The 57,671-nt window shown below is 64.7% G+C and carries 47 protein-coding genes, 3 tRNA genes and 1 pseudogene (1 of these 51 running past the window's edge); 32 read left to right on the plus strand and 19 right to left on the minus strand.

Annotation, left to right across the window (positions count from 1 at the left end; translation table 11 throughout):
• The 6 genes and pseudogenes from B0G62_RS08060 to B0G62_RS08085 form a co-directional block, all read left to right on the plus strand.
• Positions 1-147: pseudogene (locus tag B0G62_RS08060) on the plus strand (acetyl-CoA C-acetyltransferase); the annotation flags it as partial.
• Positions 148-320: 173 nt separating this feature from the next.
• Positions 321-1,061: a 3-ketoacyl-ACP reductase gene (locus B0G62_RS08065; RefSeq protein ID WP_103703680.1), complete on the plus strand. Its 741-nt coding sequence runs from the start codon at positions 321-323 to the stop codon at positions 1,059-1,061.
• 151 nt (positions 1,062-1,212) lie between these two features.
• Positions 1,213-1,842 carry a polyhydroxyalkanoate synthesis repressor PhaR gene (gene phaR, locus B0G62_RS08070; RefSeq protein WP_103703681.1) on the plus strand — a complete coding sequence of 210 codons (630 nt, stop codon included), beginning with the start codon at positions 1,213-1,215 and terminating at the stop codon, positions 1,840-1,842.
• Positions 1,843-2,265: 423 nt separating this feature from the next.
• Entirely contained in the window at positions 2,266-3,603 is a 1,338-nt protein-coding gene (rimO, locus tag B0G62_RS08075) for a 30S ribosomal protein S12 methylthiotransferase RimO (RefSeq protein WP_208624216.1), read from the plus strand.
• Between the two features lie 26 nt (positions 3,604-3,629).
• Entirely contained in the window at positions 3,630-4,556 is a 927-nt protein-coding gene (locus tag B0G62_RS08080) for a sugar kinase (RefSeq protein WP_103704093.1), read from the plus strand.
• A gap of 69 nt (positions 4,557-4,625) precedes the next feature.
• Complete coding sequence (locus tag B0G62_RS08085) at positions 4,626-5,177, plus strand: hypothetical protein (protein WP_103703683.1); 552 nt, start codon at positions 4,626-4,628, stop codon at positions 5,175-5,177.
• Between the two features lie 7 nt (positions 5,178-5,184).
• On the opposite strand, the gene B0G62_RS08090 is transcribed toward B0G62_RS08085, so the two are convergent.
• A complete protein-coding gene (locus B0G62_RS08090; protein ID WP_103703684.1) occupies positions 5,185-6,132 on the minus strand; it encodes a DNA-binding protein in 948 nt (315 codons plus the stop codon).
• 163 nt (positions 6,133-6,295) lie between these two features.
• Here B0G62_RS08090 and B0G62_RS08095 point away from each other — a divergent pair, with 163 nt between their 5' ends.
• On the plus strand, positions 6,296-7,429 hold the full coding sequence (locus B0G62_RS08095) for a tyrosine-type recombinase/integrase (RefSeq protein WP_103703685.1): 1,134 nt from the start codon (positions 6,296-6,298) through the stop codon (positions 7,427-7,429).
• A gap of 123 nt (positions 7,430-7,552) precedes the next feature.
• Positions 7,553-8,773 carry a cystathionine beta-lyase gene (locus tag B0G62_RS08100; RefSeq protein WP_407671109.1) on the plus strand — a complete coding sequence of 407 codons (1,221 nt, stop codon included), beginning with the start codon at positions 7,553-7,555 and terminating at the stop codon, positions 8,771-8,773.
• 95 nt (positions 8,774-8,868) lie between these two features.
• On the opposite strand, the gene serB is transcribed toward B0G62_RS08100, so the two are convergent.
• Entirely contained in the window at positions 8,869-9,708 is an 840-nt protein-coding gene (serB, locus tag B0G62_RS08105) for a phosphoserine phosphatase SerB (protein WP_103703687.1), read from the minus strand.
• 421 nt (positions 9,709-10,129) lie between these two features.
• On the opposite strand from serB, the gene ligD reads away from it, so the two are divergent.
• Positions 10,130-11,185, plus strand: a complete 1,056-nt coding sequence (ligD, locus tag B0G62_RS08110) for a non-homologous end-joining DNA ligase (RefSeq protein WP_167401211.1) — start codon at positions 10,130-10,132, stop codon at positions 11,183-11,185.
• A 257-nt stretch (positions 11,186-11,442) separates the two neighbouring features.
• The gene (locus B0G62_RS08115; protein ID WP_103703689.1) at positions 11,443-11,997 is read left to right on the plus strand and encodes a DUF6013 family protein; all 555 of its coding nucleotides are present in this window, start codon (positions 11,443-11,445) and stop codon (positions 11,995-11,997) included.
• A gap of 51 nt (positions 11,998-12,048) precedes the next feature.
• On the opposite strand, the gene B0G62_RS08120 is transcribed toward B0G62_RS08115, so the two are convergent.
• A complete protein-coding gene (locus B0G62_RS08120) occupies positions 12,049-12,864 on the minus strand; it encodes an ABC transporter permease (RefSeq protein WP_103703690.1) in 816 nt (271 codons plus the stop codon).
• Positions 12,861-13,592, minus strand: coding sequence for an ABC transporter ATP-binding protein (locus B0G62_RS08125; protein WP_103703691.1), 732 nt, complete (start codon positions 13,590-13,592; stop codon positions 12,861-12,863). The genes B0G62_RS08120 and B0G62_RS08125 overlap by 4 nt, the downstream gene beginning before the upstream one ends.
• 167 nt (positions 13,593-13,759) lie before the next feature.
• On the opposite strand from B0G62_RS08125, the gene B0G62_RS08130 reads away from it, so the two are divergent.
• Entirely contained in the window at positions 13,760-16,264 is a 2,505-nt protein-coding gene (locus B0G62_RS08130) for an AsmA family protein (protein WP_103703692.1), read from the plus strand.
• A gap of 69 nt (positions 16,265-16,333) precedes the next feature.
• Here B0G62_RS08130 and B0G62_RS08135 read toward each other — a convergent pair whose 3' ends face one another.
• Positions 16,334-16,837: a hypothetical protein gene (locus B0G62_RS08135; protein WP_103703693.1), complete on the minus strand. Its 504-nt coding sequence runs from the start codon at positions 16,835-16,837 to the stop codon at positions 16,334-16,336.
• A gap of 452 nt (positions 16,838-17,289) precedes the next feature.
• Here B0G62_RS08135 and B0G62_RS08140 point away from each other — a divergent pair, with 452 nt between their 5' ends.
• The 3 genes from B0G62_RS08140 to B0G62_RS08150 all read left to right on the plus strand — a co-directional run bounded on the left by B0G62_RS08140 (position 17,290) and on the right by B0G62_RS08150 (position 21,777).
• Positions 17,290-18,987, plus strand: coding sequence for a sensor histidine kinase (locus B0G62_RS08140; RefSeq protein WP_103703694.1), 1,698 nt, complete (start codon positions 17,290-17,292; stop codon positions 18,985-18,987).
• Positions 18,988-19,033: 46 nt separating this feature from the next.
• On the plus strand, positions 19,034-19,627 hold the full coding sequence (locus B0G62_RS08145) for a response regulator (protein WP_103703695.1): 594 nt from the start codon (positions 19,034-19,036) through the stop codon (positions 19,625-19,627).
• 137 nt (positions 19,628-19,764) lie between these two features.
• Positions 19,765-21,777 (plus strand): hybrid sensor histidine kinase/response regulator, encoded by a 2,013-nt coding sequence (locus tag B0G62_RS08150; RefSeq protein WP_103703696.1) that lies wholly within the window; start codon positions 19,765-19,767, stop codon positions 21,775-21,777.
• 109 nt (positions 21,778-21,886) lie between these two features.
• On the opposite strand, the gene mscL is transcribed toward B0G62_RS08150, so the two are convergent.
• From mscL to mfd, 4 genes are all read right to left on the minus strand, one after another.
• Positions 21,887-22,333: a large conductance mechanosensitive channel protein MscL gene (gene mscL, locus B0G62_RS08155; RefSeq protein ID WP_103703697.1), complete on the minus strand. Its 447-nt coding sequence runs from the start codon at positions 22,331-22,333 to the stop codon at positions 21,887-21,889.
• A 175-nt stretch (positions 22,334-22,508) separates the two neighbouring features.
• Positions 22,509-23,525, minus strand: coding sequence for a threonine/serine dehydratase family protein (locus B0G62_RS08160; protein ID WP_103703698.1), 1,017 nt, complete (start codon positions 23,523-23,525; stop codon positions 22,509-22,511).
• 33 nt (positions 23,526-23,558) lie between these two features.
• Positions 23,559-24,815, minus strand: a complete 1,257-nt coding sequence (gene argE, locus B0G62_RS08165; RefSeq protein ID WP_103703699.1) for an acetylornithine deacetylase — start codon at positions 24,813-24,815, stop codon at positions 23,559-23,561.
• Positions 24,816-24,994: 179 nt separating this feature from the next.
• A complete protein-coding gene (mfd, locus tag B0G62_RS08170) occupies positions 24,995-28,483 on the minus strand; it encodes a transcription-repair coupling factor (RefSeq protein WP_103703700.1) in 3,489 nt (1,162 codons plus the stop codon).
• Positions 28,484-28,813: 330 nt separating this feature from the next.
• Here mfd and ispD point away from each other — a divergent pair, with 330 nt between their 5' ends.
• The 3 genes from ispD to B0G62_RS08185 all read left to right on the plus strand — a co-directional run bounded on the left by ispD (position 28,814) and on the right by B0G62_RS08185 (position 31,444).
• Positions 28,814-29,539 (plus strand): 2-C-methyl-D-erythritol 4-phosphate cytidylyltransferase, encoded by a 726-nt coding sequence (gene ispD, locus B0G62_RS08175; protein WP_103703701.1) that lies wholly within the window; start codon positions 28,814-28,816, stop codon positions 29,537-29,539.
• Positions 29,540-29,589: 50 nt separating this feature from the next.
• Complete coding sequence (ispF, locus tag B0G62_RS08180) at positions 29,590-30,069, plus strand: 2-C-methyl-D-erythritol 2,4-cyclodiphosphate synthase (protein WP_103703702.1); 480 nt, start codon at positions 29,590-29,592, stop codon at positions 30,067-30,069.
• 220 nt (positions 30,070-30,289) lie between these two features.
• Complete coding sequence (locus B0G62_RS08185) at positions 30,290-31,444, plus strand: acyltransferase family protein (RefSeq protein WP_103703703.1); 1,155 nt, start codon at positions 30,290-30,292, stop codon at positions 31,442-31,444.
• A gap of 2 nt (positions 31,445-31,446) precedes the next feature.
• Here B0G62_RS08185 and B0G62_RS08190 read toward each other — a convergent pair whose 3' ends face one another.
• From B0G62_RS08190 to ompR, 3 genes are all read right to left on the minus strand, one after another.
• Positions 31,447-31,995, minus strand: coding sequence for a peroxiredoxin (locus B0G62_RS08190; RefSeq protein WP_103703704.1), 549 nt, complete (start codon positions 31,993-31,995; stop codon positions 31,447-31,449).
• A 137-nt stretch (positions 31,996-32,132) separates the two neighbouring features.
• Positions 32,133-33,482, minus strand: a complete 1,350-nt coding sequence (locus B0G62_RS08195; RefSeq protein WP_103703705.1) for an ATP-binding protein — start codon at positions 33,480-33,482, stop codon at positions 32,133-32,135.
• A 58-nt stretch (positions 33,483-33,540) separates the two neighbouring features.
• On the minus strand, positions 33,541-34,275 hold the full coding sequence (gene ompR, locus B0G62_RS08200) for an osmolarity response regulator transcription factor OmpR (protein WP_027814652.1): 735 nt from the start codon (positions 34,273-34,275) through the stop codon (positions 33,541-33,543).
• A 250-nt stretch (positions 34,276-34,525) separates the two neighbouring features.
• Here ompR and B0G62_RS08205 point away from each other — a divergent pair, with 250 nt between their 5' ends.
• The 3 genes from B0G62_RS08205 to B0G62_RS08215 all read left to right on the plus strand — a co-directional run bounded on the left by B0G62_RS08205 (position 34,526) and on the right by B0G62_RS08215 (position 38,035).
• Positions 34,526-34,828, plus strand: a complete 303-nt coding sequence (locus tag B0G62_RS08205; protein WP_103703706.1) for a hypothetical protein — start codon at positions 34,526-34,528, stop codon at positions 34,826-34,828.
• A gap of 299 nt (positions 34,829-35,127) precedes the next feature.
• Positions 35,128-36,714, plus strand: coding sequence for a DUF1800 domain-containing protein (locus tag B0G62_RS08210; protein WP_103703707.1), 1,587 nt, complete (start codon positions 35,128-35,130; stop codon positions 36,712-36,714).
• A 79-nt stretch (positions 36,715-36,793) separates the two neighbouring features.
• Positions 36,794-38,035, plus strand: coding sequence for a DUF1501 domain-containing protein (locus B0G62_RS08215; RefSeq protein WP_103703708.1), 1,242 nt, complete (start codon positions 36,794-36,796; stop codon positions 38,033-38,035).
• Positions 38,036-38,047: 12 nt separating this feature from the next.
• Here the strand turns inward: B0G62_RS08215 and B0G62_RS08220 are convergent, their stop codons facing one another.
• A complete protein-coding gene (locus B0G62_RS08220; protein ID WP_103703709.1) occupies positions 38,048-38,890 on the minus strand; it encodes a squalene/phytoene synthase family protein in 843 nt (280 codons plus the stop codon).
• Between the two features lie 244 nt (positions 38,891-39,134).
• On the opposite strand from B0G62_RS08220, the gene B0G62_RS08225 reads away from it, so the two are divergent.
• From B0G62_RS08225 to B0G62_RS08235, 3 genes are all read left to right on the plus strand, one after another.
• Positions 39,135-39,221: transfer RNA gene (locus tag B0G62_RS08225), tRNA-Leu, on the plus strand.
• A gap of 363 nt (positions 39,222-39,584) precedes the next feature.
• Entirely contained in the window at positions 39,585-40,532 is a 948-nt protein-coding gene (locus B0G62_RS31885; RefSeq protein WP_181315540.1) for a hypothetical protein, read from the plus strand.
• Complete coding sequence (locus tag B0G62_RS08235; protein WP_103704094.1) at positions 40,525-41,007, plus strand: hypothetical protein; 483 nt, start codon at positions 40,525-40,527, stop codon at positions 41,005-41,007. Before B0G62_RS31885 ends, B0G62_RS08235 begins: the two co-directional genes overlap by 8 nt.
• A gap of 219 nt (positions 41,008-41,226) precedes the next feature.
• Here the strand turns inward: B0G62_RS08235 and B0G62_RS08240 are convergent, their stop codons facing one another.
• Positions 41,227-41,673 carry a MarR family winged helix-turn-helix transcriptional regulator gene (locus B0G62_RS08240; protein WP_103704095.1) on the minus strand — a complete coding sequence of 149 codons (447 nt, stop codon included), beginning with the start codon at positions 41,671-41,673 and terminating at the stop codon, positions 41,227-41,229.
• Between the two features lie 220 nt (positions 41,674-41,893).
• Positions 41,894-43,051 (minus strand): glycerate kinase, encoded by a 1,158-nt coding sequence (locus B0G62_RS08245; RefSeq protein WP_103703710.1) that lies wholly within the window; start codon positions 43,049-43,051, stop codon positions 41,894-41,896.
• A gap of 628 nt (positions 43,052-43,679) precedes the next feature.
• Here B0G62_RS08245 and tig point away from each other — a divergent pair.
• The 8 genes from tig (at position 43,680) to B0G62_RS08285 (ending at position 52,932) form a co-directional block, all read left to right on the plus strand.
• Positions 43,680-45,026: a trigger factor gene (tig, locus tag B0G62_RS08250; RefSeq protein ID WP_103703711.1), complete on the plus strand. Its 1,347-nt coding sequence runs from the start codon at positions 43,680-43,682 to the stop codon at positions 45,024-45,026.
• Between the two features lie 188 nt (positions 45,027-45,214).
• Positions 45,215-45,868 carry an ATP-dependent Clp endopeptidase proteolytic subunit ClpP gene (gene clpP, locus B0G62_RS08255; protein ID WP_027814661.1) on the plus strand — a complete coding sequence of 218 codons (654 nt, stop codon included), beginning with the start codon at positions 45,215-45,217 and terminating at the stop codon, positions 45,866-45,868.
• A gap of 231 nt (positions 45,869-46,099) precedes the next feature.
• Positions 46,100-47,371, plus strand: coding sequence for an ATP-dependent Clp protease ATP-binding subunit ClpX (clpX, locus tag B0G62_RS08260; protein WP_103703712.1), 1,272 nt, complete (start codon positions 46,100-46,102; stop codon positions 47,369-47,371).
• Positions 47,372-47,562: 191 nt separating this feature from the next.
• Entirely contained in the window at positions 47,563-49,989 is a 2,427-nt protein-coding gene (gene lon, locus B0G62_RS08265; RefSeq protein WP_103703713.1) for an endopeptidase La, read from the plus strand.
• A 329-nt stretch (positions 49,990-50,318) separates the two neighbouring features.
• A complete protein-coding gene (locus B0G62_RS08270) occupies positions 50,319-50,591 on the plus strand; it encodes an HU family DNA-binding protein (protein ID WP_027814664.1) in 273 nt (90 codons plus the stop codon).
• A gap of 42 nt (positions 50,592-50,633) precedes the next feature.
• A tRNA-Val gene (locus B0G62_RS08275) sits at positions 50,634-50,709 on the plus strand.
• 90 nt (positions 50,710-50,799) lie between these two features.
• Positions 50,800-50,876: transfer RNA gene (locus B0G62_RS08280), tRNA-Asp, on the plus strand.
• 112 nt (positions 50,877-50,988) lie between these two features.
• Positions 50,989-52,932 (plus strand): SurA N-terminal domain-containing protein, encoded by a 1,944-nt coding sequence (locus tag B0G62_RS08285; protein WP_103703714.1) that lies wholly within the window; start codon positions 50,989-50,991, stop codon positions 52,930-52,932.
• 106 nt (positions 52,933-53,038) lie between these two features.
• On the opposite strand, the gene B0G62_RS08290 is transcribed toward B0G62_RS08285, so the two are convergent.
• Together B0G62_RS08290 and B0G62_RS08295 are read right to left on the minus strand one after the other, a co-directional pair.
• Positions 53,039-53,386: a hypothetical protein gene (locus B0G62_RS08290; protein ID WP_103703715.1), complete on the minus strand. Its 348-nt coding sequence runs from the start codon at positions 53,384-53,386 to the stop codon at positions 53,039-53,041.
• Positions 53,387-53,558: 172 nt separating this feature from the next.
• Complete coding sequence (locus B0G62_RS08295; protein ID WP_103703716.1) at positions 53,559-54,215, minus strand: arylesterase; 657 nt, start codon at positions 54,213-54,215, stop codon at positions 53,559-53,561.
• Positions 54,216-54,284: 69 nt separating this feature from the next.
• Between B0G62_RS08295 and B0G62_RS08300 the strand changes: the two genes are divergently transcribed.
• Complete coding sequence (locus B0G62_RS08300) at positions 54,285-55,025, plus strand: ABC transporter ATP-binding protein (RefSeq protein WP_103703717.1); 741 nt, start codon at positions 54,285-54,287, stop codon at positions 55,023-55,025.
• Positions 55,026-55,090: 65 nt separating this feature from the next.
• Here B0G62_RS08300 and pgi read toward each other — a convergent pair whose 3' ends face one another.
• Both pgi and B0G62_RS08310 read right to left on the minus strand, forming a co-directional pair.
• Positions 55,091-56,710, minus strand: a complete 1,620-nt coding sequence (pgi, locus tag B0G62_RS08305) for a glucose-6-phosphate isomerase (RefSeq protein WP_103703718.1) — start codon at positions 56,708-56,710, stop codon at positions 55,091-55,093.
• A 225-nt stretch (positions 56,711-56,935) separates the two neighbouring features.
• Positions 56,936-57,671 carry the end of an NAD(P)H-hydrate dehydratase gene (locus B0G62_RS08310; RefSeq protein WP_103703719.1) on the minus strand. 878 nt of this gene lie beyond the right edge of the window, so only the last 736 of its 1,614 coding nucleotides appear in the window; the start codon falls outside the window, past its right edge; its stop codon occupies positions 56,936-56,938.

Consider the following 57,671-nt stretch of genomic DNA (forward strand, 5'->3'; position numbering starts at 1 on the left):
GCGATCGGTCACCCGATCGGCGCATCGGGCTGCCGGATTCTGGTGACGCTGCTGCATGAGATGCAGCGCCGCGACGCGAAGCGCGGCCTGGCGTCGCTGTGTATCGGCGGCGGCATGGGCGTGGCGCTCGCGCTGGAACGTCCGTAAGGCGTTGCCAATCCGTGTCGATGCGCGGCTTCGGCACGGTTGTGATCTGGCGTTAATTTGGTAGCATTCGCGCTCAGGCTGCGCATGCGCCAGGTGTCATCAGGAGCAGCAGGCGGAAGGCGAGGCCGGGGCCGTCGATCGGCGCTCCGGAAAACGATAATGGAGTGTGGTTTATGGCACAGCGTATTGCGTATGTAACGGGCGGTATGGGCGGCATCGGAACGGGTATCTGCCAGCGCCTCGAAAAACAGGGCTTCAAGGTCGTCGCGGGCTGCGGCCCGAACTCGCCGCGCCGCGTGAAGTGGCTCGAAGATCAGAAAGCGCTGGGCTTTAACTTTATCGCTTCCGAAGGCAATGTCGGCGACTGGGATTCGACGGCTCAGGCGTTCGACAAGGTCAAGGCCGAAGTGGGCGAGATCGACGTGCTGGTCAACAACGCCGGCATCACGCGCGACGTGGTGTTCCGCAAGATGACGCGCGAAGACTGGACGGCGGTGATCGACACCAATCTGACCAGCCTCTTCAACGTCACGAAGCAGGTGATCGACGGCATGGTCGAGCGTGGCTGGGGCCGCGTCATCAATATTTCGTCGGTGAACGGCCAGAAGGGCCAGTTTGGTCAGACCAACTACTCGACCGCCAAGGCCGGTATTCACGGCTTCACGATGTCGCTCGCGCAGGAAGTGGCCACCAAGGGCGTGACGGTCAACACCGTGTCGCCGGGCTACATCGGCACGGACATGGTGAAGTCGATCCGCCCCGACGTACTCGAAAAGATCGTCGCGACGATTCCCGTGCGCCGCCTGGGCGCCCCTGAGGAAATCGCCTCGATCGTCGCGTGGCTCGCCTCGGAAGAGTCGGGCTTCGCAACCGGTGCAGACTTCTCGCTGAACGGCGGGTTGCACATGGGCTGATCCCGCCCGCCGTGCGTGTTGAAAAGCGCGCGGCGAAAAGCGGGATCGACGGCGGTAGCGGGCCTGTTTGCACGCCGGGGCAGGCCGCTTCCGGGCTAGACGACGCGCGATGGCATTGGCCTTCGCGCGTTGGCGCATACAAGGGCGACATATGACGACTACAAAGAAAACCGCCGAACGACTGATCAAAAAATATCCGAACCGTCGGTTGTACGACACGGAGACGAGCACCTACATCACGCTGACCGATGTGAAGCAACTCGTGCTCGATCAGGAAGAGTTCAAGGTCATCGACGCGAAGACCAACGAGGATCTGACGCGCAGCATCCTGCTGCAGATCATCCTTGAGGAAGAGGGCGGCGGTCTGCCGATGTTCTCGTCGTCGATGCTGTCGCAGATCATCCGTTTCTACGGCCATGCGATGCAGGGCATGATGGGCACCTACCTGGAGAAGAACATCCAGGCGTTCATCGACATCCAGAACAAGCTCGCGGACCAGTCGAAGGGCCTTTACGAAGGCAATGCGATGAACCCCGAGGTCTGGTCGCAGTTCATGAACATGCAGGCGCCGATGATGCAGGGCATGATGACCAGCTACATCGAGCAGTCGAAGAACATGTTCGTGCAGATGCAGGAGCAGATGCAGAACCAGGCGAAGAACATGTTCAGCAGCTTCCCGTTCAAGCCCGTTTCGCCTGTTTCCCCGGTGTCTCCGGCTTCGCCCGCAGCCTCGGCGCAGGGCGCGAACGAAAGCGCCAGCGGTGAAGAAGAGAAAAAGTAAAGCGTAGCGAGTCGAAGCGGCATGGCGCGGCAGCCCACGCGCCGGTGGCCGCTTGTTTGTTGTGTGCGGTGCTTGTGCGTTTTTCGCTGGTGATTTCCATGGCGGGGAGATCTTCAGGTCGCGCGGCGCTGACCGGGTTCCGCTCCTCGCTCGCCAGGCCACTGCGCGCGTATTTCAACTCGCGACTCGTTCCTGGTGCAACGGACTTGAGCGAATATTGATCCAGATCGGCGCTCATCCGACCCTTACCCCCTTGGTTGTACGTCCACCCACGCTGCCCCTCTCCCTACGCCAAATGGGTAAAATGGCGGATTGGCTTGATTTCGCGCGGCGCAACGAACGCCTCGCGCCCCACATCCGGACGTACACGTGAAAAACCCAGTTGAATCAACAACCTCCCGCAATCCTGCTCCGCGCGTCGGGATGGTTTCCCTCGGGTGCCCGAAGGCGCTTGTCGACTCCGAGCAGATCATTACCCAACTGCGCGCCGAGGGTTATGAAATCTCGGGTTCGTACGACGGCGCCGATCTGGTCGTGGTCAACACCTGCGGCTTTATCGACGAAGCCGTGCAGGAAAGCCTCGACGCCATCGGCGAGGCCCTGAGCGAAAACGGCAAGGTGATCGTTACCGGCTGTCTTGGCAAGAAGGCGAGCGCGAGCGGTTCCAATCTGATCGAGGAAGTGCATCCGAAGGTGCTGGCCGTGACCGGCCCGCACGCCGTCGGCGAAGTGATGCAGGCGGTGCACAGCCACTTGCCCAAGCCGCACGATCCGTTCGTCGATCTCGTGCCGCCCGCGGGCATCAAGCTCACGCCGCGCCACTACGCGTATCTGAAGATTTCCGAAGGCTGCAATCACCGCTGCACGTTCTGCATCATCCCGTCGATGCGCGGCGACCTGGTGTCGCGTCCCGTCGCCGAAGTGATGCTCGAAGCGGAAAACCTCTTCAAATCGGGCGTGAAGGAACTGCTCGTGATTTCGCAGGACACCAGTGCCTACGGCGTGGACGTGAAGTACCGCACCGGCTTCTGGAACGGCAAGCCCATCAAGACGCGCATGACCGATCTGGTTGCCGCGCTCGGCGAGCTGGCCGCGCAGTACGGCGCCTGGGTGCGCTTGCACTACGTCTACCCGTATCCGAGCGTCGACGAAGTCATTCCGCTGATGGCCGAAGGTCCGTACAAGGGCCACGTGCTGCCGTATCTCGACGTGCCGTTCCAGCACGCGCACCCTGAAGTGCTCAAGCGCATGAAGCGTCCCGCGAACGCGGAGAAGGTCATGGAGCGCGTGAAGGCGTGGCGCGAGATGTGCCCGGATCTGACGATCCGCAGCACCTTCATCGCCGGTTTCCCGGGCGAAACGGAAGAGCAGTTCGAGACGCTGCTCGACTTCATCCGCGAAGCCGATCTGGATCGCGTGGGCTGTTTCGCTTACTCGCCGGTCGAAGGCGCGACGGCCAACGAGCTGGACGGCGCGCTGCCGGACGAAGTGCGCGAGGAGCGCCGCGCGCGCTTCATGGAAGTGGCCGAGGAAGTATCGGCCAAGCGCATCCAGCGCAAGGTCGGCAAGACGCTCAAGGTGCTGATCGACGAGATCAATCCCGACGGCGGCATTGGCCGCACGGCGGCGGACGCGCCCGAGATCGACGGCGTCGTGTACGTCGCACCCGCGACCAAGGCGTCGAAGCGCTACAAGGTCGGCGATTTCGTCTCGGTGAAGATCACCGGCGCCGACGGCCACGATCTCTGGGGCGAGGTCTGAGCGGCATGACGGCGGTGGTTCCCGGAATGCCTGCAGCGCCCGAAATTCTCGCCTACGGCGAGGCCATGGTCGAATTCAACCAGGCCGCGCCGGGCAAGCCGGAGTACCTGCAGGGTTTCGGCGGCGATACCTCCAACTTCGCGATCGCGGCGGCGCGCCAGGGTGCGCGCACCGGCTTTGTTTCGGCGGTCGGCGACGATCAGTTCGGGCGTCTGCTGCTCGATCTGTGGGCGCGCGAGGGCGTCGATACGGCCCACGTGCGCGTGCGTGCCGACGCGCCAACGGGCGTGTATTTCGTCTCGCATGGTCCGCAAGGTCATGCCTTCGACTATCTGCGCAAGGGTTCGGCGGCAAGCCGCTACGCGCCGGGCGATTTGCCGCTCGACGCGCTGGCTGCCGCGCGCGTGCTGCATCTGTCGGGCGTGAGCGTCGCGATCGGCGACGCCGCCTGCGATGCGGCCTTCGCCGCGATCGAACAGGCGCGCGCAAGCGGCGTTCAGGTCAGTTTCGATACCAATCTGCGCCTGAAGCTGTGGCCGCTCGCGCGCGCCCGCGCCGTCATGACCGAAGTACTGCGTCTGACCGACATCTGCCTGCCCAGCTGGGACGATGTTGCCGTGCTGACGGGCCTCGACGACCGCGATGCGATCGTCGATCGTCTGCTCACGCTCGGGGCGCGCGTCGTTGCGCTCAAGCTCGGCAAGGAAGGCGCGTATGTCGCGACGCCGCACGAGCGCCGTGTGGTGCCGGGCCGTGTCGTTTCGGCGATTGATGCGACCGGTGCGGGCGACTGCTTCGGCGGCGCGTTTGTTGCTTGCCTCGTGGCGGGCGACGATCCGTTCGCCGCGGCTCACTACGCCAACGCGGCGGCGGCCCTGTCGACGCAAGGCTACGGCGCCGTGGCGCCAATCCCGCGTCGCGAGGAAGTCGAGCGCGCGCTGGCCGCGAGCTAGTCGCGCGAGTCTGCCAGGTATCGCGTGGTATCGCCTGGCATCGCCCAGCATCCCGATCAGAGGAATCCGATGGAAGTTACAAGCCCGAAAACCGCGCGTCGTCTCGCCTGGCTTGCGGCAGTGGCGATCGCGCTGCCGCTCGCGGCCTGCGCCGTCGGCGGCAATCACACGACGGACGCCGCGGCGAGCGCGCCCGTGCATTCGTCGCTCAAGCCGAATCCCGAATTCGCGCAACTCCCGCAATACGCGGGCACGCTCGGCAAGCGCCAGATCGTGATGCGGCTGGGCGCCAAGACCGACCCTGACGATCCGACCGGCGTGCACGGCGAGTACCAGTTCAGCGACACGGGCGAAGTGATTCTGATCGCGGGCGATCGTTCGGGCGCGACGCTCGAAGCGGAAGAGTCCAACGATGGTACGCGCATCACGGGCAACTGGGTCGGCACGTTCGCAGCCGATGGCTCGATTTCCGGCGACCGCATGGAAGTGGACGATTCGAATCCCGTGCCGTTCGAGCTGAAGCCGATTGCGGCTGGGACCGCGCCTGCCGCCACACCTGCTGCCGCCGCGAAAAGCGGCAATGCAGTGGGCGGTGTCGGCAATGTGGTGACGGGCGAGTAGTCTTCGCCTACTGGCGCGCGCCGCGTGGCGCGCTCACGGCGATGCGCTTCAATTTCGCGCGAGAACGATTACGTATTGCGACGAGCCTGTTTTCCAGCGATTCGCGCTCGCGCTGCCAGTCTTGGCGCTCACGCGCAAACCCCTCGGTTTCCTGCTGCGCCGTGCGTAACGCCTCGTCCTGACTTGCTTGCGTGACACGCGCCGCCGCGAGTTCGCCCAGCAGTGTTTCATTGCGTTGCTGGAGCGTTGCCGCGAGCGCATCCGCGCGCCGACGCTCTTCGCGGGCGTCGCTGATCTGCTGCATCATGTGCTTCTGCACGCCTTCCATCCGCTGCGTCGCCTTGTCCAGTTCGGACTGAAAGGCTGCGTCGCGCGCCTCCAGCGACGCCCGCAATGCGGCGCTCGCTTTCTCGTGTTCCGTTCTTTGCTCGCGTTGCCGTGTGTCGGCGAGTTCGCGTTCGGCGTCGCGCTGGGCCTCCAGCGCATCGGCGCGAATGCGGGCTTCCTCGGCGCGCGCATTGGCGGCTTCCAGCTGCTGCTTCAGCGCGGCGATCTGCTCGGTCAGCGCACCCAGTTCCACCTCACGTAGCCGCAAGGTTTCCTCCGCAGCCGCGCGCGCGTGGACGGCTTCGGCCGCGCGCGAGTCGGCTTGCGCCGTGGTTTGCTCCAGTTCGGCCACGCGTGCGTCATAGACCCTTTCCCCATGCTCCACGGCGACGGCCCAGATGCCGAGCATCGCGTCCGCGACGGCGGGCGGTAGTTGCGAGGCGAGGGCGTCGCTGCGCGTTTTCTCGTCCTTCCACTGCTTGAGTTCGTCGTTGATCGTCGTGCGGCTGCCCTGACGGATTTCCGCGTAGATCAGGTCGACGGTCAGCTCATGCGGCCGTTTTCCGGCGGCGACGAGGCGAGACGCGGTTTCACGCGTGCGCAAACGGGTATCGCTGATACGTGACATGGTTTTTCCAGACGAGAAGCGGGCTAACGACCGAAATCATACTGTATATCATCGTATAACGTTATATAAGTACGATATCAAGCTGAAAATTTACGATAACACCTATAATCGTAATTAAAGATGCGGTACGCTTGGCCTTACGCCCGATCCCACTCTCCAATCGATGTCAGAACACGCCATCACCCTGATTCCCGCCTTGCCGCCCGCGCTCGACGGCCGAAACGGCACGAACCGCGCCCGCGGCGGGGTAGCGCAGACCGCCGCGCGTGACGACATCGAAGCCGTACGCCTCTGGCTCGCCGAGTATGTTGGGTCCCCGCACACGCTGCGCAGCTATCGAAAAGAAGCGGTGCGCCTGATGCTGTGGGCCACGCGCACGCTCGACAAGCCACTGTCTAGCCTCACGCGCGAAGATTTCGTGCTCTACGAGCAGTTCCTCGCCGCGCCAAACGGCGACTGGATCGATCCGGCGCGGCCGCGCAAGGGCCGCGAACGCAGGCTCTTCGAAGGGCCGCTTGCGCCGCGCAGCCGTCGGCAGGCGATGGGGATTCTCGGCGGGCTGTTCAGCTATCTGGTGGCGGCCGGCTATCTCGCGGGCAATCCGCTCGCGCTGCGCCGCGCACGTGCGCCGCAGGCGTCGCGCAGCCGCCGCGTCGAGCGCCATCTCGACCAGGCGCTCTGGCAACAGGTGCTCGACGGCGTCGAGGCTTTTGCACAGGACACGCCGCGCGAGCGCCAGCACTACGAGCGCTGCCGCTGGCTCATGCGCTTCCTCTATCGCACGGCGCTGCGCGCCAGCGAAGCCGCGCAGGCGCGCGCGGGCGATTTCGAGCGCAGGCGCGGCCGCTGGTGGCTGCGCGTGGTCGGCAAGGGCGGCGTGGAGGGCGACGTGCCTGTGAGCGACGAACTGATGGCCGACTTCGCCCGCTATCGCGCGTTTCACGGCCTGCCGGAAGTGCCCGCGCCGGGCGAGATGCGTCCCGCCGTGATGGGCGTCGCGGGCGGCGATGCCGCGCCGCTCACGTCCACGGCGCTCTATCTGATTGTGAAGACGGTGTTTCGCCGCATCGCGGATACGCTCGATGCCCGCGATCCCGCAGGCGCGGCAACCCTGCGCCGCGCCTCGACGCACTGGCTGCGCCACACCGCCGCGACCCATCAGGCCGACGCGGGCACGGACCTGCGCTATATCCAGAAGAATCTGCGCCACGCGTCGATCGAAACGACCGGCCTCTATCTGCACGCCGACGACGATGCGCGCCATGCCCAGACCGTGCGCGAGACGCCCTCGGCATGATCCAGCCGGGTGCCAACCGAGTGCCAACGGAGTGATTCCCCGCAGCGCCGGTGTTAATCTTCGGCATGCGGCGCGCTCGGGCCGACCGGTGCAACAGCATCGACGCCCGCCTGAACCCGCGCCATGCCTCCATCCGCGCTTAACCGCCTGTTCTCCGACATGAAGAAATCCGACTCCAGCCGCGCCTTGCAGACGCGCATCGTCAATCCGCAGGACGACATCACGCCCGGCTTCGAATCGTTCGCCGCGCCCGTCACGCGCGCCTCGACCGTCGTGTTCCCCGACCTCGCGACCGTGCGCGGTCTCGACTGGAAAAACGACGCGCAATGGCGCTACGGTCTGCACGCCACGCCCACGTCCACGATGCTCATGCAACGCCTCGCCGGGATCGAAGGCGGCGAGTACGCGCTGCTGCAACCCTCGGGCCTCTCGTCGATCTCGAACGTGTACTTCGGGCTCCTGAAGGCCGGCGACGATGTGCTGATTCCCGACAACGTCTATTCGCCCAACCGCGATCACGGCGACTGGCTCGCGCGCGACTTCGGCATCACGGCGCGCTATTACGATCCGATGATCGGCGCAGGCATCGAAGCGCTGATTCGCCCCGAAACGAAGCTGATCTGGCTCGAAGCGCCGGGTTCGGTGACGATGGAAGTGCCCGACGTGCCCGCGATCACGGCCGTCGCGCGCGCGCGCAACGTCCTCACGGCCATCGACAACACGTGGTCGGCGGGCCTCGCATTCAAGCCCTTCGATCACGGCGTCGATATCTCGGTGCAGGCGCTCACGAAATATCAGTCGGGCGGCAGCGATGTGTTGATGGGCGCGACCATCACGCGCGATCGCGATCTCTATCTGAAGATCAAGCTCGCGCGTATGCGCCTGGGCATCGGGGTTTCGTCGGACGACTGCTCGCTCGTGTTGCGCGGCTTGCCGAGCATGAAGGTGCGATTCGATGCGCACGACCGCGCGGCGCTGTCGCTCGCGCAATGGCTCAAGACGCGCAGCGAGATTACGGCGATGCTGCATCCCGCCTTCGAGGATTGCCCGGGTCACGCGTTCTATAAACGCGACTTCACCGGCGCAGGCGGGCTGTTCTCGGTGGTGTTCGACGAACGCTATAGCGCCGCGCAGATCGACACGTTCTGCGAATCGCTCGAACTCTTCGCGCTCGGCTGGAGTTGGGGCGGCGCGCGCAGTCTCGTGATGCCATACGACATCGCGTCGATGCGCACGGCGGCAAGCTGGCCGCATCGCGGCACGCTGGTGCGCTTCTACATCGGTCTGGAAGACGAGGGCGATCTGCGCGCCGATATCGAGCGGGCGCTCGCCACGCTCGCATAAATTCCGCCCGTAAATTCCGCAAGTCAAGGCAAACGGCCGCGCCGGTCTGTGAAGACTGGCGCGGCCGTTGTGTTTTCAGCGGCGGGATGCGTCGATCAGAACAAGCGCAGCAGACCGTCAAGCCCGACGAAATTGAACGCGACGCTGGCCGCTTCGCGCACCACGGGCTTCGCGCGGAACGCGACCGACAGGCCCGCCACGGCCATCATCTTCAGATCGTTCGAGCCGTCGCCCATCGCAATGGCGCGGCGAGGATCGATGCCGAGTTGCGCGCAGGTTTCCTGAACCGTGCGCGCTTTCACTTCGGCATTGACGATCTCGCCGGTCACGCGGCCCGTGAGCTTGCCGTCGACGATTTCAAGCGAGTTCGCGCGCGTGAAGTCGAGGCCGAGACGCGCCTTGAGCCGCTCCGTGAAGAACGTGAAGCCACCCGAGACCAGCAGCGTCTTCAGGCCCGCGGCTCTCGCGCCCGCGAGCATTTTTTCCGCGCCGGGCGAAAGCTGCAGGCGCTCTTCATACACGCGCTCCAGCGCACTGGCTTCGAGGCCTTTTAGCAGGGCCACGCGGCGCGTGAGGCTTTCGTTGAAGTCCTTGATCTCGCCGCGCATCGACGCTTCGGTGATGGCTGCGACTTCGGCTTTCAGGCCGCAGAAGTCGGCGATCTCGTCGATGCATTCGATCGTGATGAGCGTCGAGTCCATGTCCATCGCGACGAGACCAAAGCTGCCGAGCGTGCGGCCCGCTTCCACGAATGCGTAATCGAGTTGATGCGTGCCGCAGTAGACGTCGAGGTCCGGGCGCTGCGCCGGCACGGCGTCTTCGATACGGATCGCGTGCTCGTCGATCGGCACGAGACGGCTGCCGCGCGCGAGCGCGAGGAGCGGCTTGTGATGGACGGCTTGCAGCGGAGCGGGACTCTGGATGACGAGATTCATGGCGTGTGCGGCGCGAGGCGCCCCGGAGGCGGCGAGTGGAGTCGGATTCGGCAGGAATCGGGACGGGAACGAAACAGGGCGCGAACGCGGCAATCAGCCACCGGGGAAACGGCAAATCTGGCCGGTACGCGCGGCGAAAACGCGAATTGTACCGTTTCGGCGTGCGTGCGCGGCCCGATGGACGGCTTACGGAGACGAAAGCTCGCTTTCGAGGCACAATGAATGCTCGTGCGGCGTCCGACGGGGGGCGGCCGCCGCGTGCCGTCAACCATACGTATCGCGAGTCGCGTCGCGCGATGCGTCACGTGCGCCAATTGGCGCGAGGGGAACCGGTATGCAGGACGCTCATTCCACCGACACAAGCCCTGGTCGAACACCGACCGGCGCGTCCAGACAGGTTCCGGAAAGCCCGTCACAGCCCGTGCCCGAAGCGCTTCAGGCGCTCACGCTCGATGCGGCGGCAGCGGATGTTCCGGTTCCGCGTCCAGCGCGCGCCAAACGGCAGGTTCAGGAAGCGCTGCAAGCGCCACAGGTTCCGCCAGCCCGTCCGCGCAACAGCCGTGCCAGCACCACGGGCGAAGTCGCGGGCGTTCGCATCACCAGCGCGCGCCGCATCATCGACGTTGAAAGCGGCACCCGCAAGCTCGATCTCGTGCGCTACTACGCGCGCGTGGCGCCCTGGCTGTTGCCGCATCTGCGGGATCGGCCCGTTGCGCTGTTACGCGCGCCGCAGGGTCTCGGCGGCGAGCGCGTCTTCCAGCGCCATCTCACCCGCATGGCGATTCCCGGCGTGACGCTGCATGACGAACTCGATGGCGGCCACCCGCTCATCGGCATCGATTCGCTCGACGCGCTCATCCATGTGGCGCAGATGGATGGCATCGAACTCCATACCTGGAGCGCGCGGGCCGCCAATGTCGACTTGCCCGATCGCGTCGTGTTCGATCTCGATCCCGATCCGGCGCTCGGCTGGGAGCGCGTGATCGAGGCGGCGCAACTCACGCGCACGCTGCTCGGCGATCTGGGGCTGGAGGCGTTCTGCCAGACGAGCGGCAACAAAGGGCTGCATATCGTCGTGCCGCTCGTGCCGGGCCCAGGCTGGGACGACACCAAAGCGTTTGCGCGCGCCGTGGCGCAGCGGCTCGCTTCGGGCTGGCCGACGCAATTCACGGCCATCCAGAACGCCGATCATCGTAAAAAGAAAATCTACGTCGATTACCTGCGCAACGTGCGCGGCGCGGGCACGGCGGCGGCCTACAGCGTGCGCGCGCGGCCCGGACTGGGCGTGTGCGTGCCGATTGCGTGGGACGAACTGGCGCAGACGACGGGCGGCGCGCACTGGACGCTAGCCAACATCGATGTCCGCCTCAAGCAGCTCAACCGGCCAAAGCGCGCGGCTCCGTGGGCGCGTTTCACGGAGGTGCGCCAGACCGTGAGCAGCGAGCTGACGCTGCGGCTGGAGGAGGGCGGCGCATGAGTTGGCGCGCGGGCTGGCGAATGAGTTGGCGCATGAGCGGCGCACCAGGCGAGGCAGGCAAAACGTGCTCGGCGTGCGGGGTTTCCCGCGCTACAAAACGCGTTGCCTGGCAAGCCGTATAAAACCTGGGCCGGGCGATGCCCTCGCCTGGCGCAAGCCTTCGCGCGGCGCGCTAGACTGACAGAAGAACAATCCGCCACGTGCTTGCCTCGGCCACGTCTTTCGCGGTCGTGGCGGCTCCCGCCAGGAGATGACGCATGCCTTGCAGCCGCACCCGCTCCCGCCGCACTCGCGCGGCGCTCGCTCATGTCGCCGTTGCCCTGTCTTGCGCAATCGCGCTGTCGGCATTCGCCGCGACGCCGATCACGGTCACGTCCCAGGCCGCCACCGACGGGCCGATCCGCTATACGGTGAAAGTCACCTCGAAGCTCTACGGCACGGCGCAGGAGACGCGTACCTTGCGCTCGGGAGACACCGACGATTTCAACTGGCGCTCCACGCCACCGGGCGGCGCCGTGCCGGCCGCGCAGAGTTGCCCCGATTACAGTTCGCTGCCGCTCGACGCCAATGGCGCGATGGTGCGCCAGATCCAGGTGCGCCTCGCCCCCATCGTCGCGCAGAACGGCACGGCGAACGTGCAGGTGAGCTTCCGGGCCCAGGCGCCGCGCAGCGGCAAGGCGGCGAGCGGCGCGCAATGCCCCGAAGTCGTGGCGCATAGCGAGGTGCTGCACTTCTCGATGCCGACCAACGGCACCGCGAAGACGCTCACGCTCAGCGACGGCACCCAGTTGAGCGTATCGGCGCAGCGCTAGGCACGAGCGCCGCTCAAGCGTCAATCCAGGCGCCGATAAAACGAGGCCGGCTCAAGCCCGCGCTTTCGCGCGCTCCTTGAGCCGCGCGGCCATGAAGCAATGATCGGCCGAAAAAAGCCGCCGATACGCCAGCAGCACCGCGCCCACGGTGCCAAGCGCCGACGATGCCGCGATCAGGAACATGATCACGATCTGATAGCGCACCGCCTGCAAGGGCGACTGGCCCGCCAGCACCTGGCCCGTCATCATGCCGGGCAGACTCACCACGCCCACCACGGCCATCTGATTGAGCGTCGGGATCATGCCGGCGCGCACGGCCTCGCGCGCGCTCGGCTGGGCCGCTTCCCAGCGCGTCGCGCCGAGCGCCAGCGCGCTCTCCACCCGGTCGCGCCTGGCCGTCAGTTCCTGCATCATCCGCTCGACGCCGAGCGACACGCCGGTAAGCGTATTGCCAAGAATCATGCCGAGAATCGGAATCGCATATTGCGGCTCGTACCACGGCCGGATGCGGATCACCGCGAACAGGCCCACCGCCGCCACGAGCCAGGCGCTCACCCAGATCGACACGATGCTGTCGACGCGCTGGCCCATATAGGTGCGCGCGCCGCGCTGCGCGCCAGCGAAGCCGGCGATCAGCGTCATCAGCGCCATGAGCGGCAGCACCACATACCAGCGATCGAACGCGAACACCCAGCCGAGCACATAGCCGATGGCGAGCAGCTGCACGACGGTGCGCACCGCGGCCCACGCGAGCTTGCGTTCCAGATCGAGCTTGAGGAGTACAGAAACCGCGCCGTTGACGAACACCAGCAACGCCGCGATGGCGACGTCGCCGAGACTGAGGTTTTGCAGCACGCCTGGGCTCATTGCGGCGCTCCGGTCGTGGAGTCGACATCGTCGGTGGAGGCGTCGGCGGCTTCGCTGAGCACGCCCGCGCGCATCGTCAGATGACGCTCGCCCACGCGCTGGGCCTGGGCGGGATCGTGCGAGACCCAGACCGTTGCGCGCGCGGCGCGTTCGTGCGCGAACCAGTGAGCGATCAGCGCTTCAACCGTGCGCGCCGATTCCGGATCGAGCGAGGCGGTCGGCTCATCGAGCAGCAGCGCTTCCGGGTCGAGTTGCAGCACGCGCACGAGCGCGACGATTTGCGCTTCGCCGCCCGACAGCTCCGAGGTATCGCGCGCGAGGAAATCGCCGCCACGTCCCGCCGCTTCGAGAAGGCTGGTGGCGCGCGCGGCGTCGAAGGCGCTGCCGCGATAGGCCGCGAACGACCACGGATAGCGCAGATTGTCCTCGACCGTGCCGTCGATCAGCGCGGGCCGTTGGCGCAGGTAGGCAATATGACGCCGGTAGGACGGAATCCGCGCACGCCCGACTGGTTCGCCGTGCCAGAGCAGCGTGCCGCCATCCGGCGGATCGAGCAGCGCGAGCGCGCGCAGGAACACGCTCTTGCCCGAGCCGGATGGCCCGGTGAGCACCACGCGCTGACCCGCTTCGAGCGCGAAATCTGTCGGATGTAGCAAAATCTGGCCGCGCTGGGCATCGCGCCGCGTGAGGCCACGGGCTTCGACAAGGGGAACCGTCGTTGTCGCCATGCCTGTACGGGCGCCGTCGTGGGACGATTCTTTCTGGGGGTTCTTCATTAAATGATGGTGGATAACAGACGTATTTCACGGCGAACGGGCAGGCCGGCGAGTCCCGTCGGGCACGCGTCCTGCTGCGGATTCGTTGGCGAAACAACAATGCATAACCCGGAGCGCGCATGACGTCACCGCAACCCAAGCCCCGCGGGCCAGGCCCCGCACTCGCCAGGATCATCGCATGGCTCGTGGCCGTTGTCGTCGTGCTCGCCGCAGCGCTTGCGGTTTTCATCCTCACCTTCGACTGGAATCGTGCCAGGCCTTACGTGAACGAAAAAGTGTCGGAGGCCATCGGCCGGCCGTTCGCGATTGTCGGCGATTTGAAGGTCGGTTGGCGCAGGCCGCCAGGCGAGACGGGCTGGCGCGCGTGGGTGCCCTGGCCGCGCTTCTCGGCCACGCAGATCGAAGTGGCGAATCCCGACTGGACCAAAACGCCGAAGTTCGCGACGCTCGACGAGATCGATTTCGAGGTGGCGGTGCTGCCGCTGCTCGCGCACGACATCGTGATCCCGGCGATCAATCTCGTGAATCCGTCCGTCGATGTCGAACGGCTGACCGATGGACGCAACAACTGGACCTTCAAGCTGCCGGCGTCGAGCGGGCCGTCGACGTGGAAGCTCGATCTGCACGACATCACGTTTTCGAGCGGCAATATCGCTGTGAGCGACCAGCAGACCAAAACCGAGGTGAAAGTGACCGTGAGCCTGCTCGGCCACGGCATTCCGATTGGCAAGGCGATGGAGCAGCAGGAAGCGGCTTCGCGCCAGGGATCGGTGCAGGTGATCGGGCGCTCGGGCGCGAACCGGCTCGCGCAGCAGGCAGAAAAGCAGCAGGCTTCGGAAGCGGCCGCGGCCAGTGCGGCCAGTGCGGCCAGTGCGGCCAGTGCGGCCAGTGCGGCCAGTGCGGCCAGTTCGGCCAGCGGTGCAAGTGACATCGCCACAGCCGGCGCGAGCGCCGCGTCGGGAGGCATGAGCGCGAAGCTAGCGGCGATCGGCGCGAGTTCGGCCAGCAATGCCAACGCCGTCTCGGGCGGCCCCGCCACCGAGCCGTTCTACGCGATCGGCTGGACCGTCAAGGGTACCTACAACAAGACGCCGCTCTCGGGCGAAGGCAAGCTCGGCGGCGTGCTCGCGCTACAGGATTCGAACCGCCCATTCCCGGTGCAGGCCGACGTGCGCGCGGGCGATATGCATATAGCACTGGTCGGCACGGTGACGGACCCGGCGCATCTGGCCGCCGTCGATCTGCGTCTGTGGCTGCAAGGGCAGAGCATGGCGCATCTCTACAACCTCACGGGCGTGACGCTGCCGGAAACGCCGCCTTACGCCACCGAAGGGCGTTTCGTCGGCCAGTTCCGCAAGGGCGCGAGCGTGTTCCGCTACGAAAACTTCACGGGCCGCGTGGGCGGCAGCGACATCAATGGCACGTTTGTCTATACCCAGCGTCCGACCCGTCCGCTGCTCTCGGGCACGCTCGTGTCGAACCTGCTGCAGTTCTCCGATCTGGCGCCGATCATCGGCGCGGACAGCAAGGCGAGCAAAGTCAAGCGCGGCGACACTGCCAATCAGCCCGCCGAGCGCGTGATCCCGGTCGAGCCGTTCAAGACCGACCGCTGGAGCGCCATCGACGCCGACGTGAAGTTCACCGGCAAGCGCATCATCAAGCAGGGCAGCCTGCCGATCCAGGACCTGTACACCCACGTCATCATGACCGACGGCGTGCTCGTGCTCGATCCGCTGCAGTTCGGCGTCGCGGGCGGCACGCTGGCCACGCGCCTGAATCTCGACGGCAGCCACACGCCGCTCAAGGCGCGCGGCACGGCCGAGGTGCGCCACCTGAAGCTCAAGCAGTTGTTCCCGTCCGTCAAGTCGATGCAATCGGCGCTGGGTGAAGTCAACGGCGATGCGTCGCTTTCCGCGACCGGCAACTCGCCGGCGGCGCTGGCGTCCACTTCGAACGGCGAGGTGAAAATGCTCGTCACGCAAGGCACGGTCAGCCGTTTGCTGATGGAGGCGGCGGGTCTGAACGTGGCGAACGTCGTCTACGAGAAGCTGTTTGGCCAGCGCGACGTGAAGATCAATTGCGCGGCCGCCGATTTCGTCGCCACCAATGGCGTGCTCGACCCGCGCGTGTTCGCCCTCGATACCGACGATGCCGTGATCGACATCACCGGCCCGGTCGATCTGCGCGACGAATCGCTGGACATGAAGGTGCATCCGCATACCAAGGGCTTTCGCATCTTCTCGCTGCGCTCGCCGCTCTACGTGAAGGGCACCTTCAAGAATCCGCACGTGGGCGTCGATGCGGCGGCGCTTGCGTTGCGCGGCGGCGCGATGGTCGGCCTTGGCCTCATCAATCCGTTCGCGGCGTTGATTCCGCTCATCGCGCCGAGCAACAACAAGCCGCTGCCGTGCGATCAGTTGTTCTCGCAGATGCATCAGCATCCGGTCGCGCCGCCGCCGGGGCAGAAGATGCGCGCGCCGGCTTCGGCGCCGGTTCCCGCGAGCGCGGCCAGCAGCGGCGCGGCGGCGGCGCGTGCTTCGCGCTCCTCGCAGACGCCGGCAAAGAGCGTGCGTCCCGACTCGTCCTCGCAACCGGGTCTGCAGAACCTCTACAAGGGCAGCTAAGGAAGGGAACAAGCGTGCACGGAAAAACGCCCGGCGCAGGTTTGCGTCGGGCGTTTTTTTACGTGAGGTTCAGCGCAGTTGCTGTCGCGGTGCCGGATCGCCGGTGGCATCCTGGCGGCGCGCCACACGCCGCGAATTCAAGCCCTGACGGACCGCGCCGAATTCGGCGAGGATCCGGGCGCGCGCACGGCTGGCAAACACGAGAAAACCGAATCCGTCGGCTTCATACCAGTAGCCGCCGTTTTCGAGCCCTTCGAGGGGCTGTTCGAGCGCATGCGCGATCGATTCGATGCAGCGCTTGCGCAATTCGGCCGTCGCGGGATAGGGCGGATGCGCCCCGCGCACACTGCACAACAGCACGTCGAGGCCGGGCAGCACGTGTGCATAGAGCACCGGCTCGTCCTGCGCGCGTGCGCGTGCAATCTTGGTATCCAGTTGACCGAACGGCTTGAAGTGGCTCAGCACGGCGAGAAAGGACTCGTCGCCATCCGCCTTGACGCGTTTACGCTTTTTCGGGAAGGACATAAAAATTCGCCTGAAAAAGGTGGATTGCAAAACACGCAGCGTTCCCATGCGACCACTCCCGGATTGGTGCGCCGCACGTCGATCCGTCTTGCATAGGATCTGCCGGATTCGCGAGGATGCGGGCCGTGGGGACAGCGCCCAGATCCTCATTGCGTCAGGCAAAACGCCATGCCGGGCCGCACGTCGCGCTCATGTATGTATCCCGGCGCTCTCTCGCTTCTCTTGACTTCTCTTTCTTTGTCTCCGGTCTCAATAATAGTCCTGCACGCGCGCGCGGTGTGACGATTTCTCGGGAAAAGACGGGCTTTTCTCGTGGCGAGGTGGTCGCTGCCACATACGTTGTCATCTCGCAATTTCGCGCTGATAATATTTCGGCTCTGGTGCCTGCGGCGCGCGGGGCCGGTCAAGGCCGGTCGCGCAATTCCTGTCGTGCAAACGGCTGCTGACGGGCGCGCGAGCGCCGCCGAGAGCGCCACTGAGCGCCACTGAACCAGACCGCCATGAAACTGTTTGCCAAGGGGCTGTTGCTGATCGCGATTCCGAGCGTCGTCGAGTTGGCGCTGCTCGGCGTCGTCTTTGACACGCAGGGCGAGGCCGCCCAGGCCGCCAGGCGCGCCGATGCCAGCAAGCAGATTCTCTGGCAGGCCTCCAGCATCGCCCAGCCGTTGTTGCGCGAAGCCGCGCGCGTGCGTACCGCCGTCGTGCTCGAAGATCCCTCCTTCATCGATCGGCGCGCGGTGTGGGCCGAATTCTCGGATCGCATCGCGCTGCTTGCCCAGATGGTGAGCGACAATCCCGTGCAACTCGCGCGCGTGCAGCGCATCAACGACGACGCGCGGGCCTGGCGCGCGCGCTGCGCCGAAATCGCCGACGCGCTGCGCGAGGGCCGGTCCGACACCTTCGTGCAGGCGAGCGCAACCGGTCTGCCGCCCGAAATCGACGCCGTGCGCAGCGAACTCGACGCGTTCATCGAGGAGCAGACGCGCTTCGACGTCAAGCGCAGTGCCTCGTTGCGCGAGACGCGCGAGCGCCAGCAGAACGCGCTGATTTTCGCGGTGGTCGGCTCGATGCTGATCTGGGGCATCACGGCCATTGCGTTCGCGCGCAACGTGGGCCAGCGGCTTGCGGCGCTCGGCGCCAATGCACAGCGCCTGAGTGAAGGCGTGGCGCTGGCGCCGCCGCTCGAAGGCGACGACGAAATCGCCGCGCTCGACGCCGTGCTCAATCAGACGAGCCAGCGCTTGCGCGACGCCGAGGGCGAGCAGGCCGCGCTCAAGCTCCAGTTGCAGGCGCGCGCCACCGATCTCGCCGCCGCCAACGACAGGCTGCGCCAGGAGAGCCAGGACAACGAGATGTTCATGTACAGCGTCTCGCACGACTTACGCTCGCCGCTCGTCAACCTGCAAGGTTTTTCCAGGGAGTTGCAGGCGTCGTGCGTGGATCTGCGCGACCAGATCGACACGGCCGGATTGCCTGCCGACGAACGTCGCCGCATGAACGAAGTGCTCGATGGCGACGTGGCCGAATCGCTGCAATTCCTGCGCCAGGCAGTGACGCGCTCGGCGGCGATCATCGATGCGCTGCTGCGCATGTCGCGCGCGGGGCGTCTCGAATACCGCTGGCAGCGTGTGAACGTCGCACGCATCGTCGAGCGGGCGCTGGGCGGGCTTGCCGCCGGCCTTGCTCAGCGCGCGCGGATTTTCGTCGGCGAACTGCCTCCCGCATGGGGCGATCCGGCGGCGCTGGAACAGATTTTCGGCAACCTGATCGATAACGCGTTGCGCCATCTCGATCCGTCCCGGCCGGGGCTGGTGGAAATCGGCGCGGTGATGCCCGACGAAGCGGCGCAGGCGCAGGCGCAGGAAAAGATCGGAGCGTTGCCGGTTTCCAGCATAAAAACGCCCGAAAATGCCCTGGAAAGCCCTCGTGATCCATCGCGCATGTCGGGCACCCGCACGCGGACGTATTATGTGCGCGACAATGGGATTGGCATTCCCGCCGCGTATCTGCCCCAGCTATTTAGAGCCTTTCAACGCCTTCACGGCGGCCAGTCGGACGGGCAGGGCACGGGCCTCGCGCTCGCGCGCCGGATCGCGGAGCGTCATGGCGGACGCGTGTGGGTCGAATCGACGGAAGGCGCGGGCTCGACGTTCTTCGTCGCCTTGCCCGACGCGCCGCTGCGCGCAGCATCAGCATAAGGACAGCACCATCGAAAACGTTTCAGGGAAGGTCGGAGAGCGGCATATGACGCACGGGGAAGACACGGGGAACCACGCGGACGACGCTCAGGACGACGCGCCGCACGACGCGCATGACGATTACCGCGCCGCGCTGGCCGGTGAGCGCGTGAGCATCGTTCTGATCGAAGACGATGACGGGCACGCCACGCTGGTCGAGCGCAACCTGCGCCGCTCAGGCGTGTCCAACGGCTTTTTGCGGTTTCGCGACGGCCAGGACGCGCTCGATTATTTCTTCGGCGCGCCGGGTGCGGACGGCCAACCTGCGCAATCCGCACCGGGCGCCGCGAACGCGCCGGGCTTGCCGTCACGCGAGGATCTGGCGAATTTCGTCGTTCTGCTCGATCTGCGCATGCCGCGCGTGGACGGCTTCGAGGTGCTGCGCCGGCTCAAGGCCGAACCGGCGACGGCTTCGGTGCCCGTGATCGTGCTCACCACGACCGACGATCCGCGCGAGATCGAGCGCTGCTACGAACTGGGCTGCAACGTCTACATCACGAAGCCCGTCGAATATGATGCGTTCATCGAGGCGGTGCGGCGGCTTGGCTTTTTCCTGCAGGTGGTCAAGCTGCCGGCGGGACATCGCTTCAGTCGCCCTTGAGTGTCCCTGAATGACAACACGCTCGGGCGTGCCGGCGGCACGAACCGATCCGCGAAAGAGATTGATTCACGCATGACCATCATGACCAGACTGCGCATGCTCCAAAGCTGGAGCCAGCTCCGAGGGATGCGACGCGCATGAACGAAGAGGCAACCCTGTTGGCGGGCGCGCATGTGCTCGTCGTCGACGATGACGAAGGCATTCTGCGGCTCGCGCGCAAATCGCTCGTGCGGGCCGGCGCGCGCGTGGACACCTGCGGCAGCGTGGCCGAAGCGAGCACCGTGCTCGCCGCACGCACGCCGGATGTGCTCGTGCTCGACTATCAGCTCGATGGCGCGGAGACCGGGCTCGACTTTTTCCGCCGCTTGCGCGCGGACAACGTGCGCGTGCCGGCGATCCTCGTCACCGGCTTTACCGACGAGTCGCGCGTGATTGCCGCGCTGCGCGCGGGCGTCTCGGATGTCGTCCCCAAATCGGGCGACTATCTCGACTATCTGCCCGAGGCCGTGGCGCGCGTGCTCTCGCAGGTCTCATTGCAGCGCGCTTCCGACCAGGCCTTGCTGTTGCGCGACCGCGAGGAACATTACCGCACGCTTTCCGAGGCGCTGCCGCATCTCGTCTTCACTTGCGGCGCGGACGGCGATTGCGATTTCCTTTCGAAGCAGTGGCGCGATTACACGGGTCTCGACGCGGGGGCATCGCATGGCCTCGCCTGGCTCGACGCCGTGCATCCCGACGACCGCGAGGACATTCGCCACACCTGGCTCAAGGCCGTGCGCAGCGACAATAACGATTACCGGCACGAGCTGCGGATCCGCCGCCACGACGGCACCTGGCGATGGTTCGATGTCCGCATCGTGGCGATGCGCGATCCGCGCGGCGGCATCAACAAGTGGTTCGGCAGTTGCACCGATATCCACGCGCAACGCGAATCGAGCGAAGAGCGCGAACTGCTGCTGGCTTCCGAGCAGGCCGCGCGGCAGGCGGCGGAAGAGGCCAATCGCGCCAAAGACCGTTTTCTCGCCATGCTGTCGCACGAGTTGCGCACGCCGCTCACGCCGGTGCTGGCCGGCACGCGTTTGCTCGAACAGATTCCGGGCCTGCCCGACGCCGCGCGCGCGGGCGTGCTGATGATCCGCCGCAATATCGAACTCGAGGCGCGTCTGATCGACGATCTGCTCGATCTCACGCGCGTGGCCAACGGCAAGCTCGATCTCATGCTCGACACCGTCGACGTGCATGAAGTGATCGATGCCGTGCTGGAACTGTTCCATAGCGAAATCCAGATCAAGCAGCAGGATGTGCACGTCGAGCGCCATGCGCAACATCATTACGTGCGTGGCGATCGTGCGCGCATGCAGCAGATGTTCTGGAATCTCGTGCGCAACGCGGCGAAATTCACGCCGGACGGCGGTCACATCTACGTACGCACGCGCGACGAGCGCATGCATGTGGTGATCGAAGTGGAGGACACGGGCATCGGCATTGCGCCCGAGCAGATCGGCAAGCTTTTCCATGCCTTCGAACAGGGCAGCCACAACATGACGCGCCAGTTCGGCGGCCTGGGTCTGGGCCTTGCGGTCACGAAGGCGCTGACGGAGGCGCACGGCGGCACGGTCAGCGCAAAAAGCCCGGGGGCGCACTGCGGCGCGACTTTCACGATCGTTCTGCCGACCGCCACGCCCGGCACCGGCGCCGAGCAGCCCGCGGACCGTTGCGGCCCGCATCAGGCCAGCGCGCTCGATATCCTGCTGATCGAGGATCACGAGGATACGGCCGAAGTGATGTCGCAACTGATCCATGCGCTCGGTCATGGCGTGGCGGTGGCCGCCAGTGTGGCGGCCGCGCTTGCGCTCACGGCCACGCGGCGCTTCGATCTGGTGGTGAGCGACATCGGCTTGCCGGACGGCTCGGGTATCGACTTCATCCGCGCGTTCCGCAAGGAGTCCGCGGCGCCCGCGATCGCGCTCACGGGCTTCGGCACCGACGACGACGTGCGCCGTAGTCTCGACGCGGGCTTTACCGCGCACCTCACGAAACCGGTTAATTTCGAACAACTGGAGCACCTGATCGAACAGGCGTCGATCCTGCGCGCGCAACGCGTCGAACGCGATGAATCAAACTCCGCGCCGAATGCGGCGACGTCCTGAGCGCCCGACGGTATCGACTTATCGACTTATCGGCGTAAGACGGACGTAAAAAAGCCCGCGTGCCTCGAAGGCGACGCGGGCTTTTTCAATGGGGCAGCGAAACAGGCGCTCAGCGCGGGCTGTTCTGCAGCGAATCGCGGATCTCGCGCAGCAGCAGCACGTCTTCGGGCGTCGGCGCCGGTTCGGCTGCGGGCGCTTCCTCGGGCTTGCGCAGCTTGTTGATGAACTTCACCATCAGAAAGATGATGAACGCGAGAATGATGAAGTTGATCAGCACCGTGATGAACGAGCCGTAGCCGAACACGGCGACGCCTGCGGTCTGCAGATCCTTGTACGAATCGGGATTGCCCTTGAACGAAGGGGGAATATTGCCGAGCCGCACGAACATGTTCGAGAAGTCGAGGCCGCCTGTCACCACGCCGATCACCGGCATGATGAGGTCTTTCACGACGGAGTTGACGATGCTGGAAAAGGCGCCGCCGATGATGACACCGACGGCGAGATCCATCACATTGCCTTTGACGGCGAATTCCTTGAACTCTTTGATCATGCTCATGAATGGGCTCTCCTTGAAGGGGGCGGCACGGGCCTGGGTAGATAACGACGTATTGGCGCAATGATAGCGAACGCACCCGGAACACGATAGCGATTTGACATTGGCTGACGTTTCGCCGATTGCGGCGCAACGCGAAACGGACTAATGCACGTCGCGTTCCCGCGAGCGGTGAACGCTACGCGTGCGGTGCGAGCGTGATGTCTTCGGTGAAACGCCGTGGATCGGTGTGGGTGCCGCACAGCAGGATGCCCACGCGTTTGCCCTGCAAAGGGTCGCGCAGCGGTCCATGGAGCGCCGCCGTGGCCGCGGCGCAGGCGGGCTCGACGGCCAGCTTCAGCTCGTCGAACAGCACGCGCATGGCCGCGCGCAGTTCGTCGTCGGAGACCGTGACGATGTCTTCGAGATGGCGGCGGCACAGCGTATAGCTGTATTGCTCGGTGTGCGGCGACATCAGCGAGTCGGCGATGGTATGCATGTGGGTCAGGCGCACCGTATGGTTGGCCGCGAAGCTGCGGCTCATCGCGTCCGCGCCTTCGGGCTCGACGCCATAGATCGCGATGCGCGGGTTCGCGAGACGCAGCGCCGTGGCCACGCCTGCCGCCAGCCCGCCACCGCCGATCGGCACGATCACCGCGTCGAGATCGGGCGACTGGGTCACCCATTCGTAGCCGAGCGTCGCCGTGCCGAGCACCGTGCGAAAACCGTTGAAAGGATGCACGAAATAGCGGCCTTCCTCGGCTTCGATGTGGCGCACGATCTCGAAGGCTTCGTGGCTGTCGCTCGCGCGCACGATCTCCGCGCCCAGACGCCGGCACTGATCCACACGCGCCGCGCTCGCCGTATGGAATAGCACGACCTTCGCGGACACGCCCAGGCGCATCGCGGCGTACGCAACGGCAATCGCATGATTGCCGCCCGACACGCAGGTCACGCCCGCGCTGCGTTGCGCCGCATCGAGCGCGAGCAGATGCGTGAACGCCCCGCGCACCTTGAAGCTGCCGCTTGCCTGCAGCAGTTCGAACTTGAAATTGACGAGCGTGTCGCCGAGCGAGGGCAGATCGTGCCGGTCGAACACCGGCGTGCGCAGCACCCACGGCGCGAGCGTGAAGTGCTGCGAAGCGATGTCGTCGAGCGAGGGAATCGCTTCGCCGTCGATCGTGTGATCGGTGGGCAGCGGCGTGCCGGTGGACATGGCGCCTGGTTTTAACGCAGCGGCGCGGCGGCTTTAGCGCGTTTGCGCGTCGAGCGACAGGCCGCGCACAAGCTTGCGCAGGAAACCTTCGCACGCCGAAAGTTGTTCGAGCGAGACGAACTCGTTCGGCTTGTGCGCCTGCTGGATGTCGCCGGGACCGCACACCACGCTCGGAATGCCCGCGCGCGCGAACAGTCCCGCTTCGGTGCCGTAGGCCACTTTGCGGCGCGTCTGGTCCGAGGTGAGCGCGCGCACGAGTTGCGTGATCGCGGCCTGTTCCGTGACGTCGAGGCCCGGCGCCGCCGCGATCTTCATGAACTCGATCGCCGGGTTTGCGCCCGCCACGCCTTCGCGCTGCATCTTCGGCAGCAGTGTTTCGCGCGCGTATTGCTCGATGCGCGCGAAGATCGCATCAGGGTCGAGCGTCGGCAGATTGCGGAATTCGAATCCAAAGCGGCATTCCGCCGGCACCGTGTTGATGGCGTTGCCGCCTTCGATCGTGCTGGTCTGCGCCGTCGTGAACGGCACGTCGTACAGCTCGTCGAACGGGCCTTGCGCGCGGAATTCGTCGGCCATGTCGCGGATGTAGCAGATCAGGCGCGCCGCGTATTCGATCGCGTTCAGGCCGCGCGGCGTGAGCGACGAATGCGCCGCGTGACCGCGCACGCAGCACTGGTACGTATTGATGCCCTTGTGCGCCACGATGGGCCGCATGCTCGTGGGTTCGCCCACGATGCAGCCTTCCGGTTTCACGCCGCGCTTCACGAGTTCCTCGAGCATGAGCGGTGCGCCCACGCAACCAATTTCCTCGTCGAACGAGAGCGCGAGATGCAGCGGTTTTGCAAGCTTCGTCTGCTGGATTTCCGGCACGAGCATGAGCGCCGCGCCGATAAAGCCCTTCATGTCGCAGGTGCCGCGGCCATACAGCAGGCCGTCGCGGATTTCCGGCTTGAACGGGTCGCTGTCCCACTTCTGGCCATCGACGGGCACCACGTCCGTGTGGCCCGACAGCACGATGCCGCCATCGGTCGAACCATCGTGCGCGGGCAGCGTGGCGAACAGATTGGCCCATTTGCCGTCGCGACCGTACGTGAGCGTCGATTCGATGCCGCGCGCGCGCAGATCGTCACGCACGGTTTCGATCAGGCCGAGATTCGGATTGCGGCTGACCGTGTCCATCGACACGAGGCGGGTGACCCAGGGAAGTGAAGCGGGGAGATCGGGGGATGCGGCGGGGGACGGTCTGGAAGACTGCAGGGAAGACTGCGCTGTTTCAGCGGTCATGCTCATGGTGGACTCCGGCTTGCTTGTCTTGTCCATATTACCCAAAAAGGGTGGGACTCGCCAAAGCCGGAAAACAAGTTGCAGCGCGCGCGGACGTGGCGCGCTGCAACATGCTGCGGGCGCGGATGATGCGCCGGTTGGAGCGTCAGATCATCCGTTCAAGCCGCGCGAAAACGACGAGGAAACTACGTGCGCGGAGCCGCCGCCCGCGTCGGCGCGCCGAGCGCGCGCAGCGTTTCCTTGACGGTCGCCACGCGTACCGCGAGATCGGGACTGCGCGTTTCGATGCGCAGCTTGTCCTGGCCTGCGAGCTTCACGTGCTTGTGCTTCTGCACCATCTCGATGATGCGCATGGCGTCGACCGGCGGATTCGGCACGAACTGCAGTCCGATCACCGCTTCGCCCGCGTCGATCTTGGTGATGCCGAGCGGCTTCGCGGCGAGGCGCAGGCGGTGCGTTTCGATCAGCGCATGTGCCTGCGGCGGCATCTTGCCGAAGCGGTCGATCAGCTCTTCCTGGATGCCGTCGATCGAATCGTCGTGCTCGCAGTTCGCCAGGCGCTTGTAGAGCGACAGACGCTCCTGCACGTCGCCGCAGTAGTCGGCGGGCAGGATGGCGGGCGCGTGCAGATTGATCTCGGTCGTCGCGGCGAGCGGCGCGTTCAGATCGGGTTCGCGGCCGTCCTTGAGTGCCTTCACGGCGTCGTTGAGCATGTCCGTATAAAGCTGGAAGCCGATTTCCTGGATCTCGCCCGACTGTTTGTCGCCGAGCACTTCGCCCGTGCCGCGAATCTCCAGATCGTGCATCGCCAGATAGAAGCCCGAGCCGAGTTCCTCCATCTGCTGGATCGCTTCCAGACGCCGCTGCGCCTGCTTCGTGAGCCCTTGCGGGTCGTGCACGAGCAGATACGCGTAGGCCTGGTGATGCGAGCGCCCGACGCGGCCGCGCAACTGGTGCAGCTGCGCGAGACCGAACTTGTCGGAGCGGTGGATCAGGATCGTGTTCGCGGTCGGCACGTCGATGCCGGTTTCGATGATGGTGGTACAGAGCAGCACGTTGGCGCGCTGCGCGACGAAATCGCGCATCACGGCTTCGAGTTCGCGCTCGTGCATCTGGCCGTGCGCCACGGCGATACGCGCTTCGGGCACGAGCGCTTCGAGCATCGCGCGGCGGTTCTCGATCGTCTCGACTTCGTTGTGCAGGAAGTACACCTGGCCGCCACGCTTGAGTTCGCGCAGCATCGCCTCGCGGATCACGCTGTCTTCCTCGCGTCGCACGAAGGTCTTGATGGCCAGGCGCTTTTGCGGCGCAGTGGCGATCACGGAGAAGTCGCGCAAGCCTTCCAGCGCCATGCCGAGCGTACGCGGGATCGGCGTCGCGGTGAGCGTGAGCACGTCCACTTCGGCGCGCAACGCTTTGAGCGCTTCTTTCTGGCGCACGCCAAAACGGTGTTCCTCGTCGATGATCACGAGGCCCAGGCGCTTGAACTGCACATCGGACGACAGCAGCTTGTGCGTGCCGATGACGATATCGACGCTGCCTTCGTTGATCTGCTGGATCGCCGTGCTGACTTCCTTCGCGCTCTTGAAACGCGAGAGTTCGGCGATACGCACGGGCCACTCCGAGAAGCGGTCGGTAAAAGTCTGCGTGTGCTGTTCCGCGAGCAGCGTCGTGGGCGAGAGGATCGCCACCTGCTTGCCGCCCATCACGGCGATGAAGGCCGCGCGCAGCGCGACTTCGGTCTTGCCGAAGCCCACGTCGCCGCACACGAGGCGGTCCATCGGCTTGCCGCTCGTCATGTCGCCGATCACGGCGGCGATCGCCGCCGCCTGATCCGGCGTTTCCTCGAAGCCGAAGCTCTCGGCGAACTTCACGTAGTCCTTCGGTTCGAGCGCGAACGCGTGGCCCTCGCGCGCGGCGCGGCGCGCGTAGAGATTCAAAAGCTCGGCGGCGGTGTCGCGGATCTGCTGCGCGGCCTTGCGGCGTGCCTTTTCCCACTGGCCCGAACCGAGCGCGTGCAGCGGCGCGCTGTCCGGATCGGCGCCGCTATAGCGCGAAATCACATGCAGTTGCGAAACCGGCACGTAGAGCTTGCTGCCGTTCGCGTATTCGAGGTGCAGGAACTCGGTGTCACCTTCGCCGAGGTCCATCGTCACGAGGCCGTGATAGCGGCCGATGCCGTGCTGCGCGTGCACGACCGGATCGCCCACTTTCAGCTCGGAAAGATCGCGGACCATCGAATCGACGTTGCTCGCCTGTTCCTGGCGGCGGCGTCCCGCGCGGCGCGAGAGCGGACCGTACAGCTCGGTTTCGGTGATGATCGTCAGCGCTTCGCCGGGCAGCGCGAAGCCCGTCGAAAGCGGCGCTACGCCCAGCACGAAGCGCTCGTCGCCGGTGAGCCAGTCCTCGAAGCTGTCCGCCGAGGTCGGGCGCAAGTGGTTATCGGCGAGCAGTTGCGCGATGGTCTCGCGTCGTCCCGCCGATTCGACCGCGAACAGCACACGGTTTTTCGTGGTGTCGAGATAGCCGCGCAGCGCCGCGAGCGGGTCGTCGGCGTGACGGTCGATCGCGAGTGTGGGCAGCGGCGTGGCCCAGCCGCCCGCGCTTGCGGCGGGCAGCACGAGGCGCGCAAACGGCTTGGCGAGCGTGAAGAAGTCCTCGTCGGTCAGGAAGAGGCGCTGCGGCTCCAGGATCGGGCGCTCGCGATCGTGCGCGAGGAAGTTGTGGCGTTGCTTCGTGTCGGCGGTGAAGCGGCGGATCGACGTGTCCAGATCGCCCGAGAACACCAGTTGCGCGTTCTGCGGCAGATAGTGGAACAGCGTGGCTGTCTCTTCGAAAAAGAGCGGCAGATAGTACTCGATGCCCGCCGACGGCACGCCGTTGCCGATGTCCTTGTAGATGGTCGCGCGGCTCGGGTCGCCCTCGAACACTTCGCGCCAGCGGCTGCGAAACGCCGTGCGCGAGGCTTCGTCGAACGGGAACTCGCGGCCCGGCAGCAGGCGCACTTCCTTGACCGGATAGAGGCTGCGCTGGCTGTCCGGGTCGAAGGCGCGGATCGAATCGACCTGATCGTCGAACAGGTCGAGACGGTAGGGCAGCGGCGAACCCATCGGAAACAGGTCGATCAGCGAGCCGCGCACGCAGTATTCGCCGGGCCGCATGACCTGGCTCACGTGCTCGTAGCCGGCCAGCGTGAGCTGCGACTTGAGTCTGGCTTCGTCGAGCCGCTCGCCTTGCGAGAACGAGAATGTATAGGCCGCGAGGAACGAGGCCGGCGGCATGCGGTAAAGCGCCGTGGTGGCCGGCACGAGCAGGATGTCGCAACGCCCTTCGCCGAGATCGTGCAGCGTCGCCAGGCGCTCGGAAACGAGATCCTGATGCGGCGAGAACGTGTCGTAAGGCAGCGTTTCCCAGTCGGGCAGCAGGCGCACACGTGCTTCGGGCGCGAAGAACGGGATTTCCTGGGCGAGACGCTGGGCGTCCACGGCGCTGGCGCAGATCACCGCCAGCAGCGGGGCGGTCGTGCCGCTGCCGCGCGCGGCCTCGCGGTAACGGGCGATCAGGAGCGCGTCGGACGAGCCGTGCGTGCCGTCGAACGCATAGCGCTGCCCCGGCTTGACGACGGCGACCGGTGAAGCGGACGGGGACTTCGAGGATGCGGCGATTTCGGACATAGGGGCAACAGGTTGGCCTCGGGCGTGGCGGGCGGCGTGCATCGATGAAGGCAGCACCGCGAGCACCGCCTCGGTGCATGCGATCCGGACGAAGCTGTGGTCAAAACAGCGTGATTCAAGACAGCCATTCGAAAAGCGCGTGCAGCGTCGCCATTGTGCCTGCGTGCCGCTCTGGCATGGCGTTGGCGCTGCTTTCGCGCGGCCTGTCGACTGGCTGCCGGCGTGCCCGTTGCGCGCGCCATCGGGTACTGCTTGCGGAGCTTGGGCGTGCGGGCAAGGGACCTATTATAAAATCCGTCCTTTACTTTGACTCATGCGGCTCGCGACACCGTGACCTCACGCCTATTTGCCCTGATTCCCTGCGCCGGTACCGGCAGCCGTTCGGGATCGTCCCTGCCCAAGCAATACCGCACGGTTGCGGGGCACGATCTCCTGCACTATACGCTCGCGGCGTTCGACGCCTGCAGCGAATTCACCCAGACCCTGGTCGTCATTTCTCCCGACGATAGCCACTTCGACGCGCGCCGCTTCGGCGGCCTGCGCTTCGCGGTACGGCGCACCGGCGGGGCCTCGCGCCAGGCGTCGGTCTACAACGGCCTCGTCGCGCTCGCCGAATTCGGCGCCACCGACGACGACTGGGTGCTCGTGCACGACGCCGCGCGCCCCGGCATCACGCCCGCGCTGATCCGCTCGCTCGTCGATGCGCTCAAGGACGATCCGGTCGGCGGCATCATGGCGCTGCCCGTGGCCGATACGCTCAAGCGCGTCGCGCCCCATAACGTACCGGGCGGCCCGCGCATCGCGCGCACCGAATCGCGCGACGGCCTCTGGCAGGCCCAGACGCCGCAGATGTTCCGCATCGGCATGCTGCGCGGCGCGATCGAGCGCGCCCAGCGGGAAGGGCACGATCTCACCGACGAGGCCAGCGCCATCGAATGGCTTGGCCATTCGCCGCGCCTCGTGCAGGGCAGCCTGCGCAATTTCAAGGTGACGTACCCTGAAGACTTCGCGCTTGCCGAAGCCATTCTCAGCGCCGCAAACCAGGCGTGCCAATAAAGCGCGCCGAATTGATAGCGCCCCAAGCAACCCACACGGAAAACCCACACATGGACATCAGAATCGGACAAGGCTACGACGTGCACGCGCTCGTGGCGGGACGCCCGCTTGTCATCGGCGGCGTGACGGTGCCCTACGACCGCGGGCTGCTCGGCCACTCGGACGCGGACGTGCTGCTGCACGCCATCACCGACGCGCTTTTCGGCGCCGCGGCGCTCGGCGACATCGGCCGTCACTTCCCGGATACCGACAAGCAGTTCTACGGCGCCAATAGCCGCGTGTTGCTGCGCGAATGCCTGCGCCGCGTCGAGGAAGCCGGCTTCACGCTGATCAATGTCGATAGCACCGTGATCGCCCAGGCGCCCAAGCTCTCGCCGCATATCGACGCCATGCGCGCCTGTATCGCGGAAGACCTCAAACTGCCGCTCGATCGCGTGAACGTGAAGGCAAAGACCAACGAAAAACTCGGCTATCTGGGTCGCAGCGAAGGCATCGAAGCGCAGGCGGCCGTGCTGATCACGCGCGCCTGATATTGCATTTCAGGTCTTGAAACAAGGGCCTTTCTGCATTCCTCAGCGTGGCGCGCAAGCGTCGTGCCTCGCAAATGTCGAATGGGAAGAGCAGGGCCCATGCCCGCTCTTCTTGTCTGGGCGGTGGTTGCATCTGCAATCACCGCCTTGCTTTTTCTTGCCGATTTATTTCCGCTTTTTTCCCCTTATGCTCAAAGCGTAACCGGAAGCGGAAAGGGCAATGACGGGACTCGAAAGACGCGTAAAAGGCCTCGACGGACTCCGGGCGCTGGCCGTGATGCTGGTGTTTCTCTCCCACAAGGCGCACGTCGAAATCATCGATGCCGGCAAGATCGGCGTATGGCTCTTCTTCCTGATCAGCGGCTATCTGATCATCGGCGAGCTGCATCGCAATCGTCTGCGCATCGAGCAGCATGCCGCGCGGCGTGACGCCGTGCTCTACGTTTTCTTCGTCAAGCGCGCGCTGCGCATCTTCCCGGTCTACTACCTGCTGCTTATCGCGCTGACGATCGCGCATGCGTTCTTCTATCAGCGCGATGTCGAATTGGGCCTCGCCTGGCATTTCGTATTCCTGTCCAATTTCTGGATCGGGATCGTGCACGACGGTTGGCCGGGGACGGTATCGCATTTCTGGAGCCTGGCGGTCGAGCAGCAGTTCTATCTGATTGCGCCGTTCGCGCTGCTATTCGCGCGCGCCTCGCGTCATCTGGGCATGTGCATCGGCTTGATTGGCGCTGCGGCGCTCGTGCATCTCGGGCTCTATGCGGGCGGCGCGATCGAGCCGCTGGTCTATGCGTTCTCGCCGTGGAATTTCGCCTTGCTCGCGCTTGGCGGAGCGCTGGCGATCGGCGGCGAGCGCGTGCAGGTGACGGGGCGCTTGCCCGCCGCGCTATGGTGCGCGCTGGCGCTTGCGTGTCTGGGCGTGTTCGCGTTCGCACGTGCCGATTGCGTGAGTTGCGAGGCGATGCAACGCGCCGTGATGCCGGGCCTGCTCGATATCGGTCTTGCGCTTTCGCTGGGGGCGGTGTTCCTGTGGATCGTGCGCCGGCAGGACAGCGCGCTGGTCGCGGCGCTGGAGCTGCGGCCGCTCGCGTATCTCGGTACCGTCAGCTACGGCTTTTATCTGTTCCACAATCTCGTGCCGTCGCGACTGGGCGAGGCACCCGCGCTCTACGTGCGGCTGCACTTGCCGCCGTTCGCACAAGACCTGCTGCCGCTCGTATTGCAGTTCGCGCTGGCCGTGCTGCTCGCGCATCTCTCGTGGCAACTGCTGGAAAAGCGCGTGCTGGAGTGGAAGGCGCCGCTGACGGCCGCGATCCGCAACCGTCTGCCGGCGCGCACGGCCGCGGGCCAGATCCAGGCAGGCGCTGAGTAGCGCTAGAAGGTGGCGCCGCCGATTTCGCGCCCGCCCGGGCAGAGCTCGCCGGTTTGCAGTCCGTCGAGCACGCGCAGCACCTCGATTGCGCTGCGCCCTACGTTGAGGCTGTTCACGGACACGTGCTGAATGGTGTTATCCGGATCGACGATAAAGGTCGCGCGCAGCGCCACGCCCGCTTCCTTGTCGCGAATGCCGAGCTGATCGATCAACTCGCCCTTCACGTCGCCGAAGGAGTAGTGATTCAGGCGGTCGAGTTCATGGTTCTCGCGCCGCCAGGCGAGCTTCACGTATTCGTTGTCGCAACTGCCGCCCATCAGCACCGTGCTGCGGTCCTCGAATTCCTTGTGCAACTGGGCGAACGCGACGATCTCGGTCGGACAGATCACGGTGAAATCCTTCGGATAGAAGTAGATGACTTTCCACTTGTCCGAAAAAGTCTGCTCGGTGATTTCGAGGAAGGCCGATTCGCCGTTTTCTTCAGGATGATTGAAGCCGGGCTTCGCGGCCGTGACGGTGAAGGCGGCCAGTTTGTCGCCGACGGTTTTCATGGCGTCGCTCCTTGATCACGAAACTGGGTTCTATTCCTTGCGATTGTGGCAGGGGACGACAACGCACGCTGCGAGCCTGCACCGCAGCGTGGTCGTGTCGAAGGGGGGAGGGCGTGCGGCCCGTGACGCTGTGACGCTCAGGCGCCCTTGGCGAGCGGAAACTCGATGGTCACTTCGAGGCCGGGGCCGGGCGCGCGATTGCGCAGGCGCAGCGCACCGCGATAGCGGCCCACGAGGCGCTGCACGATGGCCATGCCGAGGCCCGTGCCGTTGGCCTGGGTGCGGGCGCTGTCGACGCGGTAGAAAGGCCGCGTGACGAGCGCAAGCTGGTCCTCGGGGATGCCGGGACCTTCGTCGACCACGGACAGCTCCACGCGCGAATGCGAGACGCGCGTTTCCAGCATGATGTGAGGAATGCCGTCCGATTCGCTCGCCCCATATTTGCGCGCGTTTTCGATCAGATTGCCGACGATGCGGCGCACGTCGGTATCGTCGGCTTCGATCACGGCCGTGGGTGCGAGGCGCGTGATGAGACGCACGCCGTCCTCGCCCGCCATGCGCGCGGCCATTTCGCTTGCGATCACGGAAAGATCGACGCGCTCGGGCATGCGCTGCACGGGCCGCGCATAGTCGAGGAAGCGGCCGATGATCATGTCCATCTGCTCGATGTCGTCGACCATCGCGTCCTTGGTCGCCTGATCGGACGGACTCATCTCGGTTTCCAGCCGCAGCCGCGCGAGCGGCGTGCGCAGGTCGTGCGAGATGCCCGCGAGCATCAGGGCCCGGTCGGCCTCCAGTTGATCGAGGTCGCGCACCATCTGGTTGAACGAGCGATTGGTTTCGGCGGCCACGCCCATGCCGCTTTCGGGCAAGGGCGCGGGCGATTGCCCCGAGCCCACCATGCGCGCCGACATGGCCAGCCGCGCAAACGGCCGGTTCACGAGACTCGTGATGAAGGCCGCGCCGAACAGCGACAGCGCGAGCGCGGACACGCCCCATCCGACCCACTGCAGGCCGGTGACGTTGTCGAGCTGGTCGCGGTCGAGCGCGACCCAGTAATCGTCGTCGTCGATCTTGAAGCTGATCCACACGCCGGGAATGTCGTTCACGGACTGGGCGATGACGGTGTCGTCGCCCAGCCGGCCGCGAATGTCATGCTCGATCAGACGATTGAGCGATTCGTCGGGCTGCAGTTTGTACTTGTCGGTGGTTTCGCGCGGATAGACGCGCACGCCCTCGTTGCTCTCCAGATCCTGCAGCAGCGCGCGCCGCAGATCGGGATCGGAATAGAGCAGGGCCGTGCGCGTGAGCTTGACCACGGCGACGAGCTGCAGCGCCACGCGCTGCGCGCGCGGCTCGCGCTCGATCACACGAAAGCTCTGGAACCATGCCGCGAGGCTGACCGCGATGAGCAGCGCGATCAGCAGGAAGGTGCGCCAGAACAGGTCGCCGAACGCGAGCGTCAGGAGACGCCGGTCAATGCGCATGGACCCTTCCCATCGACAAAGGCCGGGCAGGCAGACAGATACCCAAAGACATCAGGGATCAGGCGGCGCCGTCGGGGATGAACACGTAGCCGAGGCCCCAGACCGTCTGGATGAAACGCGGGCTGCCCGGATCCGGCTCGATCAGCTTGCGCAGACGCGAGATCTGCACGTCGAGGCTGCGGTCGAACACTTCGTATTCGCGCCCGCGTGCGAGTTCCATGAGCTTTTCGCGCGAGAGCGGCTGGCGCGGATGACGCGCGAACACCTTGAGCACCGAGAATTCGCCCGTGGTGAGCGGAATTTCCTGGCCGGCCTTGGTGAGCGTGCGGGTGGCGAGATTCAGGGCGAATTCGCCGAACTCGAATACTTCGGTGGTTTCCGAAGGCGCGCCCGGCAGTTCGGACGGCGCCTGGCGGCGCAGCACGGCGTGAATGCGCGCGACCAGTTCGCGCGGATTGAAGGGTTTCGGGAGGTAGTCGTCGGCGCCCATTTCGAGGCCCACGATGCGATCCACGTCTTCGCCCTTGGCGGTGAGCATGATGATCGGCGTGCGGTCGTTGCTGCCGCGCAGGCGACGGCAGATCGACAGACCGTCTTCGCCCGGCAGCATCAGGTCGAGCACGAGCAGGTCGAAGCGTTCGCGCACCCACAGCTTGTTCATGGCGGGCGCATTTTCTGCGACATAGACGTTAAAGCCCTGCTCGCCGAGGTAGCGGCGCAGCAGGTCGCGCAGTCGCGGGTCGTCGTCGACAACGAGAATTTTGGACGGGTTCTTGGTTTCCATGCCTGGCATCTTAGCGCGATTGAGTTACGGTGCGAGATTGCACCGATTAACAGGTTACAGTCAGTTACAAAATTTACCCGCCCTGTGCCACGTCAGCAAGCACTGACAGATAGACTTCTTTACGTTTAGCGGCCATTCGGTGGATACTTCATTCGATTTTCGAACCAGTGCCCGTGTCAGAGCCGGGTCCACATGTATTCGAGGTAGCCGTTTGCCGCGTCAAGAAGGGAACAAAACGATGGGAGGGGTCGGCCCGACAATGCGCCACACCGTGATCGCACTGGCGTTGGCCAGCGGCGTCGTGGCGGCATTGGAGGCGGCGCCCATCCATGCGCAAACCTTCGCCGACGGCCCTCATGCGGGCAGCCGCTACCCGGGCAGGCCGCCGATCCGGCGCGTGCGCAACGATCAACCGCCGCGTCCTGCCTCTGACCTCAACCAGCGTCCCGCCGTTCCCCCCGATCTCGATGAGCGCCGCCGCGACGGCCACATGACGCCCGACGAGCGGCGTCTGCTGCGCCAGCACATCGAAGACGCCGTGCGCGAACTCTACAAGCGCTGAATCTTTCTGCAGATCGCCGCGCTTGCGCTGTTGTCCCTTGCGTGTGTCGACCGATGCACTGCGATTCATTTCCAGTCTTACCGTCAATTTCCTTCGAGACGTTGCTTGCGTTTTAGCTCCAATGCTGCGCACCGCATGCAACCGCTTTGTAGGTAACGTAAGGCGGCAAGGAAAAATTCCGTTGCAAATCTGCGGTCAACAAGCGTGCCGGGCCGTCCGTTAAGCCGCTACATTCATCTTCTACGGATGCGCGATCGGCTCATGCCCGCCTCGATCCCATGTCTGCCATGAAACGGTTTATGCGATTCGTGCCTGTCTCGTCGGAGCGCCTTGCTGCGTTGGGCGTCGCTTCGTCCGCGCTGGCGAGCGTGCAAGCGGTTGCGCAATCCGCAACGCCAGGCCATCGCGCGCATCATCATCGGGCGGCGAGCGCTGCTGCGGCGGCGGATCAAGCCGATGCCGATCTACTCGACGCCGACGACGCCACGCATCTGTTGATCCGCACGGGCTTTGCGCCTGCACCCGCTGATGTCGCGCCCTATGTCGGCCTCACGCGCGAAGCGGCTGTTGAGCGCGTGCTCTCGACGGCGCGCACCGAAGCCGTGACGCCGCTACCGGCGTGGACTAACGACACGCCCTTGACCCGCGCGCAGCGCAACGCGCTGACGCAGGATCAGCGCCGTGACGAGCAACGCAGGCGCAGTCAGGATTACGACGACTTGCGCGCCTGGTGGATGCGCGAAATCCTCACGACGCCGTCGCCGCTCACCGAGCACATGACGCTCTTCTGGCATAACCATTTCACGTCAGGCCAGGACAAGGTCGCCGAGCCGCAACTGATGGCGCAGCAAAATGCGCTCCTGAGGCGTCACGCGCTCGGCAGTTTCGCGGCGATGCTGCATGACGTCGCAAAAGATCCGGCGATGCTGCTTTATCTCGACGGCGCGAGCAACCGCAAGGGCAAGCCCAACGAGAATTTCGCGCGCGAAGTGATGGAGCTTTTTACGCTCGGGGAAGGGCAGTACACGCAGCGCGACGTCTCCGAGGCGGCGCGTGCTTACACAGGCTGGAGCGTCGAACCCGATTCCTCGCGCTTCGACTGGCGCCCACAGCAGCACGACGACGGCATCAAGATCGTGCTGGGCCATGCCGGCACATTTGATGGCGACGCAGTGCTCGATATTCTGCTCGGTGAGCCGCAGACGGCGCATTTCGTCTCGGCGAAACTCTGGCGCGAGTTTGTCTCGGACACGCCCGACCCGGAACAGCTCGATATCGTGGCCGCGCATTTTCGTTCGAGCGGCTACGACGTCAAGACGGCGTTGCGCGCGCTGCTGGCCACGCCGGCTTTCTGGGACGAACGCAATCGCGGCGTGCTGGTGAGTTCGCCGGTCGAGTTCATTGCCGGTACGGTGCGGCGTTTCGAGGTCACGTACGCGAACACGGCGCAGTTCGCACGCACGTCGGCGTCGCTCGGCGAGAATCTGTTTTATCCACCCAATGTGAAGGGCTGGCCCGGTGGCGCGACGTGGATCAATAGCTCGACGTTGCTGGCGCGCAAGCAGTTTGTCGAGCAACTGTTTCGCGCGACCGGGACGGTGCACCCGCCGATGGGCGGCGCGATGACGAAAGCCGCTGCGACCCTGCCGGCGAGTGGTGCGGCAAAGCCCGCTGCGCGACCGACGGCCGCCGCCATGCATTTCGATCTGGACGGCTGGCTCGGCCGCTATGGCCTTGGCGCCGACACGGTGCCGGGTCTCTCGGCGCAGTTGCAGATGCAGCACGCGGTATTGCCGCTTGCCCCTGTCGATGCGGTCGCGCCTGGCAGCAGTGCCGAGGCTTATCTCCAGGCACTCCTGATGGATCCCGTGTATCAGTTGAAATGAAGCGCAAAGCGAAGCATAAAGCGATGATCTCCCCACGACACGAGCGGCTGCGCGCCGCATGGACTCAACGAGGCATGGCATGAAGCGACGCGACTTCCTGGCCGCAGCGGCCGCAATGACGGCCGCGGGCGCGACGTGGCTACCCGAAGCGGCATGGGCGCAGGGCACCGGAATGCCGGCCACCGGAATGCCCGCGCAGCCGCGTGCGAGTGGTTACGAGAATCTGCTGATCCTCGTCGAACTCAAGGGCGGCAACGACGGACTGAACACCGTCGTGCCATACGCGGACCCGCTCTACGCGAGCTATCGGCCGACCATCGGCGTGCGCCGTGGCGATGTGATCCAGCTCGACGAGCACACCGCATTGCATCCCGCGCTCGCGCCGCTGATGCCGATGTGGCGCGCACACGAACTCGCGATCGTGCAGGGCGTGAGTTACGCGCAGCCGAACCTGTCGCATTTCCGCTCGATCGAGATCTGGGACACGGCCTCGCGCTCCGATCAGTATCTGCGCGAAGGCTGGCTCACGCGTGCTTTCGCGAATGCACCGGTGCCGAAGGGTTTTGCCGCCGACGGCCTCGTGCTCGGCAGCGCCGAGATGGGGCCGCTGGCGAATGGCGCGCGCGCCATCGCGCTCGTCAATCCGGCGCAGTTCGCGCGCGCCTCGCGGCTCGTTACGCCGGTCGCGCTCAAGGAGCGCAATCCGGCGCTCGCGCACATCCTCGACGTCGAGAACGACATCGTGCATGCCGCCGATCAACTGCGTCCGCGTCCCGGGCAATACGTGTTGAAGACAGCGTTTCCCAATGGGGCGTTCGGTGCGTCGATCAAGACCGCGATGCAGGCGCTGGCGTCGGGAGATACCGTGCAGGGGGCGCCGGTGGCCGGGCAGGGCGTGGCGGTGATCCGCCTCACGCTAAACGGTTTCGATACGCATCAGAACCAGCCCGAGCGTCACGCGGATCTGCTGCGTCAGTTCGCGGCGGGCATGGTGGCGATGCGTTCGGCGCTCGGCGAGATGGGGCGCTGGGATCGCACGATGATCGTCACTTACGCGGAGTTTGGCCGCCGCGTGCGCGAGAACCAGAGCCGCGGCACCGATCACGGCACGGCATGCGCGCATTTCGTGGCGGGCGGACGGGTGGCGGGCGGCTTGTACGGCGAGGCGCCGCAACTCGCGCGACTCGACGGCAATGGCAATCTGCCGGTCGCGGTCGACTTCCGGCAGATCTACGCGACGGTGCTGGGCAACTGGTGGGGACTCGACGCGACAGCGGTGCTGCAACAGCGTTTTGAACCGCTGCCTTTACTGCGCGCCTGAAGAACGCGTGAATCAGCCGCGCCGCGCCGCGCGCCACGCGATCCAGAGCTTGCGGATCGGCGTGAGCACGATCTGCTGATGCAGCACCTGGAATTGCTCGCGTTCCACTTCGTCGAGCAATGCGAGTTCGAGCGCCGCGAGCGCGCGTAGCGTGCGTTGATGACGCCGCTCGCCCGGCGAGATGGCGGCGAGCGCCGCGTTCACCGCTTCGCGCGCGCGTCCGATCTGGAACTGCATGAGTTCGGTGAATTCGGCGCTGTAGCGACGATTGATCAGATCGGCGGCCGTGACGTTGTAGCGCTGCAATTCGTCGATCGGAATATAGATGCGGCCGTGACGCGCGTCGTTGCCGATCTCGGGCACGAATTGCGCGAGCATCAGCGCATTGCCCAGCGGCGTCGCCCACTGCGCGACGGCTGCGCGCTCTTCATCCGTGCGTGCGCCAACCTGAGCCACGAGCGTCGCGAAGGTGCCGCCCACGCCATCCATGTAGCGGCGCAGATTCGGCAAGTCGAGATAGCGAGCCTGCTCGAAATCCATTTCGAAGCCGGCGAGCAACGGCTGGAGTAACGGATACAGGCTGGCCACGTCGCCCGCGTGCTGCGCGAGCGCTTTCGTGACCGGATGCGCGGGGTTGCCCGCGGCGAGCGCGGCCAGTTCCTTCTGCCACCAGGCGAGCTTGGTGCGCCCGACGGTCGGATCGCTGGTTTCCTTGGCGGTCTCTTCGAGTTCGCGGCGCAGCGCGAAGAGGGCGGCGAGCAGCGGCTGCTGCGCGGCGCTCGCCTGGCGCAGCGCGTAGTAGGTGCTCGATCCTGGAGGGGCCGCCTTTTGCAGGCAGTATTCGTCGAAATTCACGGGATTCGGGGGCGTGGGGAAGCGCGGCGATTCTAGCACCGGCACGGCTTGGGAGTTTCAGCGCTTTGCGAGATGCAGACAAGCGCGGGGCAATCGGTTAGAATCTCGCGCTTGCGCTTTGAGGCCGCCCCATCGGGGTGCACAATCGAAGCGCGCAAGGTCTGTATCTCGTACGCGATGTGTCTCAGCGGTTTGTCTCCGCAACTGCGGGACCGTGCAGCGGTGGTGCCGGCCAGAAAGATTCGCGTGAGTGGCGAAATTGGTAGACGCACCAGGTTTAGGTCCTGACGCCCGCAAGGGTGTGCCGGTTCGAGTCCGGCCTCACGCACCAAAAACGATCCAGACGTTCACGACGTTTGACCAGAAAACCCCGCCGGGCTTGGCTCCGCGGGGTTTTTTGTTTGTACTACGCCCGTTTATCACTGGTACCAGCAATTCCCGTTCGTGGGTCTTTTCGGGAGGGCGCCTGGCGGCGATGAGGTCGGAGTCGCCAAAGCCGATCCTGCGCGTGATCCCGATAACACAAACGACGCACTTCGCTTCGATATGTATTCTCGATCCGATTTGCATCAACTGCGTGCCAGTCCGGATAGCGCAAGGTCGGCCGCCTGGTGACGTGCTAGTAAACACGCCACAACCAGGCGGAGGTGACATGTCGTTACCCGAATGGGGCAATTCTTATAACGCACTCTACGTGCCGCTCAAGGGCGGCTGGCAGTGCGCATTGGTGCCCGCTCGCGATATCGAAGACGTAGACCGTGGCTGGCAGTTGTCTTACGAGGAGCGCCAGAGCGTACGCAAGGAACGCGAAGAGCGGATGGAGCAGGACCGGCGGGATTTCGATCAGTTCTTCCGGGTGAGCATTCGCCGTGGCGCTTCGCGTATCTGCGGCGATTTCAGCGCTTACGCGAGTTTCATCGGCAAGCACGTACGTGGGCGGTGGCCCGCGCCCATCGATGGCGACGACATAACGCGCATCCTGCGCGAAGCAGTGCGCGATGGCCTGATCGTCCCTGCTATCGATCGCAATTGGCGCGGTAGTCGCGGCGTATCGACGCGCTATGCACCTCAAACCTGGGGCGAGACGTATCGAGGCGGTGGAGGTGGAGTGGTCGCCAGTACGCCGCGCGCGAAGACGTTCCACCAGTCGGTGATGGAATCGATGGGCCTCGATGCCGACGGCGCGACGGCCTACATCGAAAAGTACAACGCGATGGTCGAGCGCATCGACGCAATACAGGCCGCGAACGCTGCAAAGCGCGCAGCAGTCGCAGCGGCCAGCAATGGCGACGACTTTCCCGGCGTGATGGAGGCGGCAGCCGGGGCGGTGCCCGGTGGCGGTGAAGAGGCGGGCAATGCGCTCAGCGACGATGCGGGCGGGACCTCAACGCCGCTCGGCGATGCGCAGCCGTTCGGCTATCAGCCCGATCTGCCGGATGGCGAGGTGGAAGAACTGGCGGGCGGCGAAGGCACTCCAGGCAACAATCAAACTCAGAACAAGCAGTTCAAGGCCGTTGTAAAGGCGTTAGGCTTGAATCAAGATCAAGCCCGGCAACTCCATGACGAAATCAGTAAGCAGGGTCTCGGGTATCACGAGATGCTGGAACGCGGCCAGGACATGTTTGGAGATGGTGATGATTGATACTAAGGCGGAAATTACGAAACGGCTTGCCGTGCTTGTCGGGCTTGAAGTGAGCTGGGTCAGCCACGCGGGGGACATGCTCACCATGCAGTTTGGCCCGCAAAGACGGTATACGCTCAGGGGCAGAGAGCGCGAGGATGGGGCTTGGGCGCTCCACGTGCAATGTGACTGGCAGATCATGCGCGAGGGGAGCATCGTAGCAACACGGCAGGATCTGCGCGGCTCTGATGAAAAGGCGCACGACACGGCCACGCGTTTGCACGACTTGCTCGTAGAGCAAGGTCCTATCAGGTTCGAGGCCCTATCGGCATACGACGCGGGCGGCATGGTTGCTTTGTTTTCGCGAGGGTATCGCCTGGCGGTGGTTTCGGACGGAATCGAAGATGACGAGGACTGGCGCTTCTTCGCGCCTGGCGTCGATGCTGCGCACTTCGTGATTGAGGGCGGGAAGGTTGCCACTGAGTCGTTCGACTGACGTGCGATCGACCGCAAAGCGTGCACGTCTCATCGGACAACCTGGCAGCTTCGTCTAGCAATGCGGTCGCGAGGCGTAAAAGCAGGGAGACCCGAACGACCGCCGCTATGACAGGAAAAACGAGCTTTTGGAGCTGCTATCCGGCGATCGGTTACACAGCGCCTAGCGTATAGACACGTTCGCGCCACCCCATCAGTTTCGCTTATCGAATGCGCCGCGTCAGAGTGCGTCCTGAGTCGCCGCGATGACCTTTTCCAGGGCGCGGTTGAGCAGCTCGCGTTCCTTGTCGTCGAGGGCCGCGAACAGGTCGGTGTTCCACTTGCGCGCGATGGGCATGACCTTGCGATAGAGGGCGCGTCCGTCGGTTGTCAGCGAGACGAGCACGAGGCGTCCGTCTTCCTCGCTCGCGTTGCGTTGCATGAGGCCGCGGCGCATGAGCGCTTCGGCGGCGCGACTCGCCTGGCTCTTGTCGAGATTCGCGTGGCGCGCGAGCTCCATCACCGAAAACGGGCCGAAGGCGCCGACGGCGGCGATCAGGCGCGCTTCGGGCAGCGTGATGCCGAGCTTCTCCTGATATCGCTCGCTCGCACCGCGTTCGGAGAGCTTGTTCAGGACATGGAGCCGATAGGTCAGAAATTGTTCGAGTCCGGCTTTGCTTTCCTTCATGGTCGTCCTGGTCTGGTCGCGTAAGGTATGCGCGATGGTGTCGCGCGTACCATGATTGTTGCCGCAACCAGCGCGCGGGTCAACGCGCATGAACCCTCAAGATGCCCGCTCGCGCGCGCTCCGTGAGGGCATACGAATCTATTAATCGCTTACTGCGGAACTCGTTGCGCGCGCATCCGGGAAAGTCAGACGATTCGGGTGCGGCGCACGGTGCCCGACTTTACGCCGCCCGCCAGCCGTAGCGCAGGCGCGTGAGCTGTTCGGCTTCATTGGCGAGCAGCGTGGCCGCGTCGCGGATCGCCACTTCGAGCGTGATCGGGCCGGGTGCGGGCGAAAAGCAGCCGCTGAAGTGCTCGCCAAGGCGTGTCAGCGCGGCGGAGTCGACCGCGCCCGAAAGCAGGGTAGCCGGCACGCCCGCAGCCTGTGCATGCCGGCAAGCGATGAAAGGCGCCTTGCCGTGCAGCGTCTGCACGTCGGAGCGGCCTTCGCCGGTGATGAGCCAGTGCGCGCCTTCGAGCGCCGCGTCGAGGCCGATCGTGCGCGCCACGACTTCGGCGCCCGGCTCGAAGCTCGCGCCCAGCATGCGCAGCGCAAAGCCCAGTCCGCCTGCCGCGCCCGCGCCCGCTTCGTTGCGAGCGCGGCGGTTCAGTGCGGCTTCGAGCAGGTCGGCGAAGCCGCCCAGCGCCGCGTCGATCGACGCGACTTCGGCCGGCGTCACGCCTTTTTGCGGGCCGAACACGGCCGTGGCGCCATGGTCGCCCGTGAGCGGATTGTCCACGTCCGACATGGCGATGAAGGTGGCTTCGGACAGGCGCGCGTCGAGACCCGACACGTCCACGCGCGCCACGCGTGCGAGCGCTTCGGGCGTGGGTTCGAGCGCCGCGCCCGAAGCGTCGAACAGTTGCAGGCCGAGGCCCGCGAGCAGTCCCGCGCCCGCATCGTTGGTGCTGCTGCCGCCGAGCGCCACGTAGAAGCGGCGCACGCCTTCGTCGAGCAGCGCGCGCACGGCTTCGCCCATGCCGCGCGTGCTGCGCGAGGCAACCGCCACGCCCATGCCCACGGGATCGGTAATGCCGACGATCTCGGCGGTTTCGATGATGGCGCTGCCGTCGTGCAGCAGGCCCACGAGGGCGTCGCGGCGCGCGCCGGCGGCGCCCTCGACATTGAGCGTGCGGCGCTCGCCGCCGACGCTCAGCATGGCGTCGAGCGTGCCTTCGCCGCCATCGGCCATCGGGCAGATGCGGATTTCGGCATCGGGGCGGGCGCGGCGGATCCCCTCGGCGATCGCAGCGGCGACCCCATCCGCGCTGAGCGAGCCTTTGAACGAATCGGGAGCAATGACGACGACGGGTGCGTCAGCAAACGTCTGGTTGGGCATGGTGTCTCGACTGGAAGTGTAGTGATGGCGGCTGCAGCCGGCGGGGCGTCCGGTGTGAGCGTTAGCTTACCAGCCGCGAGGGCCCGACTGGATACCCGAAGCGCGATAGCGCGCATCGCTCGCGGGTTGGATCGAGGGCGGCCGATGCGTGAGCGTCGCAGACCCGGAAAGAGGGCGGTTTTCGGCCCAAAACGGGTGGGTTCGGACGCCTTTGGGGCGTCTTTTACGCGCCCGAATGGCAATTCCATTTGGGTCGGGCAATAGTTTGCTAAAATACCCGGCTCTTTTGACGGAACCGCACCGCAAACCGTCCATTTCGGCTCCTGTGGACTCCATGGGGCCGATCGGAACGGGCCGGGTCTCGCGGCTCCCGGAAAGGGCGCCGCCCAGCGGGCAGCGTCCGCGCAAGTCCGCTCGACGCCGTTGGCGTGTCGCGCGGGTAGCGCGGGCGATGCCTGCCGAGGCGCTTGATTTGGATAGAGAGCGCAAGCCGGTTACAGCCGGAGGTTGTAGCAGGCAAGCGGCGCCGACGAGGCACAAGCGAGACGCAAGCGATGCGGATCTTCCCATCGGACTGCGGCAGCAAAGATTACTGATACGCTCGAACAATTTTAGGACGATTGAAGCCATGGCTAACGTTGTTGAAAACCTCGGCAAGCTCGAACGCCGCGTGACGATTTCCCTGCCGAAGGACGCCGTGCAGAAAGAAGTCGATTCGCGCATCCGCCAACTCGCGAAGAACGTGCGCATGCCGGGTTTCCGCCCGGGCAAGGTGCCGCTCAAGATGGTCACGCAACAGTACTCGGGCCAGGTGGAAGCCGAAGTCCTGAGCGACAAGGTTGGCAAGGAATTCTTCGACATCAGCCGCGCGGAAAACCTGCGCGTCGCCGGTCAGCCGAGCTTCGCGCCGAAGGCCGAAGCCGCTGAAGGCGATTACGCTTTCGACGCGACCTTCGAGGTCTATCCGGAAGTGAAGCTGGGCGACGTCGCCAGCGCCGAAATCGAGCGCACGACCACGACCATCACCGAAGCCGAAATCGACCGCACGCTGGACATCCTGCGCAAGCAGCGCGTGCACTTCCACGCACGCGGCGAAGCCGGCGAGCACGGTGACGGCGGCGCGGACACGGCAGCCAAGGACGGCGACCGCGTGACGGTCGACTTCGTCGGCAAGATCGACGACGTCGCATTCCCGGGCGGCACGGCAGAAGGCTTCGCCTTCGTGCTGGGCGAAGGCCGCATGCTGCCGGAATTCGAAAAGGCAGCGATCGGCCTGAAGAAGGGCGAGTCGCGCGAATTCGACCTGGCCTTCCCCGAGGACTATCACGGCAAGGAAGTCGCCGGCAAGACGGCGAAGTTCACGATCACGATGCAGCAGATCGAGTGGGCGCACCTGCCGGAAATCGACGCGGAATTCGCGAAGTCGCTCGGCATCGCCGACGGCGACCTCGTCAAGATGCGCGCTGAAATCAAGGACAACCTCGAACGCGAAGCCAAGCGTCGCACGCAGGCCATCGTCAAGAACCAGGTGATGGACGCACTGCTGAAGATTTCCGAACTCGACGTGCCGAAAGCACTGATCGAGCAGGACCAGCAGCGTCTCGTCGAAATGGCGCGCGCAGATCTGGCGCAACGCGGCGTGCCGAACGCCAAGGACGCACCGATCCCGGCTGAAATGTTCACGGAACAAGCCGAGCGTCGCGTCAAGCTGGGCCTCGTGCTGGCCGAGCTGGTGAAGGCGAACAACCTCGAAGCGAAGCCGGAACAGATCCGCGCTGAAGTCGACGAATTCGCGAAAAGCTACGAAGACCCGAAGGAAGTCGTGCGCTGGTATTATTCGAACCAGCAGCGTCTGGCCGAAATGGAAGCGTACGTCGTTGAATCGAACGTCGTTGACTTCGTGATCGGCAAGGCCAAGGTGACGGACAAGCAAGTGAGCTTCGAAGAACTGGCAAGCGCAACGGCGCAGGCTTAAATCTGCCCGCTACGGCGTGCCGGCTGTCGGAGCAACCGACGGCCAGCACGCCGTTTTTGTATCCGCGGAATTTGGCCACATTGCTGTCAGGGTTGATTTCCGCGGGGTCCGTCGCCATTCCGGTATTTCAGGTTCACTGCGTTTTACCTGCGTTACCAGAACAACTCTTCCAGACAAGGATGCACCGCATGACCATTCGCGCTCAATCGCTGGACACGTTGACCTCCCACGCCTCGCGCGACCTCGAACCGCAGGCGCTCGGCCTCGTGCCGATCGTCGTGGAGACGAGCGGCCGCGGCGAGCGTTCGTATGACATCTACTCGCGGCTCCTGAAGGAGCGCGTGGTGTTCCTGGTCGGCGAAGTGAACGACCAGACCGCGAACCTCGTCGTTGCCCAGCTCCTGTTCCTCGAAAGCGAAAACCCGGACAAGGACATCAGCCTGTACATCAACAGCCCGGGCGGTTCGGTTTCGGCCGGTATGGCGATTTACGACACGATGCAGTTCATCAAGCCCAACGTTTCGACCCTTTGCATGGGCCTCGCGGCCTCGATGGGCGCGTTCCTGCTGGCAGCGGGCGAGAAGGGCAAGCGCTTCGCGCTGCCGAATTCGCGCGTGATGATTCACCAGCCGCTGGGTGGCGCGCGCGGCCAGGCATCGGACATCGAAATCCAGGCACGCGAAATCCTGTACCTGAAGGAGCGCCTGAACCAGTTGCTCTCGCACCATACCGGTCAGCCGGTCGAGCGCATCGCGCGCGACACCGACCGCGATAACTTCATGTCCGGCGACGACGCACAGGCTTACGGCCTCGTCGATCAGGTGCTCCACAAGCGCCCCTGATCCGGCACGCGTTTCCGGCGTCAAAAAAGACGCCGGAAAGCGTATGTGACGTGACCTTACCCATGAAAAAAGGGATAGGCACGTCCGTGCGGACCATGTGAAATAATCGACAAACGCGCTTCGCGGCCTGCGGCCCCAACGCCGTCACAGCAAGCGGTTCACGCACCCCCCGGCCGGGCCTGGGGAAACGGCGTATCATCTGTAACAGAGTGTCCGGAGGCTCATCTATCCATGGCGGACAAAAAAGGTTCTAACAGCGAGAAGCTGTTGTATTGCTCGTTTTGCGGCAAAAGTCAGCATGAGGTCAAGAAACTGATCGCTGGCCCGTCGGTGTTCATCTGCGATGAATGTATCGACCTGTGCAACGAGATCATTCGCGACGAGGCCGCAGGTGCGGGCGTCGACGCGGCGCTGTCGCGCTCGGACCTGCCGAGCCCGCAGGAGATCCGCGACATCCTCGACCAGTACGTGATCGGCCAGGAGCGCGCGAAGAAGATTCTCGCAGTGGCGGTGTACAACCACTACAAGCGTCTCAAGCATCTCGACAAGAAGGACGAGGTCGAGCTCTCGAAGAGCAACATTCTCCTGATCGGGCCTACGGGTTCCGGCAAGACGCTGCTCGCGCAGACGCTCGCGCGCCTGCTCAACGTTCCGTTCGTGATCGCGGACGCCACCACGCTGACCGAAGCCGGTTACGTGGGTGAGGACGTCGAGAACATCATTCAGAAGCTGCTGCAGAACTGCAATTACGAGGTCGACAAGGCTCAGCGCGGCATCGTCTACATCGACGAAATCGACAAGATCAGCCGCAAGTCGGACAACCCGTCGATTACGCGCGACGTGTCGGGCGAAGGCGTGCAGCAGGCGCTGCTCAAGCTTGTCGAAGGCACGATGGCGTCGGTGCCGCCGCAGGGCGGCCGCAAGCATCCGAACCAGGACTTCATCCAGGTCGATACGACCAATATCCTGTTCATTTGCGGCGGCGCGTTCGACGGCCTCGAAAAGGTCATCACGGATCGCACGGAAAAAACCGGCATCGGCTTCGGTGCGAGCGTGAAGAGCAAGCAGGAACGCGATACCGGCGAAGTGCTGCGCGAGACGGAACCGGAAGACCTGATCAAGTTCGGCCTGATTCCCGAGCTGATCGGCCGTCTGCCGGTGGTCGCCACGCTCGGCAAGCTCGACGAAGCGGCGCTCATGAAGATCCTGGTCGAGCCGAAGAACGCGCTCGTCAAGCAGTATCACAAGCTCTTCAACATGGAGCGCGTGGAGCTGGAAATCCGCCCGGCTGCGCTGCAGGCCGTTGCCCGCAAGGCGATCCGCCGCAAGACCGGGGCCCGTGGCTTGCGCTCGATCCTGGAACAGGCATTGCTCGACGTCATGTACGAGCTGCCGACCATGAAGGGCGTGAGCAAGGTCATCATCGACGACAACGTGATTGATGGCGACGGCAAGCCGCTCTTGATCTACGAAGACGCGCCCAAGGTCGCTGGGTCGAACTGATGAGGGTGATCGGCTAAAGAGTTCCGGGAAAAAGCCGTTCATACACTGAGATGAACGGCTTTTTCGTTTATCTTGTGGTCGATGGCGCACCTTTTTTGGAGTCACTGAACTTTTCCCACACGCGCGAGGCTTGTAATCGGTTTTTCAGGCCTCACTTACCGAACAATTGATTCCACTCATGGGGAAATGAAATGTCAGGAACCCAACTCCTCCCGCCGGAACGCACCACGCTCCCGCTGCTGCCGCTGCGAGACGTTGTAGTTTTCCCGCATATGGTGATTCCCCTTTTCGTGGGCCGGCCGAAATCGATCAAGGCCCTCGAAGCGGCAATGGAAGGCGGCAAGCACATCATGCTCGTCGCGCAGAAGACTGCCGCAAAGGATGAGCCGACCGAAAAGGACATGTACGAAGTAGGATGTATCGCCAACATCCTGCAAATGCTCAAGCTGCCCGACGGCACCGTGAAGGTGCTCGTGGAAGGCTTGCAGCGCGCGAAGACGCTCTCGATCGAAGAGCAGGAAACGCAGTTCTCGTGCGAAGTGATGCCGCTCGAACCGGACCACGCCGACGGCGCTGAGACCGAAGCGCTGCGCCGTGCGATCGTTTCGCAGTTCGATCAGTACGTGAAGCTCAACAAGAAGATCCCGCCGGAGATCCTGACCTCGTTGTCGGGCATCGACGAAGCGGGTCGTCTTGCTGACACCATCGCCGCACATCTGCCGCTCAAGCTCGACCAGAAGCAGCATATTCTCGAGATGTTCCCGGTCGTGGAGCGTCTGGAGCATCTGCTTGCCCAGCTCGAAGCCGAAATCGACATCCTCCAGGTCGAAAAGCGCATCCGTGGCCGCGTCAAGCGCCAGATGGAGAAGAGCCAGCGCGAGTACTACCTGAACGAACAGGTCAAGGCGATCCAGAAGGAACTGGGCGAAGGCGAAGAGGGTGCCGATCTCGAAGAACTCGAGAAGCGCATCACTGCCGCGCGCATGCCGAAGGAAGCCAAGAAGAAGGCTGACGCCGAGCTCAAGAAGCTCAAGCTGATGTCGCCGATGTCCGCGGAAGCGACCGTCGTGCGCAACTACATCGACACGCTGATCGGCCTGCCGTGGCGCAAGAAGAGCAAGGTCAATAACGACCTCTCGAACGCCGAAGCCGTGCTGGACGAAGACCACTTCGGTCTTGAGAAAGTGAAGGAACGCATTCTCGAGTATCTCGCGGTGCAACAGCGCGTGGACAAGGTCAAGGCGCCTATCCTGTGCCTCGTCGGGCCTCCGGGCGTCGGCAAGACCTCGCTTGGTCAGTCGATTGCGCGCGCAACGAACCGCAAGTTCGTGCGCATGGCGCTGGGCGGCGTGCGCGACGAAGCCGAAATCCGCGGTCACCGTCGTACGTACATCGGTTCGATGCCGGGCAAGATCCTGCAGAGCCTGACCAAGGTCGGCGTGCGCAATCCGCTCTTCCTGCTCGACGAAGTCGACAAGATGGGTATGGATTTCCGCGGCGATCCGTCGTCGGCGCTGCTTGAAGTGCTCGATCCGGAACAGAACCACACGTTCGCCGACCACTACATCGAAGTCGATTTCGACCTCTCCGATGTGATGTTCGTCGCCACTTCGAACTCGCTGAACATCCCGCCGCCGCTGCTCGACCGGATGGAGGTGATCCGTCTGTCGGGTTACACGGAAGACGAGAAGGTCAGCATCGCCCAACGTTATCTCCTGCCGAAGCAGAAGAAGAACAACGGGCTGAAGCCAGGCGAGATCGACGTGACCGAAGGTGCGATCCGCGACATCATTCGCTACTACACGCGTGAAGCGGGTGTGCGTTCGCTCGAGCGCGAAGTGTCGAAGATCTGCCGCAAGGTCGTGAAGATGCTGCTGCTGAAGAAGGCCGACAAGGCCGTCACGGTGGATAGCGCCAACCTCGACACCTTCCTCGGCGTGCGCAAGTACGATTTCGGTCTGGCCGCGAAGGAAAACCAGATCGGTCAGGTCACGGGCCTCGCGTGGACGGAAGTCGGTGGCGATCTGCTGACGATCGAAGCGGCGGTCATGCCCGGCAAGGGCAACGTGATCCGCACGGGTTCGCTCGGCGACGTCATGAAGGAATCGGTCGAAGCGGCGCGCTCGGTGGTGCGTTCGCGTTCGCGTCGTCTGGGCATCAAGGACGAAGCGTTCGAGAAGCAGGACATCCACATCCACGTGCCCGAAGGTGCGACGCCGAAGGACGGTCCGTCCGCAGGCGGTGCGATGACGACGGCGCTGGTGTCGGTGCTCACGGGCATTCCGGTGCGTGCCGACGTGGCGATGACGGGCGAAATCACGCTGCGCGGTGAAGTGCTGCCGATCGGCGGGCTGAAGGAGAAGCTGCTCGCGGCGCATCGCGGTGGCATCAAGCTCGTGCTGATTCCGGAAGAGAACGTCAAGGATCTCACCGAGATTCCGGACAACGTGAAGAACGCGATCGAGATCGTGCCGGTCCGCTGGATCGACAAGGTACTGGAACTCGCGCTCGAACGTGTGCCGCAACCGCTGCCGGAAGAAGAGGTGAAGGCCGAGGACGCGAAGGCGCCCGTGGTCGAATCGAAAGAGCCGGGTGCGACGGAAGTCGTCAAGCACTAAGCGCACGTAGCGCCTTTTGGCAGTACCCCAGAAAACCCGCGGCATGGCCCGCGGGTTTTCTGTTTCTGGGCGCCAGCGTTCGTGCGCGAGAGATTCGTTGACGTTGTGCATTTCGCTCTTTCAGCAGGCAAGCCGCCGATCCGAAGACTTGCTCGAAACCCCCGTCGTATCAGGCTGAACCCGGCTTGACATGGTTTATTCGGCTTCGTTAAATGAGCGGGCTCCGGCGTCTGGCCGTGGCCAATGATTACCCTAGCGAAGTTCGCTCACGGCGCATGGCGGCAGGATGCGTCACTACGATTGCCCAAAACACATTCTCGGGGGCTGGAATGAATAAAACGGATTTGATCGATCACATCGCGCAGCAGGCCGACATCTCGAAAGCGGCGGCGGGGCGTGCGCTCGATGCGGTGATCAACGGCGTCAAAGGCACGCTGAAGAAGGGCGGTTCGGTCACGCTGGTCGGGTTTGGCACCTTCGCGGTCGGCAAGCGCGCGGCGCGCACGGGGCGCAATCCGCGCACCGGCGACGCCATCAAAATCAAGGCTGCAAAAATTCCCAAATTCAGGCCTGGCAAAGCACTGAAAGATGCGCTAAACTAGCGGGCTCGCTGCTTGAAGAGGCAGCGCAGAAAATCTGAAGCTGGGTGCTTAGCTCAGTTGGTAGAGCGGCGCCCTTACAAGGCGTAGGTCGGGAGTTCGAGCCTCTCAGCACCCACCACAGTTTCAGATTCGCCAGTCGCGCGACTTATGTGATTGCGTAAGGTGATTAGTAAGAACGCCGCGATGGCATAGAAGCAGCAAACCGCACGGAGCGGTAGTTCAGTTGGTTAGAATACCGGCCTGTCACGCCGGGGGTCGCGGGTTCGAGTCCCGTCCGCTCCGCCAGGAATACTCCAGCAGCAAAGCAAGAAGGCGAACTCCGGTTCGCCTTTTTTGTTGCCTGCTGATGTAAGATCGGGCGTTCTGTTTTTTGGCGCCCCTCAACGCTTGGTCCCGCATGCTCGACTTTTTCCGCAATCACAAACGACTGATGATGCTGATGTTGATGCTGGTGATTCTGCCAGGTCTCGGCTTCGTCGGCATTCAAGGTTTCCGCGGCTTCTTTGACGAAAGCGCGAACGTCGCCAGCGTCAACGGTCACAAGATCACCCGTGTCGATTACGACAGCGCTGCGCGTCAGCAGATGGATCAGGCGCGTCAGATGATGGGCGCGCAGTTCGACGCCAGCATGTTCGACACGCCGCAGCATCGCAAGGACATTCTCGACGGTCTGATCCAGCAACGCGTGCTCGCCGACGAAGTGCAACGTCTGCATCTGACGGCCTCGGACGAAGCCGTGCGTCGCACGCTGCTCGCCGATCCGATCATCTCGTCGCTCAAGAATCCCGACGGTTCGATCGATCTCGACAAGTACAAGCAGTTGCTCGCGATGCAGGGCATGACGCCCGAACAGTACGACGAGCGTGTGCGTTACAGCCTCGCGATGCAGCAGTTGCCCGCAGCGCTCGTGAACAGCGCGTTCACGCCGAAGGCGCTCGCGCAGCAGCTCACGGGTCTGTCGGAGCAGCAGCGTGAAGTGCAGGGCCTCGCGTTCCATGCGAGCGACTATGCATCGAAGGTCCAGCCGACCGACGCGCAGATGCAGGCCTACTACGACGCGCACAAGAACGAGTTCGCGACGCCCGCGACGGCGCAGATCCAGTATCTGGTGCTGTCGGCGGCCACGGTCGCGGCAACGGTCAACCCGAGCGACGCCGATCTCAAGAAGTACTACGACGACAACATCGCGCACTACAAGTCGCAGGAAGAAGTGCGTGCGAGCCACATTCTGATCACGGTAGCGAAGGACGCCAGCGCGGCCGATCGCGCAGCCGCGAAGCAGAAGGCGGAGCAGATCCTTGCCGACGTGAAGGCGCATCCGGATCAGTTCGCGCAACTCGCGCAGAAGGATTCGCAGGACCCGGGCTCGGCCGCCAAGGGTGGCGATCTCGGTTACTTCGGTCCGGGCATGATCGCAGGCGGTCAGGCATTCGACGACGCCGTGTTCAAGCTCAAGAAGGACGAGATCAGCGACGTGATCCAGTCGGATTTCGGCTATCACATCGTCAAGGTCACGGACATCAAGCCGTCGGTGACGAAGCCGTTCGACGACGTGAAAGGGCAGATTCTTAACGACGTGAAGACGCAGCAAGCCGCCAAGGTGCTCGCCGACACGACGGAAGGCTTTACCTCGACGGTCTACGAACAGGCCAAGAGCCTGCAGCCGGCCGCCGACAAGTACAAGCTGACGATCCAGACCGCCACGGTCACGCCGAAGCCGAACCCCGCGCTGCCGCCGGATAGCCCGCTGAACAACCAGAAGTTCCTGGATGCGGTGTTCGCCAACGACTCGGTGAACAGCCACAACAACACGCAGGCGATCGAGGTGGGCAACAGCACGCTGATCTCGGCGCACGTGACGAACTTCCAGCCCGCCGCCGTGCCCGCGTTCGCAGCGGTCAAGGATGCGGTGCGCCAGAAGGTGGTCGCGCAGCAGGCTGCGGAGATGGCGCGCAAGGATGGCGCAGCGAAGCTGGCCGACCTGCAGAAGTCGAAGTCGACCGATGGTTTCTCGTCGGCGCTGAAGGTTTCGCGCGGCGATGCACAGGGGCTGCCGCCCAGCGCGCTGTCCGCCGTGTTCAAGGCCGATGCGCAGAAGCTGCCCGCCTACGTGGGTGTCGATCTCGGCAACGATGGTTACGCGATCTACCGCGTCAACAGCGTGACGAACGGTCCGGCAGCCGACGGACAGCGTCTCGCGGCAGCGCAGCAGCAGCTCGCCGGCGTGGGGGGCCAGTCGCAGACGCAGGCGTATCTCGATGCGCTGCGCGATCGCTCGAAGGTCAAGTACTACGGCACGCTGGGCTCGTCGAGCCAGCAGAGTGACGGCGACGGACAGTAAGGTCCATCACGCTAGCCTCAACGCTTCAAACGAAAACGCCCCGCATAGTGCGGGGCGTTTTGCTTTTGCGCGCTGCGTCCGGCTATGCGGCGCGCACGGAATGGCGTCAGAGGCAGGCGCTGATATCGCCCGTGGCGTCGGCACCCGCGCCGCCGCCGGAGCGGAAGCCCACCCATGTCTTCGCGTTGGCGTTCCAGGCCGGGCGAACCGTCGCGGCAGCGCCATTAGGCGGTTGCTGGCCCGGCACGTAGACGTCCACGGCCTGGTCGTTGGCGAGCACGCTTTGCGAGACCACCTGAGTCTGCGACCTGTCGGCCCACTTTTTGGCGATGCATTGCGCAACGGCCGTCGGCGGTTGCTGGCTGGTGCCGACCGATTGGGTGCCGCTCGGCATCGGCTGATTGGCGCAGGCGGCAAGGGCTGCCGTTACGACAATAAGAGGTAAATATTTCACGTTTTATCCCTCCAGTCAGGGTCATTCTGAGATTGGACGAAGCCTCTCGTCCGGCGCAAGAAAATGTGACCTGATGCACGACGCTCCTTAGCCAGACGCGCTGCCCGAACAGCAGTGCCTCTGACAGTGGCAGGATACGCGGCGCTGCGCCGAAACGCCTGCCGCGTGCCCGTTAGCGCTGCGCGCTGCCGCCAAGCAGCGGCTTGAGCGTCGGCCACACATTGTCGAGGAGCAAAGGCTGTGCCTGCTGGGTGGGATGCATCTGATCGGCCTGGAAGAGGTCGGGTTTGTTCTCGAGTCCGGCGAGCAGAAACGGCACGAGCGGGACGTGCAGTTCCTTCGACAACTGGCCGTAGAGACCATGGAACTTCTGCGTGTAGTCGGGGCCGTAGTTGGGCGGTACATACATGCCCACCAGCACCGGCTGCGCGTGGCCCTGGCGGATCTGCGCGACGATGGCGCGCAGATTGCTCTCCGTTGTCGTGAGCGGCACGCCGCGCAAGGCGTCGTTCGCGCCCAGTTCGACGATCACGACTGACGGCTTCATGCGTTGCATCACGAGCGGCAGGCGCGCAAGGCCGCCGCTCGTCGTGTCGCCGCTGATGCTCGCATTCGCAACGCTATAATCGATCCGCTCGCTGGTCAGTCGCTGACGCAGCAATGCTACCCAACCCGTGTCGCGGGGCAGGCCGTATTCGGCGGACAGACTGTCGCCAAGCACGGCGATAACAGCTTTTGCCGCCACGGCTTGCGCAGCGGGTGGGGTGGCCGCATGAGCGGCATCCGGCGCGGCGTAGGGCAGCGCGATCGCGGCAACCAGCGCGAACATCGTCAGGAATGACGTGCGGCGTCCAGAAGCGTATTTCCTGTCGGCTAATCTTTGCTTCATCATGTGCGAATGAATAGCGATCCAGTCATCGAAGTGCGGGGTTTGAGCAAGCGCGTCACCGACGCGACTGGCGAACTGACGATCCTCGACGGCATCGACCTGAGCGTGCCCGCGGGCGGCAGCGTGGCGATCGTCGGTGCATCGGGGTCGGGCAAGTCTACGTTGCTGGGCCTGCTGGCCGGTTTGGACAGCGCGAGCGCCGGTTCGGTTCGACTGCTTGGACACGAGCTTACCGGCATGGCGGAGGACCGTCGTGCCGCGTTGCGCAACGGCGCGGTCGGCTTCGTGTTCCAGTCGTTCCAGTTGATGCCGCATCTGAGCGCGCTGGAAAACGTCGCGTTGCCGCTCGAACTGCAGGGCGGCCTGAGTACACGCGAGGCCTTCACGCGCGCCCGCGCGTTGCTGGAGCGCGTGGGCCTGGGCCAGCGCACCGGTCACTATCCCAAACTGCTTTCGGGCGGCGAGCAGCAGCGTGTGGCGCTGGCACGCGCCTTCGTCACCCATCCGTCCGTTCTGTTCGCCGACGAACCCACCGGCAGCCTCGACGCCGCCACGGGTCATGCCGTCATCGACCTGATGTTCGAACTGAACCGCGCGAATGGCGCGACGCTCGTACTGGTCACGCACGACATCGATCTCGCGCGCCGCTGCGACACCGTGGTGACGATCGAAGCAGGGCGTCGGGTGCCGAATGCGCTGCACGCCGACGGCCCAGAAGACGCCAACGATCATATCGAAGCCGCTCGCTAGCTCCATCGGCAAAAAACAGGGCGTGCGCGATAACACCGCGCACGCTTTTTTACTTCAGCGCGCCATCAACGCTTGAGCGCTGCGCGTGCCCGCGCGATCAGCGCGCTCGTCGACGAATCGTGCGCCTTCACGTCGCCGCTCGCCGCGGTGAGATCGGCTTCCACGACCTTGCCGAGGATCTTGCCGAGTTCCACGCCCCACTGGTCGAACGGGTTGATGTTCCACACCGACGCCTGCACCAGCACCTTATGCTCGTAGAGTGCGATCAGTGCGCCGAGCGAGCGTGCCGTGAGCGCATCGACGAGCAGCGTCGTGGTCGGGCGATTGCCGGGGAACATGATGTGCGGCACGAGTTCGGGCTTGTCGGGGCCGGCGATCTTCTTCGCTTCTTCCTCGGTGCGTCCGAGCATCATCGCCTCGCTCTGCGCGAAGCAGTTCGCGAGCAGCTTCGGATGATGATCGGCCAGCGGATGCTCGGGCGTGAGCACGGCGATGAAATCGATCGGCACGATCGTCGTGCCCTGGTGCAGCATCTGGAAAAACGCGTGCTGGCCGTTCGTGCCCGGCTCGCCCCACGTGATGGCCGACGTCGCGTAATCGACGAACTTGCCGTCCAGACGCGCCTGCTTGCCGTTGCTCTCCATTTCGAGCTGTTGCAGGTACGAGGGCAGGTAGTGCAATGCTTCGGAGTAGGGCGCCACCAGATAGCTCTGCGAGCCGAAGAAGTTGCGATACCAGATGCCGATCATGCCGAGCAGCACCGGCAGGTTCTTCTCCAGCGGCGCGGTGCGGAAGTGCTCGTCCATATCGTGCGCGCCGGCGAGCAGTTCGTCGAACTGCTGCGGCCCGATCGCGATCATGATCGACAGGCCCACCGCCGACCACAGCGAATAGCGCCCGCCCACCCAGTCCCACATCTCGAAGACATTCTCTTTGGCGATGCCGAACTTGACGACTTCGGCGGGATTCGCCGATACGCCCACGAAATGCTTCGCGAGCGCATCTTCGGGACAGCCGTGCTGGACGAACCAGTCGCGCATCGAACGCGCATTGGTCATGGTTTCGAGCGTCGTGAAGGTTTTCGAGACGATGATCGCGAGCGTTTCTTCGGGATCGATGTCTTCGATCACGCGCCAGAGATCGGCGCCATCGACGTTGGAGACGAAGTGCGAGTCGAGCTCGGGCGTCTCCAGATGCTTGAGCGCATGCACGACCATCTTCGGCCCGAGGTCCGAGCCGCCGATGCCGATGTTGACCACATGGCGGATACGTTTGCCGGTGTAGCCGGTCCAGGCGCCGCTGCGCACGGCGTCGGCGAACTTCGCCATCTTCGCTTTTTCAGCGAGGATCTGCGCGTGGAACGGCGCGTTCGGCTCCGTGGCGCGCAGTGCCGTATGCAGGGCGGCGCGGCCTTCGGTCGGATTGACGACTTCGCCCGCGAACATCGCGTCGCGGCGCTGTTCGACGCCGGCTTCGCGCGCGAGCTGCACGAGCAGCTTCAGTGTGGCGTCGTTGATGCGGTTCTTCGAGAAGTCGGCTGCAAGACCGCCGCCCGCGTACGTATAGCGTTCGGCGCGGGTCGGTGCGGGGTCGTTGGCGGGTGCGAACCAGTCGCGCATCTGTTCGTTGCGGATCTGTTCGTAATGCGTCTGTAGCGCGGACCAGGCAGGGAGCGGATTCGTCATGTTCGTCTAGCGAGGGAAAACGAATGAAGGGCGGCGGACGGCGTCAGCCGGTCTGGCTAACGCGCGCGTCACGCGCTGCGGGGAAGCGCGCCACCGGTGGGCGGCGCGCGAAAGATCAGTATAGCGGGCCTGGGCGAGGCTGCGCACCGGGCCGGCTTTGCTAACGGAAAAGCTAGGACGTTAGCAAACGCCTTGACGTGATTTCTCCCAATATGTGGCCAGGCCTCAATCTTTGGCAGGGTAAAAAATCCGGTTGATCAGGCGGCGCACCATCGGCGCGAGTTCGCCTGCGGCGAGCCCGGCGGGACCGTCGCCTTGCGCCACGAGTGCATCGGCGGCGAGGCCGTGCAGATAGACGCCAGCCAGCGCGGCCTCGAAGGGCGGCAGACGCTGCGCGAGCAGCGCGCCGATCAAGCCGCCGAGCACGTCGCCAGTGCCACCCGTTGCGAGCGCTGCGTTGCCCGTCGGGTTGATCGCGAGACGCCCGTCCGGTGCGGCGATTACGGTGCCGCTGCCCTTGAGCACCACGACCGCCTCGTAATGCGAGGCGAGCGCGCGCGCGGACGCCAGCCGGTCGCGCTGTACCTCGGCCGTATCGGTGCCCAGCAGGCGTGCGGCTTCGAGCGGATGCGGGGTCAGCACGCACGGCGCGCCGCGCGTGCGGGCGTGTTCGCTGACGTGCGCGGCAAGCGCGTCGTCGCGGGCGACGAGGTTGAGCGCGTCGGCGTCGAGCAGCACGGCGGCGTCAAGGCGCAGGATGCGCTCGACCAGTTGCCGCGCCGATGCGCTGCCGCCCATGCCGCAACCCGCCGCAACGGCGCTCATCGCGTCGAGCGAGAGCTTCGCGGCGTGGTGCAGCATCAGTTCGGGATGCGGCGCGTCATAGGGCGGCGCGTCGTTGCCGAGAAAGCCGACGTTCACCTTGCCCGCGCCCGCGAGCAGCGCCGCGCGCGCGGCGAGA

The organism is Paraburkholderia eburnea (assembly GCF_002917095.1).
Lineage (GTDB): Bacteria > Pseudomonadota > Gammaproteobacteria > Burkholderiales > Burkholderiaceae > Paraburkholderia > Paraburkholderia eburnea.

Coding starts and splice junctions, on each gene's coding strand:
- B0G62_RS08065 (WP_103703680.1), top strand. CDS start 321: ATGGCACAGCGTATTGCGTATGTAACGGGCGGTATGGGCGGCATCGGA.
- phaR (WP_103703681.1), top strand. CDS start 1,213: ATGACGACTACAAAGAAAACCGCCGAACGACTGATCAAAAAATATCCG.
- rimO (WP_208624216.1), top strand. CDS start 2,266: ATGGTTTCCCTCGGGTGCCCGAAGGCGCTTGTCGACTCCGAGCAGATC.
- B0G62_RS08080 (WP_103704093.1), top strand. CDS start 3,630: ATGCCTGCAGCGCCCGAAATTCTCGCCTACGGCGAGGCCATGGTCGAA.
- B0G62_RS08085 (WP_103703683.1), top strand. CDS start 4,626: ATGGAAGTTACAAGCCCGAAAACCGCGCGTCGTCTCGCCTGGCTTGCG.
- B0G62_RS08090 (WP_103703684.1), bottom strand. CDS start 6,132: ATGTCACGTATCAGCGATACCCGTTTGCGCACGCGTGAAACCGCGTCT.
- B0G62_RS08095 (WP_103703685.1), top strand. CDS start 6,296: ATGTCAGAACACGCCATCACCCTGATTCCCGCCTTGCCGCCCGCGCTC.
- B0G62_RS08100 (WP_407671109.1), top strand. CDS start 7,553: ATGCCTCCATCCGCGCTTAACCGCCTGTTCTCCGACATGAAGAAATCC.
- serB (WP_103703687.1), bottom strand. CDS start 9,708: ATGAATCTCGTCATCCAGAGTCCCGCTCCGCTGCAAGCCGTCCATCAC.
- B0G62_RS08115 (WP_103703689.1), top strand. CDS start 11,443: ATGCCTTGCAGCCGCACCCGCTCCCGCCGCACTCGCGCGGCGCTCGCT.
- B0G62_RS08120 (WP_103703690.1), bottom strand. CDS start 12,864: ATGAGCCCAGGCGTGCTGCAAAACCTCAGTCTCGGCGACGTCGCCATC.
- B0G62_RS08125 (WP_103703691.1), bottom strand. CDS start 13,592: ATGGCGACAACGACGGTTCCCCTTGTCGAAGCCCGTGGCCTCACGCGG.
- B0G62_RS08130 (WP_103703692.1), top strand. CDS start 13,760: ATGACGTCACCGCAACCCAAGCCCCGCGGGCCAGGCCCCGCACTCGCC.
- B0G62_RS08135 (WP_103703693.1), bottom strand. CDS start 16,837: ATGGGAACGCTGCGTGTTTTGCAATCCACCTTTTTCAGGCGAATTTTT.
- B0G62_RS08140 (WP_103703694.1), top strand. CDS start 17,290: ATGAAACTGTTTGCCAAGGGGCTGTTGCTGATCGCGATTCCGAGCGTC.
- B0G62_RS08145 (WP_103703695.1), top strand. CDS start 19,034: ATGACGCACGGGGAAGACACGGGGAACCACGCGGACGACGCTCAGGAC.
- B0G62_RS08150 (WP_103703696.1), top strand. CDS start 19,765: ATGAACGAAGAGGCAACCCTGTTGGCGGGCGCGCATGTGCTCGTCGTC.
- mscL (WP_103703697.1), bottom strand. CDS start 22,333: ATGAGCATGATCAAAGAGTTCAAGGAATTCGCCGTCAAAGGCAATGTG.
- B0G62_RS08160 (WP_103703698.1), bottom strand. CDS start 23,525: ATGTCCACCGGCACGCCGCTGCCCACCGATCACACGATCGACGGCGAA.
- argE (WP_103703699.1), bottom strand. CDS start 24,815: ATGAGCATGACCGCTGAAACAGCGCAGTCTTCCCTGCAGTCTTCCAGA.
- mfd (WP_103703700.1), bottom strand. CDS start 28,483: ATGTCCGAAATCGCCGCATCCTCGAAGTCCCCGTCCGCTTCACCGGTC.
- ispF (WP_103703702.1), top strand. CDS start 29,590: ATGGACATCAGAATCGGACAAGGCTACGACGTGCACGCGCTCGTGGCG.
- B0G62_RS08185 (WP_103703703.1), top strand. CDS start 30,290: ATGACGGGACTCGAAAGACGCGTAAAAGGCCTCGACGGACTCCGGGCG.
- B0G62_RS08190 (WP_103703704.1), bottom strand. CDS start 31,995: ATGAAAACCGTCGGCGACAAACTGGCCGCCTTCACCGTCACGGCCGCG.
- B0G62_RS08195 (WP_103703705.1), bottom strand. CDS start 33,482: ATGCGCATTGACCGGCGTCTCCTGACGCTCGCGTTCGGCGACCTGTTC.
- ompR (WP_027814652.1), bottom strand. CDS start 34,275: ATGCCAGGCATGGAAACCAAGAACCCGTCCAAAATTCTCGTTGTCGAC.
- B0G62_RS08205 (WP_103703706.1), top strand. CDS start 34,526: ATGCGCCACACCGTGATCGCACTGGCGTTGGCCAGCGGCGTCGTGGCG.
- B0G62_RS08210 (WP_103703707.1), top strand. CDS start 35,128: ATGCGATTCGTGCCTGTCTCGTCGGAGCGCCTTGCTGCGTTGGGCGTC.
- B0G62_RS08215 (WP_103703708.1), top strand. CDS start 36,794: ATGAAGCGACGCGACTTCCTGGCCGCAGCGGCCGCAATGACGGCCGCG.
- B0G62_RS08235 (WP_103704094.1), top strand. CDS start 40,525: ATGATTGATACTAAGGCGGAAATTACGAAACGGCTTGCCGTGCTTGTC.
- B0G62_RS08240 (WP_103704095.1), bottom strand. CDS start 41,673: ATGAAGGAAAGCAAAGCCGGACTCGAACAATTTCTGACCTATCGGCTC.
- B0G62_RS08245 (WP_103703710.1), bottom strand. CDS start 43,051: ATGCCCAACCAGACGTTTGCTGACGCACCCGTCGTCGTCATTGCTCCC.
- tig (WP_103703711.1), top strand. CDS start 43,680: ATGGCTAACGTTGTTGAAAACCTCGGCAAGCTCGAACGCCGCGTGACG.
- clpP (WP_027814661.1), top strand. CDS start 45,215: ATGACCATTCGCGCTCAATCGCTGGACACGTTGACCTCCCACGCCTCG.
- clpX (WP_103703712.1), top strand. CDS start 46,100: ATGGCGGACAAAAAAGGTTCTAACAGCGAGAAGCTGTTGTATTGCTCG.
- lon (WP_103703713.1), top strand. CDS start 47,563: ATGTCAGGAACCCAACTCCTCCCGCCGGAACGCACCACGCTCCCGCTG.
- B0G62_RS08270 (WP_027814664.1), top strand. CDS start 50,319: ATGAATAAAACGGATTTGATCGATCACATCGCGCAGCAGGCCGACATC.
- B0G62_RS08285 (WP_103703714.1), top strand. CDS start 50,989: ATGCTCGACTTTTTCCGCAATCACAAACGACTGATGATGCTGATGTTG.
- B0G62_RS08295 (WP_103703716.1), bottom strand. CDS start 54,215: ATGTTCGCGCTGGTTGCCGCGATCGCGCTGCCCTACGCCGCGCCGGAT.
- B0G62_RS08300 (WP_103703717.1), top strand. CDS start 54,285: ATGAATAGCGATCCAGTCATCGAAGTGCGGGGTTTGAGCAAGCGCGTC.
- pgi (WP_103703718.1), bottom strand. CDS start 56,710: ATGACGAATCCGCTCCCTGCCTGGTCCGCGCTACAGACGCATTACGAA.